This window comes from Paeniglutamicibacter sp. ORCA_105, from assembly GCF_045798545.1.
GTDB lineage: Bacteria > Actinomycetota > Actinomycetes > Actinomycetales > Micrococcaceae > Paeniglutamicibacter > Paeniglutamicibacter sulfureus.
Map to the genome: position 1 here is coordinate 112,748 of NZ_JBIXLM010000006.1, position 49,482 is coordinate 162,229.

Annotated in this window: 43 protein-coding genes and 1 riboswitch (1 of these 44 running past the window's edge); of the genes, 11 read left to right on the forward strand and 32 right to left on the reverse strand. The window is 63.7% G+C overall.

Annotated features, from left to right (window positions below; all coding sequences use genetic code 11):
* The 3 genes from ACIPUB_RS04760 to ACIPUB_RS04770 form a co-directional block, all read right to left on the reverse strand.
* On the reverse strand, positions 1 to 1,859 hold the 5' portion of the coding sequence (locus ACIPUB_RS04760) for a glycosyltransferase family 2 protein (RefSeq protein WP_407606323.1). Its footprint begins 76 nt before the window's first position; the window shows 1,859 of its 1,935 coding nt (coding positions 1–1,859); the start codon lies at positions 1,857 to 1,859; the stop codon falls past the left edge of the window.
* Between the two features lie 240 nt (positions 1,860 to 2,099).
* A complete protein-coding gene (locus tag ACIPUB_RS04765) occupies positions 2,100 to 4,634 on the reverse strand; it encodes an ABC transporter permease (protein ID WP_407606324.1) in 2,535 nt (844 codons plus the stop codon).
* A gap of 4 nt (positions 4,635 to 4,638) precedes the next feature.
* Positions 4,639 to 5,391, reverse strand: coding sequence for an ABC transporter ATP-binding protein (locus ACIPUB_RS04770; protein ID WP_302263423.1), 753 nt, complete (start codon positions 5,389 to 5,391; stop codon positions 4,639 to 4,641).
* A gap of 120 nt (positions 5,392 to 5,511) precedes the next feature.
* Between ACIPUB_RS04770 and ACIPUB_RS04775 the strand changes: the two genes are divergently transcribed.
* The 3 genes from ACIPUB_RS04775 (at position 5,512) to ACIPUB_RS04785 (ending at position 7,840) form a co-directional block, all read left to right on the forward strand.
* Positions 5,512 to 6,075, forward strand: a complete 564-nt coding sequence (locus ACIPUB_RS04775) for a VanZ family protein (RefSeq protein ID WP_407606325.1) — start codon at positions 5,512 to 5,514, stop codon at positions 6,073 to 6,075.
* Between the two features lie 251 nt (positions 6,076 to 6,326).
* Complete coding sequence (locus ACIPUB_RS04780; protein WP_310289354.1) at positions 6,327 to 7,139, forward strand: GntR family transcriptional regulator; 813 nt, start codon at positions 6,327 to 6,329, stop codon at positions 7,137 to 7,139.
* Complete coding sequence (locus ACIPUB_RS04785; RefSeq protein ID WP_407606326.1) at positions 7,136 to 7,840, forward strand: cache domain-containing protein; 705 nt, start codon at positions 7,136 to 7,138, stop codon at positions 7,838 to 7,840. The genes ACIPUB_RS04780 and ACIPUB_RS04785 overlap by 4 nt, the downstream gene beginning before the upstream one ends.
* A 40-nt stretch (positions 7,841 to 7,880) precedes the next feature.
* Here ACIPUB_RS04785 and ACIPUB_RS04790 read toward each other — a convergent pair whose 3' ends face one another.
* From ACIPUB_RS04790 to ACIPUB_RS04835, 10 genes are all read right to left on the reverse strand, one after another.
* Positions 7,881 to 8,714: a gamma-glutamyl-gamma-aminobutyrate hydrolase family protein gene (locus ACIPUB_RS04790; protein WP_407606327.1), complete on the reverse strand. Its 834-nt coding sequence runs from the start codon at positions 8,712 to 8,714 to the stop codon at positions 7,881 to 7,883.
* Entirely contained in the window at positions 8,711 to 9,481 is a 771-nt protein-coding gene (locus ACIPUB_RS04795) for a gamma-glutamyl-gamma-aminobutyrate hydrolase family protein (RefSeq protein ID WP_407606328.1), read from the reverse strand. The genes ACIPUB_RS04790 and ACIPUB_RS04795 overlap by 4 nt, the downstream gene beginning before the upstream one ends.
* Positions 9,478 to 10,200, reverse strand: a complete 723-nt coding sequence (locus tag ACIPUB_RS04800; protein ID WP_407606329.1) for an ABC transporter substrate-binding protein — start codon at positions 10,198 to 10,200, stop codon at positions 9,478 to 9,480. Before ACIPUB_RS04800 ends, ACIPUB_RS04795 begins: the two co-directional genes overlap by 4 nt.
* Positions 10,200 to 11,615, reverse strand: coding sequence for a glutamine synthetase family protein (locus ACIPUB_RS04805; protein ID WP_407606330.1), 1,416 nt, complete (start codon positions 11,613 to 11,615; stop codon positions 10,200 to 10,202). The genes ACIPUB_RS04800 and ACIPUB_RS04805 overlap by 1 nt, the downstream gene beginning before the upstream one ends.
* A 28-nt stretch (positions 11,616 to 11,643) precedes the next feature.
* Positions 11,644 to 12,873, reverse strand: coding sequence for an NAD(P)/FAD-dependent oxidoreductase (locus ACIPUB_RS04810; protein ID WP_407606331.1), 1,230 nt, complete (start codon positions 12,871 to 12,873; stop codon positions 11,644 to 11,646).
* Positions 12,874 to 12,875: 2 nt separating this feature from the next.
* Positions 12,876 to 13,067: a ferredoxin gene (locus ACIPUB_RS04815; RefSeq protein ID WP_407606332.1), complete on the reverse strand. Its 192-nt coding sequence runs from the start codon at positions 13,065 to 13,067 to the stop codon at positions 12,876 to 12,878.
* Positions 13,068 to 13,119: 52 nt separating this feature from the next.
* Positions 13,120 to 14,331, reverse strand: coding sequence for a cytochrome P450 (locus tag ACIPUB_RS04820; RefSeq protein ID WP_407606333.1), 1,212 nt, complete (start codon positions 14,329 to 14,331; stop codon positions 13,120 to 13,122).
* Between the two features lie 72 nt (positions 14,332 to 14,403).
* Positions 14,404 to 15,921, reverse strand: a complete 1,518-nt coding sequence (locus ACIPUB_RS04825) for an APC family permease (RefSeq protein WP_407606334.1) — start codon at positions 15,919 to 15,921, stop codon at positions 14,404 to 14,406.
* Positions 15,922 to 16,399: 478 nt separating this feature from the next.
* On the reverse strand, positions 16,400 to 17,314 hold the full coding sequence (locus ACIPUB_RS04830; RefSeq protein ID WP_407606335.1) for a cation diffusion facilitator family transporter: 915 nt from the start codon (positions 17,312 to 17,314) through the stop codon (positions 16,400 to 16,402).
* Positions 17,311 to 17,709, reverse strand: coding sequence for an ArsR/SmtB family transcription factor (locus ACIPUB_RS04835; protein WP_407606336.1), 399 nt, complete (start codon positions 17,707 to 17,709; stop codon positions 17,311 to 17,313). Before ACIPUB_RS04835 ends, ACIPUB_RS04830 begins: the two co-directional genes overlap by 4 nt.
* Positions 17,710 to 17,772: 63 nt before the next feature.
* On the opposite strand from ACIPUB_RS04835, the gene ACIPUB_RS04840 reads away from it, so the two are divergent.
* Positions 17,773 to 18,369 carry a DNA-3-methyladenine glycosylase I gene (locus ACIPUB_RS04840; RefSeq protein WP_407606337.1) on the forward strand — a complete coding sequence of 199 codons (597 nt, stop codon included), beginning with the start codon at positions 17,773 to 17,775 and terminating at the stop codon, positions 18,367 to 18,369.
* The gene (locus tag ACIPUB_RS04845) at positions 18,366 to 19,286 is read left to right on the forward strand and encodes a DNA-3-methyladenine glycosylase family protein (RefSeq protein WP_407606338.1); all 921 of its coding nucleotides are present in this window, start codon (positions 18,366 to 18,368) and stop codon (positions 19,284 to 19,286) included. Before ACIPUB_RS04840 ends, ACIPUB_RS04845 begins: the two co-directional genes overlap by 4 nt.
* On the opposite strand, the gene ACIPUB_RS04850 is transcribed toward ACIPUB_RS04845, so the two are convergent.
* Positions 19,283 to 20,131 carry a siderophore-interacting protein gene (locus ACIPUB_RS04850; RefSeq protein ID WP_302263413.1) on the reverse strand — a complete coding sequence of 283 codons (849 nt, stop codon included), beginning with the start codon at positions 20,129 to 20,131 and terminating at the stop codon, positions 19,283 to 19,285. The two genes, ACIPUB_RS04845 and ACIPUB_RS04850, sit on opposite strands and share 4 nt — an antisense overlap.
* A 75-nt stretch (positions 20,132 to 20,206) precedes the next feature.
* Positions 20,207 to 20,863, reverse strand: coding sequence for a TetR/AcrR family transcriptional regulator C-terminal domain-containing protein (locus tag ACIPUB_RS04855; protein ID WP_264268436.1), 657 nt, complete (start codon positions 20,861 to 20,863; stop codon positions 20,207 to 20,209).
* 87 nt (positions 20,864 to 20,950) lie between these two features.
* On the opposite strand from ACIPUB_RS04855, the gene ACIPUB_RS04860 reads away from it, so the two are divergent.
* Entirely contained in the window at positions 20,951 to 22,585 is a 1,635-nt protein-coding gene (locus ACIPUB_RS04860) for an amidohydrolase (RefSeq protein ID WP_407606339.1), read from the forward strand.
* On the forward strand, positions 22,582 to 23,952 hold the full coding sequence (locus tag ACIPUB_RS04865) for an APC family permease (RefSeq protein ID WP_407606340.1): 1,371 nt from the start codon (positions 22,582 to 22,584) through the stop codon (positions 23,950 to 23,952). The genes ACIPUB_RS04860 and ACIPUB_RS04865 overlap by 4 nt, the downstream gene beginning before the upstream one ends.
* Before the next feature lie 76 nt (positions 23,953 to 24,028).
* Here ACIPUB_RS04865 and ACIPUB_RS04870 read toward each other — a convergent pair whose 3' ends face one another.
* Entirely contained in the window at positions 24,029 to 24,634 is a 606-nt protein-coding gene (locus tag ACIPUB_RS04870; RefSeq protein ID WP_407606341.1) for a histidine phosphatase family protein, read from the reverse strand.
* A 46-nt stretch (positions 24,635 to 24,680) separates the two neighbouring features.
* Positions 24,681 to 24,804: riboswitch (SAM riboswitch) on the forward strand.
* A 15-nt stretch (positions 24,805 to 24,819) separates the two neighbouring features.
* Between ACIPUB_RS04870 and ACIPUB_RS04875 the strand changes: the two genes are divergently transcribed.
* The gene (locus ACIPUB_RS04875) at positions 24,820 to 25,254 is read left to right on the forward strand and encodes a hypothetical protein (RefSeq protein WP_407606342.1); all 435 of its coding nucleotides are present in this window, start codon (positions 24,820 to 24,822) and stop codon (positions 25,252 to 25,254) included.
* A 153-nt stretch (positions 25,255 to 25,407) separates the two neighbouring features.
* Here the strand turns inward: ACIPUB_RS04875 and ACIPUB_RS04880 are convergent, their stop codons facing one another.
* The 3 genes from ACIPUB_RS04880 to ACIPUB_RS04890 form a co-directional block, all read right to left on the reverse strand.
* On the reverse strand, positions 25,408 to 25,719 hold the full coding sequence (locus tag ACIPUB_RS04880; protein ID WP_407606343.1) for a hypothetical protein: 312 nt from the start codon (positions 25,717 to 25,719) through the stop codon (positions 25,408 to 25,410).
* 138 nt (positions 25,720 to 25,857) lie between these two features.
* Positions 25,858 to 26,322, reverse strand: a complete 465-nt coding sequence (locus tag ACIPUB_RS04885; protein ID WP_407606344.1) for an acyl-CoA thioesterase — start codon at positions 26,320 to 26,322, stop codon at positions 25,858 to 25,860.
* Positions 26,323 to 27,402 carry an App1 family protein gene (locus ACIPUB_RS04890; protein WP_264268443.1) on the reverse strand — a complete coding sequence of 360 codons (1,080 nt, stop codon included), beginning with the start codon at positions 27,400 to 27,402 and terminating at the stop codon, positions 26,323 to 26,325.
* Between the two features lie 128 nt (positions 27,403 to 27,530).
* Here ACIPUB_RS04890 and ACIPUB_RS04895 point away from each other — a divergent pair, with 128 nt between their 5' ends.
* Entirely contained in the window at positions 27,531 to 27,962 is a 432-nt protein-coding gene (locus ACIPUB_RS04895) for a pyridoxamine 5'-phosphate oxidase family protein (protein ID WP_407606345.1), read from the forward strand.
* A 98-nt stretch (positions 27,963 to 28,060) separates the two neighbouring features.
* Here the strand turns inward: ACIPUB_RS04895 and xdhC are convergent, their stop codons facing one another.
* The 7 genes from xdhC to ACIPUB_RS04930 form a co-directional block, all read right to left on the reverse strand.
* A complete protein-coding gene (xdhC, locus tag ACIPUB_RS04900) occupies positions 28,061 to 28,867 on the reverse strand; it encodes a xanthine dehydrogenase accessory protein XdhC (protein WP_407606346.1) in 807 nt (268 codons plus the stop codon).
* Positions 28,864 to 31,221, reverse strand: coding sequence for a xanthine dehydrogenase molybdopterin binding subunit (gene xdhB / locus ACIPUB_RS04905; RefSeq protein WP_407606347.1), 2,358 nt, complete (start codon positions 31,219 to 31,221; stop codon positions 28,864 to 28,866). The genes xdhC and xdhB overlap by 4 nt, the downstream gene beginning before the upstream one ends.
* Positions 31,218 to 32,726, reverse strand: coding sequence for a xanthine dehydrogenase small subunit (locus ACIPUB_RS04910; RefSeq protein ID WP_407606348.1), 1,509 nt, complete (start codon positions 32,724 to 32,726; stop codon positions 31,218 to 31,220). Before ACIPUB_RS04910 ends, xdhB begins: the two co-directional genes overlap by 4 nt.
* A gap of 888 nt (positions 32,727 to 33,614) precedes the next feature.
* Positions 33,615 to 34,496 (reverse strand): 3-hydroxyacyl-CoA dehydrogenase family protein, encoded by an 882-nt coding sequence (locus tag ACIPUB_RS04915; protein ID WP_407606349.1) that lies wholly within the window; start codon positions 34,494 to 34,496, stop codon positions 33,615 to 33,617.
* Between the two features lie 133 nt (positions 34,497 to 34,629).
* A complete protein-coding gene (locus ACIPUB_RS04920) occupies positions 34,630 to 36,090 on the reverse strand; it encodes an aldehyde dehydrogenase family protein (RefSeq protein WP_407606350.1) in 1,461 nt (486 codons plus the stop codon).
* Between the two features lie 37 nt (positions 36,091 to 36,127).
* Entirely contained in the window at positions 36,128 to 37,321 is a 1,194-nt protein-coding gene (locus tag ACIPUB_RS04925) for an acyl-CoA dehydrogenase family protein (protein WP_407606351.1), read from the reverse strand.
* 45 nt (positions 37,322 to 37,366) lie between these two features.
* A complete protein-coding gene (locus ACIPUB_RS04930) occupies positions 37,367 to 38,728 on the reverse strand; it encodes an aminotransferase class III-fold pyridoxal phosphate-dependent enzyme (protein WP_407606352.1) in 1,362 nt (453 codons plus the stop codon).
* Between the two features lie 82 nt (positions 38,729 to 38,810).
* Here ACIPUB_RS04930 and ACIPUB_RS04935 point away from each other — a divergent pair, with 82 nt between their 5' ends.
* A complete protein-coding gene (locus ACIPUB_RS04935; RefSeq protein WP_407606353.1) occupies positions 38,811 to 40,364 on the forward strand; it encodes a PucR family transcriptional regulator in 1,554 nt (517 codons plus the stop codon).
* Positions 40,365 to 40,486: 122 nt separating this feature from the next.
* Here the strand turns inward: ACIPUB_RS04935 and ACIPUB_RS04940 are convergent, their stop codons facing one another.
* The 6 genes from ACIPUB_RS04940 to ACIPUB_RS04965 all read right to left on the reverse strand — a co-directional run bounded on the left by ACIPUB_RS04940 (position 40,487) and on the right by ACIPUB_RS04965 (position 47,329).
* Positions 40,487 to 41,104, reverse strand: coding sequence for a cysteine hydrolase family protein (locus ACIPUB_RS04940; protein ID WP_407606354.1), 618 nt, complete (start codon positions 41,102 to 41,104; stop codon positions 40,487 to 40,489).
* 15 nt (positions 41,105 to 41,119) lie between these two features.
* Positions 41,120 to 42,247, reverse strand: a complete 1,128-nt coding sequence (locus tag ACIPUB_RS04945; protein ID WP_407606355.1) for an alcohol dehydrogenase catalytic domain-containing protein — start codon at positions 42,245 to 42,247, stop codon at positions 41,120 to 41,122.
* Between the two features lie 190 nt (positions 42,248 to 42,437).
* Positions 42,438 to 43,211, reverse strand: coding sequence for an IclR family transcriptional regulator (locus tag ACIPUB_RS04950; protein ID WP_407606356.1), 774 nt, complete (start codon positions 43,209 to 43,211; stop codon positions 42,438 to 42,440).
* A gap of 445 nt (positions 43,212 to 43,656) precedes the next feature.
* Complete coding sequence (locus ACIPUB_RS04955; protein ID WP_407606357.1) at positions 43,657 to 45,156, reverse strand: CoA transferase; 1,500 nt, start codon at positions 45,154 to 45,156, stop codon at positions 43,657 to 43,659.
* 150 nt (positions 45,157 to 45,306) lie between these two features.
* Entirely contained in the window at positions 45,307 to 46,587 is a 1,281-nt protein-coding gene (locus ACIPUB_RS04960) for an MFS transporter (protein ID WP_407606358.1), read from the reverse strand.
* A 226-nt stretch (positions 46,588 to 46,813) separates the two neighbouring features.
* Entirely contained in the window at positions 46,814 to 47,329 is a 516-nt protein-coding gene (locus tag ACIPUB_RS04965) for a MarR family winged helix-turn-helix transcriptional regulator (RefSeq protein WP_407606359.1), read from the reverse strand.
* Positions 47,330 to 47,477: 148 nt separating this feature from the next.
* On the opposite strand from ACIPUB_RS04965, the gene ACIPUB_RS04970 reads away from it, so the two are divergent.
* Positions 47,478 to 49,328 carry an FAD-dependent oxidoreductase gene (locus tag ACIPUB_RS04970; protein ID WP_407606360.1) on the forward strand — a complete coding sequence of 617 codons (1,851 nt, stop codon included), beginning with the start codon at positions 47,478 to 47,480 and terminating at the stop codon, positions 49,326 to 49,328.
* The last annotated feature ends 154 nt before the right edge of the window (positions 49,329 to 49,482 follow it).

Consider the following 49,482-nt stretch of genomic DNA (forward strand, 5'->3'; position numbering starts at 1 on the left):
ACCCAGGCCACGTTGACAAGCGTACCGAGCGGTTCGGCCAAACCCGCGGCAAGGCGCACAAGTCCGGCGACGGCGGCGATGCCAAGGAGAACGGCCACCGTGATCTGCGGCCGGATCAGGCTCCAGCGCGGCCCGCCCTCCTGGCGGTCCTTCGGGGTGACGGCGAAACCGAGGGGACGCCCAAACCAGACATTTCGTGCGGCAGAGGTGCAGGCCTTGATCCACGTGGGGAACAACGCCAAGCTGTACTGCTGGCCCCGCCACGTGGGGATGCCGCGGCCGGCGACGAGAAAGAGCAGTTGGTTCACGACCATGAACGGTATGAACCGGATGAAGAAATCGGTGCTCAGGCTGGTGACCGGCAGGACGCCGAACAACAGGTAAATGACGGGGGCGGCAAAATAGACAACGGCGGCGAAACCGCTCAGGTAGCTCCACATTGTGGAGAAGTACATCAGCCGTTGGCCCCACTTCAGGCCGCGCTGGGTCAGCGGGTTTTCCCTCAGCAGCACCTGGATGGTTCCTTGGGCCCAGCGCAGGCGCTGAGTCAACATGGTGCCGATGTCCTCGGGGGCTAGTCCATGGGCAAGGATCTCGTGGTGGTAGACGCTCTGCCAACCGCGGGCGTGCATCCGCATGGCAGTGGCCATATCCTCCGTCACGGAGATCGTGGCCAGCGGCATAAGGGGCTGGGCTTCCCCGGAACGCTCCACCGACAGGGCGTCCAGGACTGCCTGTACCGATTCCATGGCACCCAACGGGGACCATTCCCGCGCAGAGAGCCTTTGCACTGCATCGTCCGTGATCACCCGGACGCCGGCGTCCCCCACGGCCGTCAAATCCATGGCCGCGATCTCCTCAAGATCTGCCTGCAACGCGTGCACATCGGCCTGCACCAACGTGCGGACGGCCGTGTCCACTTTTTGTTGCACCTGGTAGGTGATTTCGCTCAGGGACCGGCCTGCGGCCAGTTGGTTGTTGGCATGTCGAATGGCGGCCTCAACCTCGTCCAGCATTCCCCCGACCACGGGCGAATCCGCATCCGCGGATTTCCGTGCCTGCCGGATTGCCTTCTTGGATGCGCCAAGCGCCCGGCGAATGCCCTTTTCGGTCTCCTGAACATAGCCGAGCAGGCCCAATTGCATCAGCGCCTCACGGCGTAGCACCGCGTTCGAACCGCAGAAGAATGCAGCGTTCCAACCGTCCTTGCCCTGTTGGATGGGTCCGTAGAAGAGCGGTGCCTGGCTGCCCAGTGGATCGTCGTTGGGGACATTGGTGAAATATTGCGGGGTCTGGACCAGCGCAACCCTTCGGTTGTTGAAGTACCCCAGGGTTCTCTCCAGAATTTCCTGCTCCGGGACTTGGTCAGCATCCAAGATCAGCAGGAACTCGCCCTCGGTGACCATCAAGGCGTTGTTCAGGTTCCCCGCCTTGGCATGCCTCGGCATGTTGTTCCAGTCCTCGCCGCGCGTGACGTACCCGAGCCCCTGCTCGGCCGCCAAGCGCCGTAGTTCCTGGCGGTCGCCGTCATCAAGGATCCAGGTGCTGTGCGGATGCCGGATGCGCTGGGCGGCCAGCGCTGTTTTCATGACCATTTCAAGCGGCTCGTTGTAGGTGGTGACAAAAACGTCCACAGTTGCACCGGCAGGCGGCGGCGGAGCTCCCGTCCGTTCCTTCAGGCGCCATACCGTCATGCCGAAGAGCAACACGTCGATCAGACTATAGGTCTCGGCGACAATCAGTGGGACGGCAATCCACCAGGCATCCCAATTCAGCGAGACGGCCCAGCGCCAGGCAACGTAGTTCACGCCGAGTATCAGCGTGAGAACCACCATCAGTCGCGTCCAGAACCGTGCCATGCCCAGCCTTCCAGCCACTCCGTTCCACGTTGAAAACCACGTGTCGCGCAGCCATGCGACGGCAAGGTCAGCCACTCGCCGAGCTCGCGGGACAAACCGAACATATCACGGTTGACAAGTTAGAACACGTCGAAGACGCCCACGTTGAACACCGTCCCACGGCCTCTGTGCGGACCGGCAATGCTGAAGGTCCTGCCCGCTATCGGGCAGGACCTTCAGTGCCGGAGCATGCCGGCAAGGCTATTCGCTGGCGAGCCCCTGCACCGGGGCCAGCTTCGCCGCCCGGCGGGCCGGGACGATCGAGGCGGCCAGCGCGGCAACGACGGACACGGCGATGACCCCTGCCAGCTGCAGCCACGGGATCGACACGCTCATGGCACCGAAGGCACCCATGACCGACTGGGCGCCGAGCAGCCCGTAGGCAGATCCGAGCAGCACGCCCAGCAGGGCGGCGACCCCGCCGATCAGCACCGCTTCGGTGGCCAGCATGGCCTTGAGCTGTCGGCGGGTCAGGCCTAGGGCACGGAGCAGCGAGTTCTCCCGGGTCCGTTCCAGCACCGAGAGGCTCAACGTGTTGGCCACGCCGATCAGCGCGATCAGCACCGCGACGGCCAGCAGGCCCGAGACGATCATCAGCAGCATGTCGATGACGGTGTTGAACATCTGCTTCTCCATGACCCCGCCGCCCACGGCGAATTCATCGACGTTCAGTTCATCGGCCATGTCGGTCTGCAGCGACCGCACCGCTGCTGCGTCGAGCTGGTCATCGACCTTCAGCCACAGCACCGTGCGGGCGTTTTGGTCCGTCGCCACGGATTCCTTGGTTACGCCCAGCATTGACGTGGCGGTGTCCCAGCCGATGACCGGCTGCAGCGCGTTGCTTTCGGTGACCAGCATGTCCAGCGTGCCGCTCTTGCCACCGGCACCTGTGGCCTCCATGGTCTTGCCCTCGTTGTTGGAGGAGACCAGGACCTGGCCGGCAGCCGGGACCTGCTTGCCGCTGTTGAGCACGGACTTGAGGTTTTCGGGATCGGTGGCGAAGATTTCCTGGCCGCTCTTGGAGTTGCCGACGAAGGTGAGTTCGGCCAGGCCCTCGACGCCGTCCATGGCCCCGACCTTGGACAGGGAGTCAGCGGAATAGGTGGTGCCGGAGTAGTCGTTGACCTCGACGTCCACCAGGTATTCACTGCCCAAGGCATCGCCCAGGGAGGTCTTGGCCGTCTGCGCGCCGACCATCATCATCGAGACCAAGGTGACGCCGATCAGCAGCGCTGTGGCGGTGGCGGTGGTGCGTCCGGGGTTGCGGACGGCGTTGAGGCTGGCGAGCTTGCCCGGAACGCTGGACCCGGAGGTCAGCTTGCCGATGGCCGAGACGGTCTTGGGCAGGAAGAGAGAGCCGAGCATCAGGACGCCGGGGAAGGAGAGCATCCCGCCGCCAAAGGCGATGAGGATGTTCCCTTGGATCGCGCCGAAGGCCAGGGCGGCGGCGCCGGCAAGGAGCAGCAGGAGCCCGAAGACGATGCGCACCTTGCCGGCCTTGTTGCCCACCGCCGCGTCGTCGGCCGGGCGCAGGGCAGCCAGCGGGGAGACTGACATGGCCTTGCCGGCCGGAACCCAGGCGGCAACCAGGGTGATCAGCGTTCCGGCCAGGATCGGCACAATGATGGCCTGTGCCGGTACCGCCAGGATGGCAAAGGACATCTCGGGAACGGTGGCACCCAGGATCGCGATCAGGCCCGCCATGATGCCGGTGGCCAGTAGCACGCCGGCGGCCGAGGCCAAGAGCCCGATCAGCAGCGCCTCGATGAGGACCGAGGAGCGGATCTGGGCGCGCAATGCACCCAAGGTGCGCATGAGGGCCAGTTCGCGGGTGCGCTGGGCAATGAGCACGGCGAAGGTGTTCATGACCACCAGCCCGGTGACCACCAGCGCGATCAGGGCGAAGACCAGCAGCACGATCGTGAGTTGGTCGCTGCCGCCGGAGAACGCGGCAACGTCCGCAACGATTTGCTCATCCGGGGTGTTGATGTGGAAGTATTTCAGGCCGGTTGCTTCCAGGGCGGTGGCCAGCGGGGCCTTGAGCCCCTGCAGGTCAACTCCGTCCTTGGCCGCGAGGGTGATGCTGCCGTAGCTGGCATCCCCGGGCCCCGAGAGGGCTTCAAACAGGGACTGGCCGACTGTCAGGTTCATGGCCGCGCCGGTGATCGGGTCGTTGGAGGCAGCGGTGATGCCCGAGACCTTGACCTGGCGGCTGACTTCCTTGCCCTCCGCGGTGGTCGAACCGACTTCCAGGACATCTCCGACGGAGATGTTGTATTCACCGGCGTACGTGGCATCGACGGCCACTTGGTCTCCGCCGGTGGGCAGGGACCCCGACGTGAGCGTCGTGGTGTTCAGCTTCGTGTTGGTGGCGGCGGTGTTTGCCGAGGCGTAGTAGTCCCTGCCCCCGGCGTTGACGCTCACCCCGGAGTTGGTGACGCCGTGGACGGCGGCCACGCCGTCAATGTCTTCGATGGCCTTCAGCGTCTTGGCGTCGAGGCTGTAGGTTTCGGGCCTTTCGCTGTCGTCCGCGTCCATGTCGGCCATGTAGTCGCCGGTGACAACGAGGTCTGCATTGGCGTAGGAGGAGCCGATGCTGTCTTTCAGGGATTCGGTGGCGGACGCGTTGACCATGAGCGTCGCTGCCAGGAAGGCGGTGCCGATCATGACCGCCAGGGTCACGGCGATGAAGCGCCGTGAATACGTCTTGAGGTTTGCCAGGGCTAGTTTCAGCACGGGGTCATGCACCCAACCCGGAAAGCGCCTGGGTGACCGTGTCGACGGTCGGATCCTCGAGTTGGCCGACCAATTCGCCGTCCTTCATCAAGAGCACGGTGTCCGCGTAGGAGGCCGCGACTGCGTCGTGGGTGACCATGATGATGGTCTGGCCCATCTCGCGGGTCGAGGAACGCAGCAGCGAGAGCACCTCGGCGCCGGTGCGCGAGTCCAGGTTGCCGGTCGGCTCGTCTCCGAAGACGACCTCGGGGCGGGTGAGCAGGGCCCGGGCCACGGCCACGCGTTGCTGCTGCCCGCCGGAGAGTTCGTGCGGCTTGTGGTTCAAGCGGTCGGTCAACCCCAGGGTGGTGACGATTGTCTGCAGCCACTCCTTGTCGTGCTTCTTGCCGGCCAGGGCCAGCGGCAGCAGGATGTTGGCTTCCGCGGTGAGCGTGGGGACAAGGTTGAAGGACTGGAAGACGAAGCCGACCTTTTCACGGCGCATCTTGGTCAACGCATCGTCATTCAGCTTCGAGATGTCTGTCCCACCAATGAAGATCTGTCCGCCGCTGGCATCATCCAGGCCGGCCAGGCAATGCATGAGTGTGGACTTGCCGGAACCCGAGGGGCCCATGATGGCGGTGAACTTGCCGCGGGCGAAGGAGACGTCGACGCCGCGCAGGGCCTCGACGCGCGTGGTTCCTTCGCCGTAGATCTTGGTCAGGCCCGTCGCGTGGACAGCGAAATCGGTGCTGGTATGAGGTGCAGTAATGGTCATGGTTCCACGTTATGTGTTCACTGTATGGTTTTGGATCATCCTGAGGGATCCTTTTATCCACCGCTTGGCTCATACCCGGGTATGAGACAGCATCCTCACAGGGTCCACCGATACGCTGTTATGCCTATGCTCTATTTCGCCGTCCCCACCGTTGCCCTGCTTGTAACGCTGGGCCTTGCTGCCAGCATTGCCTTGCTGGCCGCGCTACTTTGGTTCGCTTCCAGGGACAATGTCCGAGCGAAACGCAGCGTGCTGCTCGTGGCCATTCCCGCATGGGCCATTGGTCTGGCCGTGGCCGTGCTGCCCGCGGCTCCCCTGCCTGACCCTTCAATCCCGGCTGGTACCTTCAATTGGATTCCGTTCCTGGCGCACCGGGAACGCGACCTGGGCGTGGAGATGCTGGCGAACCTCGGGCTCTTTGCCCCGCTGGGATTGATGTTAAGCTTTTGTTGGCGTCGGTTCGCGGTGCTGAAAACCACCCTCTTGGTGCTGGGCATTTCAATCTGCGTTGAGGCCACCCAGTTGGCGCTGCGCAACAACCGCGCCTCGGACATCACCGACATCATCACCAACACCGCCGGCGGATTCATTGCGGCAATGATCGGGTGGGTGCTCGTTTCGCTCATCGGAAACAGGAAAGCCACGGCCGAGACCCCCGTCCCGGATTCACTGCTGGAGAGGTAGCACCGCGCAGTCCACGGCCCGATAATTATCGGATCAAAGGATTGAATTCTCCACTCTGGCTTTCAGCTCCACGTGCCATTGGGGTCGTGTTTAGCAATGTCGCGGAGCAGATGCTACGGATCTGATTCCAGTCAACGTGCCCTGGACGCGGATCATCGCAGCTCCCTGTCCCCGGGACAGTTCCCGCATGGACATAGAGATGTCCGAGCCGCTGTTCCAAACCACGTCGTGCTCCGACGTTTCGCCTGTTCGTGCCGATAGACTGGGCACACTTTCCGATTGTTTGGCTTGGAGTACCCGGTTTGGCTTTAAATATGTCTTTCCAGTCGCAGATCTATCGATCCTTGCCCGATCTGGAACGTTCCGATGCCATCGTCAACCGCATCTCCAAGGCGATCACTCTTGGCATGCTGCGCGTCGGCGAACGCCTACCCAACGAAATCGAGATGTCAGAGATGTTCGGCGTTGCCGCAGCCACCCTGCGCGACGCCTTGGCCGTCCTGCGCGACCAGGGGATCGTCGAGACCAGGCGCGGACGCAGCGGCGGGACCTTCATCCTGAAGCAACCGCAATTCCAGTTGGAGGCCATGCGAGAGTGGCTCATGACCACATCGATTGCCGAGATCCGGGATTTGGGCGACGAGCAGTCAGCCATTGCCGCGGCCACAGTCCGCCTGGCATGCGACCGGGCCGAGCCGCATGAACTGGAGAGGCTGCAGGATATGGCCCGCTCGTTGGTCATGGCCGACAGCGCCCAGGCCAAGGCAAGGGCCGATAGCCGCTTTCACATCGAATTGGCGGTGACTGCCCAATCCACCCGGCTGGCCAATGCCGAAATTCGGTTGCAAGCCGAAACGGTGGAGGTGTTGTGGTCACCGTTGGTCGATGAGTTTGATGCGGAACGGGCCACCGCGGAACACCTGGCACTGGTGCGGGCCGTGTCCGAAAACCGCAGCCAACAAGGGCAGCAATTGGTGATTGACCATATCCGACGCAGCACGCACCACCTCATTGATACGAAGCTGGCACTGAGCTACTCCACCGATTTGAAGGAAAACCAATGAGTCTCTCCCAACCGGCAGCCGCAGCGTTGGGGTCCATCTCCGGGTGGTTCAACGACGCATCGGCCGACACCTATGCGATGGCCGCCGCGGTCACCGACCTGCTCACTCGAGATGTCACCCCGGGCGCACTGGTCACGAAACACGATCTGACCGGGTTGAAGGCACTGGCATCGGATTTCCTGCAGCGGCATTCATTCGCTGTTGGGTCCGGGGCAACGTTCTCCTCGGCTCGGATCAGCGAGGGACAAGGGGTCCTCGAGTGGTGGACGCCAGGGCCGAGTGGGGCCGAAAAACTGGTATTTGACCTCGACCCGGATGGCGAGCGCTTTTACGACTACGAGCATCTTCCCTTCTTCAGCGCCGCTGAAAGGACCGGCGAGGCAACCATCTGGGGACCGTATGTCGATTACCTGGGATCCGACGAATACATTCTCACGCACACCGCCCCTTTCAAGATCCATGGCGAGTTTGCGGGGGTTGCCGGCTATGACGTGACAGTTCGGGCACTGGAAGAAATCTTCCTCCCCGCGTTGCGCTCGATCCCCGGCCATGCGGCCTTACTTAACTCCAGTGATCGGGTCATCATCGGCAACTCCGGTGCTTACCTCGTGGGAGAAAGGATCAAGGCCGCGCCCAGCGAAAGCCGGATCGTTCCCCTGGCGGTCCCGCACCTGGGCCTGTCCATGTTGGTTCCTGCGTAACCGCGTGGCGGGTCCAATACACTTCTGCCCGCCACTCGCATCAGGCAGTCTGCGCGTGCCGAGCCAGTTGCAGGCGCCGCAGAACGGCCTGTTCCACCAAGGCTCCGATGATCGCGCGGCGGTCTTCAGCGGATCCGTCCCGGTCCTCCGGATGCCATTGCACGGCCACGACCCAGGTTTTCCCGGGGTGCTCGGTACCCTCCACGATCCCGTCGTCGGCCACGGCGCTGACGATCAAGTCAGTTGCCACGCGGTCCACGGCCTGGTGGTGCCCGGAACGCACAGTGACTCGCTCACGGCCAAGGATCCCGTGGATCTTGCTACCTTCAGACAGAGTCACCCATTCGTCGAGGAACATCGGCTGGCCGGATTGCCCCTGGTGCAGGGTCGAGGGAACGATGTCCGGCACCAATGTCCCGCCGAGTGCCACGTTCAAAAGCTGGGATCCCCGGCAGATGGCAAGCAGTGGTTGGTCCTTCTCCAGGGTCCGATGGATCATGGCGACGCAGAATTCATCGGCGGTGCGGTCCACCCCGTAGGCCTTGGGGATCGGCCCTTGAAGTTCGTACAGCGACCCGTCCACGTCGCCGCCGCCGAGAAACAAAACGCCGTCGGCTTCCTCGGCGGCCAGCGCTGCCTGTGGGTCCGCCGCGGAGCTGTCGATCAGCACAGCGCGGGCACCGCTTTCGAGTAATTGGTCGAAGGCACTGCGAGTGAAGTCGCGCATGATCCTGTGGCTTTCCCCAACCATGCCGGGGAAAGTCAGTGAGACCACCACTGCCACCAGCGGAGCATCCGGGGGAAGCAAGTCAAACCCTTCCGGGATGACCTCGTCCAGGGTCAATACCCGGTCTTCTCGTGGATCGGTGCTCATAAACTCAAAACCTCCAAGGTTTTCGTCTGCTCGCGGTGGGACTCGGTGGCCCGGCGAGTCCGGGCTGCCTCGACGACCCAGCTGAAAAGTGCATGATCGGTGGCCGACGCCTCGGCCAGATCCTCGGGATGCCATTGGACCGCCAGCAGCGATGCGCCAGGAACCTCCAGCGCCTCAACGACTCCGTCCGGCCCCGTGGCGGCAACCCGCAACCCCGCGCCGATGCGCTCGACCGCCTGGTGGTGGTACGAGGATGTACGCACCGGGGCATGCCCCAAGACCGCGGCAAGGAGAGTGCCGGGCTCGCAGGTCACCGGGTGCTCGGCACCGCGGTGCTGGATCTCACCGGGTGCCAAATGGCCCACCAGCGTTCCGCCGTGGATGACGTTGAGCAATTGCATGCCCCGGCAGATGGCCAGGGTCGGGATCCCTGAATCGAGGCAGGCCCGTAGGAGGCCGGCCTCATAGCCGTCCTGTCCCGGGTGGTCGGCCGGCCAATAGTGCTCGTCCGGCTCGCTTCCATAGCGGCGCGGGTCGATGTCGGCACCGCCCGGAATGACCACCCCGTCCAGCCGGGCGAGCTGTTCGGCGGCCGACTCGCTGCTGCCCGGAAACAGGACCACAGGTTCCCCTCCGGCCCTGTCAATGCCGGCCAGCACCCCGACGGCCACTGCAGCCCCAGCGAAGCGCATGCCCTGCACCTTGGCCGACCACATGCCCGGGACGCCTATCAGCGGGCGGCGGGCGGCGCTTGGACCGCCCGTCATGCCCGGCTGCCCGCGATTGCCTCGAGGCTGTGCCCCAACGGAAAATCGAGCGTTGGCATCCAGGTGTCCCACACCTCGCGCAGGCTGCCGTCGGCAATCACGGCGGCCAGTGCAATGTTGAGTTCCTCGCGCAGGAAGAGGTTGTCCTTGGCGACCCCGATCCCCCACGGGTTGCGGGTTGCCACGGTAAAGGCCACGTCGTAGCGCGGGTCATCGCCCAGCGGCACCAGCACCACGTCATCGTCGACCATGGCATCGACGCTGGAGTCGGCGACCGCCGCCAGCATGTCTTCATAGACGGTGTCCCCGCTGAAGGGAACGATGATCGCCCCCTCGAAGGTTCGAGCCAATGCCATATTGGCGCTGCCGTCGATGGCGGCCACCCGGTACCCGACTATGTCGGCCGGGGTGCGTGCAGGGTCTCCCTTGCGCACCAGCACCGTTTCATCGAAGACCGCATACGGGCGGGTGAAATCCACGACAGCCTGGCGTTCGGGAATGATGCCCTGTCCGCACCACACCGCATCCACCTGGTGGTCGCGTACCGAGGGCAGCATCTCGTCCCATCCCATAACGACCCATTCGATGGTCCTGCCCATGCGCGAGGCCACAAGTTTCGCGGCGTCCGGTTCGTATCCGGTGCGTTGTCCGTTGGAATCGAGGAGCGAAAAGAGCGGCGGCGCGTCAGCGTCGATGCAGGCCAGTTTGAGCGTTGTCATTACGGCATCGTCTCCCAGTACATTTCGCGGTCCCATTCCGTGATCGAGCCGCAGTAGCGGGCCCATTCCTCTTCCTTGAGCTTGGTGTAGATGGACACCAGGTCCGCCGGCAGCTGCGAGGTCAGGTAGGTGTCCGAAACGAACGCGCCGATGGCGTCGCCGAGGGTCAGCGGCAACTGGGCACCGAGCGCCGGCGCGTTGTCGCAGGCCTCGTCGGGAGCGCCCGGTTCGAGCTTGCGGTTGATCCCGTCCTCCATCGAGGCGATCAGCAAAGTGTGGGACAAGTAGGGGTTCACCGCCGCGTCCGGCACTCGGTACTCCATCCGGCCGTTGGCAGAGATCCGGATCAGGCAGCCGCGCGAGTCAAGGCCCCAGTTGGCGGTGGAGGGAGCAAATTGCCCGGCGTCCCAGAACCGCTTGTAGGAGTTCACGGTGGAGGCCATCACGGCCATGGATCCCTGGGCGTGGGCCAGCATGCCGCCAATGGCGTGCCGCGCGGTTTCCGAGACGTGCAGTTCCAAACGTCCGGCGTCCTCGATGACGTTGGTGTCCCCGTCCCAGAGGCTGAGGTTGTGGTGGCAGCCATTGCCCATCTGGCCGTTGTAGGGCTTGGGCATGAAGGAAGCGGTGACCCCGAACTCGCGGGCTACCTGCTTGCAGATCTGCCGGTAGGTGACCAGCCGGTCGGCGGTGTTTTCCACGCGGTCGTACATCCAGTTCAGTTCGAGCTGTCCGTCGTCCTCGTAGTCGCCCTCGATCATGTCCAGGCCCATGGCCTTGGAGTAAGTGACGAGCTTCTTGTAGATCGGGCGCATGCGCTCGAGGTTTTCCACTTGGTAGGCGGGGCTGGAACCGGGCCGCTTGACGACCTCGAGTCCGGGGCCTTCCCAGGTCATTTCGGGCTCGGTGCCGGAGCGCACTTCGAAACCGGTGCGCTCGGTGAACGCCGCGTGGGTGCGTGCCAGGAGGGAACGCGTGTCGATGGCAAGCGGTCGACCGCCGACCTCCGGCAGGTGCGGGGGCTCGTAGGCGGTGCAGAAGATTCGGGCGACCGAGGTGTCCCAGGGCAGCACCACGAAGGATTCGGGCTCCGGCAGGGCCCAGAACTCGCGGGCCTCGATGCCGCCGCCGATCAGGTTTCCATGGCGGTCGTTTTGGAGGTCGGATAGCGCCGTGCGGTGGAAGCAGATTCCCTTTTCCAGGTTGCGGCGGAAGTGGTTGGCCGGGACCATCTTGGCGACCACGCGCGAGCCAATGGTGGGCAGCGCGTAGTAGATGTACTCGACCCCGGCGGCCTCGATTTTCGCCGCGAGATCCTTGACGATCTGGGGTTCGAGGTTGCGTGCCTGGTGCCGGGAAAAGGATTCACGGTCCAGGATGGCGTCGGATTCGGTTCTCAGTGCTTGCAAGGTCATGGGACTCAACTCGTTTCTTCTGGAAGTCTTAGTTGGTGACAAGTGCGCCGGCGTCGAGCACCAGCTGGCGGTAATGCAAGTGCCGCGATGCCGGCAAGCCGGCGTTGACGACGCCTATGAGCGTGTTCCCGCGGTAGTAGCCCACCGCGACTCCCTCCTGGGGCTGGCCGGGGTCGCCCTCCAGGATTCGGGTTTCCTCGGCGAGGGCAGGGGAACCGACGCCGTTGATCCGGGTTCCGAAGATCTCGGTCCAGAAAGACGGAAGCGGGGCGGGGGCCTCTGCCGGCGCCCGGCCTGCGATCCCGGCGACCAGTGCCGAGGCCGCAATCTTGGCAGTGTCGGTGGGCGTCGCCCAGTGCTCCACGCGCCGGGCGGGAAGCCCGCTGCGGACATCGGGGTACCGCGCGATGTCACCGACGGCGACGACGTCTGGCATCGGCTGCCCGTCGGCGGCCAGGACCCGCAGGTGCCTGTCGCATTCCACGCCGTCGCCTAGGTCCAGTCCGTTTCCCTGCAGCCATTCGACATTGGCATGGGATCCCACGGCCTCGATGATCACGTCCGCAGACACCGTGCTGCCGTCGGAAAGCTCGATGCCGGTGCAGGATCCATCTCCCCGATAGGCGACCACGGAGACCGCCTCCCGGCAGTCCACACCGCGACGCGAGAGCATTTCCCGCACCCCGGCGGAAAGTGCCGATCCCAGAGGTCGCTCCATGGGGCCAGTGCGTCCCTCCACGAGGGTCACTGCGCAGCCCAGCGAGGCCGCGGTGGCCGCGCTTTCGCATCCGATGAACCCCGAGCCGATGACCCCGACCCGGGTTCCCGGCAGCAGCACCGCGTGCAGGGCCAGGGCGTCTTCAATGCTGCGCAAGACGTGGCGTCCGGCCAGGGGTCCGGGAACCGCAACCCGGGCCGGACGCAGCCCCGTGGCTATCACCAGCCCATCGAAACCAAGTTCTTCCCCGTCGTCTAAGGTGACGGTTCGGTCGGCGAGGTTGGAGGCGGTGATGCGGGTTCCCAACCGCCACTGGATTCCGGTGGCACTGCGTCGGGGCCTGAAGGCCAGCCTTGCAAGTGCCTCCTGGGGGGTTCCTGGTTCGGCCAGGACCTCCTTGGAGAGCGGGGGCCGATTGTAGGGCGGATGATTTTCCTCCCCGATGACCAGGATTTCGCCCTCCCATCCGGTTGCCCGCAGCTGTTCGGCGGCGCGTAGTCCCCCGAGCGAAGCGCCGACGACGATGATCCGCTCGCGCATGGCTAGTCCTTCACGAAGATGGCTTGGACCGGACACACATCGATGGCTTCCTCGACTTCGTCCAGCAATGCATCGTCGAAAGTTTCCTCGAATTCAAGGACCCCTTCGTCGCTCATCGAGAAGACTTTCGGGGCGGCGATGGCGCACTGGCCATGGTTGTCGCATAGTTTACGGTCGACGGTGATCTGTGCCATGGTGGAGCTCGTTTCCTTAGTGCTGGTGGTGATGTGAAGCGGTGGACGGGGCCTAGCGACGCTTGGTGAATCCGATGGGAAGCCGGATCGGGCCGGTGTTGCCCGAGTCGGGCAGCCATTCGTCCCCACCGGTCAGGTGCGGGTTGGCAAGCCGGCTGGCCAGCAGCGGAAGCGCTTCACTCATGTCGGCGCGTGCCACGAAGTGACCAAGACAGTGGTGCACTCCCCCGCCAAATCCGTAGTGGGCGGGGTGCTCGCCAAGCAGGTCCAGTTCGGGGTTGGGGAAAGCGAGCGGGTCGGTGCCGGAGGCCTGGGTAAACAGGTGCACGGTGGTGCCGGCGGCGATCTCAAGCCCCTGGTAGGTGAAGTCTTCGACAGCCTCGCGGGTCACCCATGTGACTGTCGGGTTGATGCGCATGACCTCCTCCACGGCTTTGGCCCCGAGCTCCGGTCGTTCGGCCAGCAGTTCCCACTGGTCCGGGTTGCGCATGAAGGACTGCATGGCCAGGCCCAACTGGTTGCGGGTGGTGTCCATGCCCCCGAAGATCAGCAGCACCAGGGCGTTGCGGAGTTCCTCGTCGTTGAGCTTGTCGCCATCCCGGCTGGCCAGGACCAGCCGGGAGACGAAGTCTTCACCCGGGTTCGCTTGGCGATCCTTGATGAGGTCCTCGGCGTAGGCGTAGAGCTCGGCCACTGCCGCGTCGACCTTGTCCAGGTCCTGCTTGAAGGTGACGCCCAATGCAAGTCCGATCGTGGAGGCAAGCCGGGCGATGGTTGGCCATTCGCTTTCCGGGATGCCCAACAGGATTGTCAGCACGCGGGTGGCGTACGGTTCGGCGAAGTCTCCGATGAACTCGCAGGAACCGCTGTCGATGAAATCGTCGATGAGTTCGTTGGCCAGCGACTGAAAGCGTGGAACCAGGTCCTTGATCAGCCGCGGGGAAAATGCCGGGTTGAGCAGGCGACGAATCCGGTGGTGGTCCTCTCCCTCCAACACGAGCAGATTCTTGGTCCACCAGTCAAAGAACAAGCCGCCATGCACGCCGTTGTGCGCGGGCCACTTGGCACTGCCCTGGATGAGCTTGGGGCTCTTGAGCAGCTTGCTGACTTCGTCATAGCGCAACACGGCGATGCCGTAGTTGGTTTTCGCAAACCAGCTGGCCTCGCGGGCGTTCCGGAGCTCTTCGGACTGCATGGCGAAGCTCGGATCAGAGATGTCGAGATAGGGGACGTTGAGTTGGTTCGGGGCGGTTTCGACACTCATGGTGTGATCCTCTCGTGGTGGTATTGGTCTACTTTGGGCGCTTGGCCGACGGCTGACGGTGCTTGCGTGGTTTTAGCTGCCGGCGGCGGATACCTGGGTATTGATGGCATCGGCGGCGGGGGCGTTTCCCTTGAGGTGGGGTTTGCGAAGCGCCAGATACAGGCCCCCGATTCCCAGGACGAAGATCGAGGAAATCAAGACGATGTAGTTGGCGAACCATCCCGCTTCCGGTGTCCGCGGCCAGGCCATGTTGATCATGCCCAGGACGCCCCACAGCAGGGCCATCACGTTGACCGGAACGCCCCAGCGACCAAGCTGGTACTTGCCTGCCGGCTTCCAGCCCTTGAGCCTCGCCCTCAGTGAGGCAAGCACGACCATTTGGAAACCCAGGTACATGCCCATGGCTGCGAAGGAGATAATGGCGACCAGCGCATCTTCGGAAATCTTGGAACCGATCACGACCAGCGCGGGGAACACGCCGGCGATCAGCAGTGCATTCGGCGGAACGTGGCGGCGATCGCTGAATCGGCTGAGCAGGGAACTGAATGGCAGAATCCCGTCGCGGGCCATCGAGTAGGTCAGGCGGCTCGCGGCGGCCTGCAGGCTCAACACGCAAGAGACAAACGAAATCAGGACAACAGCGAGCACGATCTTGTATCCAACCGGACCAAAGGCCGCCAGCAGCACACCGACAAGTGGGTCGGAGTCGGCACCCGAAATCACTGCACCGAAGTCGGGGACTGCGAGAATGAGCGAGAGGCAGACGAACATCGCCGCCGCTCCACCGATGTAAATGGTCATGCGCATGGCCTTGGGGATGGTGCGGCCCGGGTTCGGGACTTCTTCCGCCACGTCACCGCAGGCTTCAAAGCCGTAGTACTGGAAAATGCCTATCAGTCCGGCGGCCGCGAAGGCCACGAAGTAGTCGGAACCTTCACCGGCACCGAAGGTGTCAAAGAGGACCCCCAGGTCATGGTTGCGGTGGCCGATAATCAGCCAGAGGCCGACGACGACGGCACCGCCGAGTTCTGCGATCAGGCCGAGCATGGCGACCTTGTTCAGGACTCCGGTGCCGAGGAGGTTGAGGCAGGTTGCCAGCGCGATAATGACCAGCGCCGCCAGGATGGTTGCGTTGACGCTGCTTTCCAGTCCGAGGAATGCAGCAAGGTACGGGCCAGCGCCGTATGCAACAGAGGCAATCGTTGTCAGAAGCGCGACGAGGTAAACCCAGCCATTCATCCAGCCCCATTTGCGGCCCCACAGGCGTCGCGACCACGGGTATACCCCGCCGGCCACCGGGTAGTTCGACACGATTTCACCAAAGACCATGGCGACGAACATCTGCCCGACTCCCACGATGAGCAATGACCAGAACATTGGGGGCCCGGCGGTGCCCAACGCGATTGCGAAGAGAGAATAGATTCCCACCACGGGCGATAGGTAGGTGAATCCCAGCGAGACGTTCCCCCAGAACGTCATTTCCCGCTTGAACTGGGTTTCATACTCGTAACCGAGAGCTGCCAGGTGTGCGGCGTCCTCGTCATGCGTGTGCGATGAGGCCTCAGGTACATTACGTGACTCTATGGACACGACGTCTCCTTGTTGGATTTCGATGAATGGATCGAGTGAACCGAGCCACGCACCCTTGTGACTTGCATCACGTGGCTTCCGGTAAAAAAAACTATAGCGTTGAATGATTTAGCGCACAAGCCCTCGAACTAGAATCCCCCAAGAGAGACAGCCGACCGACAATGCCCACAATTTGCGCAAAGACGCTTACAGATCACGGACTTCATCGTCGAAGGCCTGACGTTATGGATACGCGAAGACAATGGCACGAAGCGTTGCTCCTTGACTTATTACCTACATTTCTAAATGTAAAATTAGGACACCGAATGCTCTTGCCCGGCTGGCGCGGGACCCTGTTGAGCCGAGGAAGCTCGGTCATGGGCACTTGGGTGAAGAGTCGACAAAACGAAAGCGCTCGTGGTCCAGTTTCAAAAAACTAGACCACGAGCGCTTCATTCGATGTCCGATGTCCCGCCGCACGGGTTGGTCCGCGAATCGGCTACTCGTGCCGCTCGTGCTCCGGGGCCTGGTGGCTGTGGGACTCGATCTGGAAGGTCGAGTGCTCGATGCTCACCTCGAAGTGCTCAGCCACGCACGACTGCAATTCACCCAGCAGGGTTGCCGCGGCGCCGGTGTGGAACGCTTCGTCCTCCACCACCACGTGCGCCGAAAGGATGGGCAGGTTCGAGGCGATCTGGCTGGCGTGCAGGTCATGGACGGCCAGCACCAGCGGGTGCGAAACCAGGTGGGCGCGGACGTCTTCGAGGTCAAGGCCCTTGGGGGTGGATTCCAACAGGATGTGCGTGGTCTCCCCCAGCAGCTTCAACGCACGCGGGATGATCAGCGCAGCTATCAACATGGCGGCGATCGAGTCCGCCTGCATCCAGCCGGTCGTGGAGATGACGATCGCGGAGATGATCACGGCAACGGATCCCAGGGCGTCGTTGACGACTTCCAGGAAGGCGGCCCTCATGTTCAGGTTGTCCTCCTTGCCGGAAGCCAGGATCAGCATCGAGGCGACATTGCCAAGCAGGCCGATGATGCCAAAAACCAGCAGACCGCCGCCGGAGATTTCCGTCGGCTCGAAGAGGCGGCGAACGCCGTCGATCAGTGCATAGACACCCACACCGAGCAGCAGGGCCGACTGGAGGGTCGCGGAGAGCACCTCCGCCCGGCGGAAGCCCCAGGTGCGCTTGGCCGTGGGCTTTCGCATGACCAGCGTGGCCGCGGTCAGTGCCAGCAGCAGGCCGGTGGAATCGGTGAGCATATGTGCGGCATCAACGAGCAGCGCCAACGAGTTGGTGAGAAATGCACCGATCAACTCGGCGATGAGGATCGTCGCGGTGATGCCAAAGGCCCAGGCCAGCTTCTTGCGGTTGGTGGTGGCCGAACCGTGGTCGTGGTCGTGGCTCATTGGCGCACGCCTTCCTGCGCCCGGGAAGAATCATGGACCGCGGTGAAGTCGTGCGTGTCCAGTTCGTGGTCTTCACTGATGCCGATGTAGTGGTTCGCATCCCCCAGCAGCTCCAGCAACAGCTGCGGGTTTGCCAGCGAGAACATGCTGGCCCGACCCTGTGCCCGCGAGGTCACCAGGCCGCAGTCGCGGAGGCAAGAAAGGTGGGCGCTCACGGTGCTCTGGGCCAGACCCAGGTGCTCGGTGAGTTCCTTGACCTTGTGCTCCCCGGTGCGCAGGTGCGCCAGGATCATCAGCCGAGTGGGGTCGGCCAGTCCATGGAAAAGGGCCGCCGCTGCTGCATGGCTTTCAAGGGCGTCCTGGCGTTCGTGGTCCGCTCGATCTGGCATCGTCATATTACGATGATAGCGATTTGTGGCGATAAAGCCAACGAGGAAAAGCCGTGGCAGGATTGGAACATGAGCACCGGAATAATCATTGGCGAAGACAGCCTCGCTCGACCGTCCTGGGCGGCGACTGACCCGATGATGCGCACCTATTACGACACCGAGTGGGGAATGCCGGTGCGTGATGAGCACGGCGTCTTTGAGCGGCTGAGCCTCGAGGCGTTCCAAGCCGGGCTGTCCTGGTCCACCATCCTGCGCAAGCGCGAGAATTTCCGCGAGGCCTTCGCCGGGTTCGACCCCGAGGTCATTGAAGGCTTCGGCGAGGCGAAGGTCGAAGAGCTGCTGGGCAACGCCGGGATCATCCGCAACCGCGCCAAGATCCTTGCAACCATCAAGAACGCGAAGGCCACCATCGCACTGCGCGAGGACGGCGGCCTGGCCGACTTCATCTGGTCGTTCCAGCCCGATTCCACCCCGGCACCGAACGCGCTCGAAGACATCCCCACCACCAGCCCCGAATCCGTGGCGATGTCCAAGGCGCTGAAGAAGCGCGGCTTCGCCTTCGTGGGACCTACGACCATGTTTGCGCTCATGGAGGCATTGGGCATCGTGGACACCCACTTGTTGGGATCCCATCGCCGCGGCACCTCGGGCATCTGGACGGCATGAGCTCGCGCTTCCTGAAATCCAACGGATTACTGGACCCCGGGCACATGATGCGTACGCTCGGCATCCATTCGATCCCCACGCTCGACATCCACGAGCCCGACGCGTTGCGGCACACCCGGGCGGTTTCGACGGCTTCGGGGCCGAAGTCTGTCCGGCTGGAGTTTGTCGAGGACGGGGTCGGACTTTACTGCGCCGAGGCCGACACCCGGGGCCTTGACGAGCTGGAGGTCGTGGTTCGAGCGTGGCTTGACCTGGATTCGGACCTCACGCCCATGCAAGGGCATTTCGCCCGCGACCCGTTGCTCGGCCCCCTGGTCCGCTCCCGGCCATGGCTGCGCCTGGTGGGATACCTCAACGGCTTCGAGGCCGCAGCCACCACCATTCTTGGCCAGCAGGTGTCCCTGGCGGCCGGCCGGACCTTTGGCGGACGGTTCGTAGGCGCCTACGGCAACGACGGGCCAGACGGCCTTCGCCTTTTCCCCACGCCGGAGGCGGTGGTCGAGCACGGTGTTGACGTGCTGCGTGAAACCATTGGCCTCACCAAGTCCCGCGCGGCCACCTTGTTCGCCATGGCGGAAAGCTTCGACGCCAGGAATTTTTCCGGTGCCGCGGGTATCCCATTGGACCGCACCGAACTTCTGGCACTGCGCGGCGTCGGCCCCTGGACGGCCGACTACCTGCAGATGCGCGGCCGCAGCGATCCGGATGCATTCGTGCCCGGCGACCTGGTTGCGAGGCGAGCCCTCAACAGGATCACTGAACGCGAGGCATCCAGGTTGGCGGAATCCTGGGCGCCATACCGGTCCTACGCCATGGTCCACCTGTGGGCCTCGGACCCATTGGCACCGGTGTCGACCGATTCACCCAAGCCCGGAGCCTCGGACAACAGGGGTCGCCCCGGCCTGCAACCTGGCTAGGCGTTCATCGCCTCGGGGTAGATCTGCCCGATGGGCGTCTTCTTTTCGGCCTGGAATTCGTCCTCAGCACGCCCGTAGGCCCAGTAGGCGGAGAGCGACATGGCCTTGCGGTCCACCCCTCGCTCCCCGTTGAGGTAGGCACGCAGCGACTTCATGGTCTCACGCTCGCCGTGGGCGAAGACCTGCACGGTCCCCTCGTGCCAGTCGGAGTTGCGCACGGTTTCCTCGAGCTTGGTGTTCTCCGGGGTGAAGTAGCCGCCGCGGTGCAACCAGTGGAGGTTGACCCCGGCGGGCACATCCAGCTGAACCTCGTCCTCGGGACCGGACACCTCAAGGTAGATGTCGCCCACCATGTCCGGCGTCATATCCTCGACGGCTGCGGAAATCGCCGGAAGCGCTGTCTCGTCGCCGATCAGCAGGTGGCGGTCGAATGCCGGGTCGGGAGTGTAGAGCCCGCCCGGGCTGGCGAAGCAGATCTGATCACCGATCTTGGCGTTTTGCGCCCAGGGCCCGGCCAGGCCTTGGTCGCCGTGGATGACGAAGTCGATCTGCACGGTCTGGGCCTCGAGATCCACGTGGCGCAGGGTGTAAGTGCGTCGAACCGGGAAGTCTTCCGGAGCCAGCTGCTCGCGCAGGGCATCGAGGTCATACGGCGGAACCAGCCCGAGTTCGGGCTTGGCAAAGAGGATCTTGACGTAGCGGTCGGAGACGGCCTTGTCCTGGAAGTTCACGAACCCCGGCCCGCCGAAGGTCAGTCGCATCATGTGGGGACTCAGTCGCTCGCTCGCCAAAACCTCGAGGACTACCTGGGGCCGAACCGGACGTGCTGAACGCTGCGTACTCACTAATTACCACTTTCTTGGATTAGGGAAGGTAAACCTATCCTATTCGATGGGGCATCGACCAAGCCAATGCCAACTTCACATGCCTACTCCATTGCGCCGGGCCAGACCGTCGATCATGATCGCCAGCCCGACCTCAAAGGAATGGTTCGCGCGCGAGCCCTCAAGCGCAGACTGCGCAGCGAGGACTCCGGCCAGCCCCGGGGTTTGCGCAGCGGCGTCGCCGGGATCGAACATGTCATCCGGGGCAACCACATCAAGCGCGGATCCCAGGATGAACGACTCCAACGCCACCATGTCGCCCATGACTGCGGAGGCCTCCCAGCCGGCGGCAAGGAATCCCTGCACTACGCATTCATACATGGCCAAGGTTCGAGTCGCCCCTGTGATGGGCTCGGTGGCCAACAGGGCAATGGCATTTGGGTGTGCGGAAAATGCGGCCCGGTAGGACCGAGCCCAGCGCTCCACGGCTTCCCGCCAGGACAAACTTCCGAAACCACTGACATCAATGCTCTCATTGACTACCTCGCGCATCCCCACCAACAGCGCCTGCTTGTTCTTGACGTGGTGGTAGAGCGCGGGCGGCTTGACCCCAAGCTCGCCGGCGAGCGCTGCCATGGAGAACTTCTCCGGCCCCACTGAATTGAGCAGCCTAAGGGCCGCGACGAGGATCCTTTCGCGGTCAAGCACCGACGTGCGCGGCCGACCGGCGCGACGAACTTCTGACGAATCCACCAAAACCCCTTGCGTGTGACTCCGCCCACAGATAAGGTAGGCGACAGTTTATTTAATCTTATTAAATTTAGTTGGGAGCTGCACCCCTTGACCTTGACAGTCTTTCATTCGGGCTCGGTTGCCGGTGCCCCTGCGGGGCAAACGACCGCCGTGGCGGTCACCGACGGAATCATCACCGCCATAGGTCCGGCCGCCGGGGACCTGGCATCGATCGCCGATGTCCTCCATGACCTGCGCGGCGGCTACCTCGGGCCCGCCTTCGGCGACGGCCACGCCCACCCCCTCTTTGCCGGGCTCGAGGACGTCGGTCCCCAGATCCGCCACTGCACGGACCTCGACGAAATCCTGGCCGCAGTCGCACGCTGGGCGGACGAGCACCCCGGGGACGAATGGATCGTCGGTGCCAGCTACGACGCAACACTGTCCGAAGATGGATGCTTCGATGCCCGATGGCTCGACAGCGTCGTTTCCGACCGCCCCGTACTCTTGCGCGCCTGGGACTACCACACGGTATGGGTAAATTCCCGGGCACTGGAAATTTCCGGGATCACCTCGGACACGCCAGAGCCCGAGCTCGGCCGTATCATCCGTCGCCCGGACGGCTCTCCCCTGGGGACGTTGTGCGAACCCGGCGCCATCGACCTGGTTGCCGCCCATGTTCCCGCACACGGCCAGGACACCTTGGTCTCCGCCCTCAGCCGGGCCACCTCGGCATTTGCCCGGGCCGGTGTCAGTTGGGTGCAAGACGCATGGGTGGAAACGGAATCCCTCGACGCCTACCTCGCCGCCGCACGACAGGGGGCGTTGCACACCCGGGTGAACCTTGCCTTCCGCGCTGACCCGTTGCGCTGGGCAGGGCAACTGCCCGAATTTGCCGCAGCCAGGGACCGCGTGATCGCCGCCGGCGGGGAACTGCTCAGCGCAAACACCATCAAGTTCTTCCTGGACGGGATCGTTGAATCGCACACGGCCCACATGATCGATGCCTATGCGGACTGCCCCGGCAGCCGCGGCCTGCCCAATTGGGAAGACCACTCACTCATCGATGCGGCGATCGCCGTGGATTCCATGGGTTTCCAATTGCACCTACACGCCATCGGAGACGCCGCCGTTCGTCAGGGACTGGACACCATTGCGGCGGTCGTTGCCGCCAACGGCCCACGCGACCGCCGACCGGTCATGGCCCACCTGCAGTCCATCTCCCCCACCGACCTGCCACGGTTCAGGGAATTGGGCGTCATCGCGAACTTCGAGCCGCTGTGGGCCCAGCGGGACACCGTCATGACCGAACTGACCTTCCCACGGCTTGGAGCCGAACGGGCGTCACGGCAGTTCCAGATCAGCGAGGTCGCCGCCTCGGGCGTCAGGGTGTCCTTTGGCAGCGACTGGCCTGTCACACACCACCACCCGATGCCGGGCATCGGCACGGCAGTGACCCGCACAGGGCTGTCCGACCCCGACATTCCTCCGCTGGCCGGGGCCCCCTACGGCGTTGTCGATGCCCTGGACTCCTACAGCGCCCAGGTCGCCTACCAGGCCTTTGCCGACCACGAACGCGGAACCCTGGCAGCGGGGCAGATCGCGGACCTGGTCTGGCTGGAGAGCGATCCACGCTCCATCGCGGAACACGACGTGGCCGGCGTGAAGGTCCTTGGCACCTGGCTTGCCGGCAAACCCACCCACCTGACGACACCCGAACCGGCATTGGACGGAATACGATGAATACCAAGATCTCGGCTCATGTTCCGGCATCCGGCAGCATACACGGCGCCCGTCCCACCGAGCTCAAGCGGGTCCTGGGCATACCTTTCCTGGTGCTCTTCGGACTGACGTACATGGCGCCGGTCACGGTGTTCACCACCTACGGCGTGGTGACCGGGGTGACCAACGGACATCTGCCGGCCGCTTATATCGTGGGGCTGGTGACCATGCTGTTCACGTCCTTCAGCTACGCCCAGATGTCCCGGGCGGTGCCGCAGGCCGGATCCGCCTACGCCTACACCCAGCAGGCCTTCGGCGGAACTGTCGGTTTTGCCACGGGCTGGACGCTGATGCTCGACTACTTGTTCATCCCGATGATCAATTTTCTGCTCATCGGCATCTATCTCAACACGCAGTTCCCTGCGGTCCCCGCCTGGGCGTTCTCGCTGGTGTCCCTCGTGCTGGTGCTGGGCCTGAACATCATCGGCATCAAGTTCATCGGCCGGCTCAGCGCCACGGTGGTCGCCTCCTCGGTGCTCATGATCGGCATCTTCGTGGCGCTGGTGCTCAACCAGGTCCTCAACGCCGATGCCCCAAGCCTGTTGGCACCGTTCTCCTTTGGCGCCGACGGCCTGGGCCCGATCTTCTCCGGCGCTGCCATCCTCTCGCTCTCGTTCCTGGGATTCGATGCTATTTCGACCTTGTCGGAGGATGCGAGGAATCCCGGCAAGACGATTCCCGCCGCGATCGTGCTCACCACCTTGGCCGGCGGCCTGATCTTCATCGTCGTTGGCTGGGCCGGGGCATTGATCCACCCGGACCACACCACCTTCACCGATCCGGATGCCGCGGGCGTCGAGCTCATGGCAGGGGTCGGCGGTTCGGTGCTCACCGCGATCTTTGTGGCGGTCTACGTTGTGGGGTCATTTGGTTCGGCCATGGCCTCGCAGGCCAGCGTGACCCGAATCCTGTACTCCATGGGCCGTGACGGATTGCTGCCGCGCCGCATGGGCATGCTCAATCGCCGTTTTTCCACCCCCGTCTATGCCACCCTCGTGGTCTCCGCGGTGTCGCTGACCTACCTCTTCGTCAGCTTGGAGACTGCGGCCTCGGTGGTCAGCTTCGGGGCCCTGGTTGCGTTCTCCATGGTGAACCTTTCGGTCATCAAGACCTTCTTCATGGATGCTAAGGCGCGCGGTGCCCGTTCGGTGTTGCTCTACCTGCTCATGCCCCTGGTGGGATTCGCGCTGACCATTTGGTTGTGGACCTCACTCTCCGGCGTCAGTCTTGTGGTGGGACTGATGTGGTTCGCCGCGGGAATCGGCTTTTTGGCCATCCGCACCAAGGGCTTTCGCACGTCCCCGCCGAAGCTTTCCTTCGAGGACTGACGCCGATCCTGAATTGCCGCCCCCACGACGTTTCGGCGCCGTGCGGGCGGCATCGCCGTTTGCCGAACGGGACCCTCTAGTCCAGACGCCGGTCCTGCCAACTGCGCATGGTCCACCGCGATTTGGCGGCAGCATCCAGCGTCACCACCCCGGTGTTGGCCAGGGGCGTAGGGCTCAGCAGGCCGGGGTCGAAGTTGGTGCTTCGGGAGGCAAGCCATGTCACCAGCATTGCGGCATGGCTGACCACCACCAGCTTTCCGGTCCCAGCGGCGCGCGCCTGTTCGATGACTGAGTTGAATCGATCCAGTGCCGTGTGCGCATCCTCGCCGCCTGCAACCTTGGCGGCAAGGTCGCCTGAAAGCCACCGGAAAAACACGTCACGGTAGGCAAGCTGGGCCTCGGGATCGTTGCGCATCTCCAGGTCACCGGCGGAGATTTCGCTCAGCCCCACGTGCTCGGCAAGGATAAGTCCGCGGGAATCGGCCAAGGGCGTTGCGGTCATCTTGGCGCGCAGCAACGGCGAGGAGAAGACCGCGTCCACATCTTCGGCACCGAGCCTCCGAACTAGTTCCCGTGCCTGGGCCAGGCCGGTCTCATCCAGCGGCGCGCCGGGGGCCGCGGTGTCCAGGGCCTGGGCCACGTTGGAGGCTGTCTGCCCGTGGCGGATCAAGATGAGTCTCATTCACTCACTCTAAAACGTCGCCGGTGGTTTGGTACGATGAAACCAGCTTCACGAGACACGCGCCAGCTTTGGGCTCCGACCCGGCGCGACACCAACCCCATGCTTCAAGGGTGGTTCGGATGACGAAGCGGTCCTGGCAGCAGCCGCTGCCTTGGGGACAAGAGCACACGAAAGGCGCCGCCACCTTGCGCAATGAGTCACGTTCCATCGACACCTGTACCTCGTTCCACTCCGGACACCGCACCAATCCCCGGGCCATCAGGAGCCTCATGGCCCGCCCCACGCTTTGGGCGCCCGCTGACATCGAGGTCGCGATGTCCCTGACCCAGGGCCTGACACTGCATGTCTTTGCCGGAGGCACCCACCACCAGGTGTTCGCCCACGACCTACCGGTCATTGTGCAACTGCTGCGCATTGCGCCGCAGCCGGCTCCGGGGATTTCACTCGGGCGGGTGAATTTCCACAACAACGCGATTGCCCTTCCCGCCGATCCGCGCCACAGTGCCGGGCTGCGCTACTTTTCCTTCAGCACCGAACCGCTCTCTGCATGTACCTTCGACCGCGATGAGGAATTGGCCCGCGACTTCGAGTCCCTGACGGGTGACCTGCAACTTTCCTAGGATTCCGGGCGGCGAAAACCGCCTTGGACACAAGGTTGGCGGTCGCAGTCCACCGGTGTTTGGCGGGCCACGCATTTGTCGGTGGTTTAGAACGAGCTATTGCTTCAGCTCTTCGACAATGCTGTTTCCTGTTTCCGGTCGGGATTCCCATGCCTACGATTCATGGAAACGTACCCGACCGTCCTCAAGGACCTCGATGACCGATTCGCAAACTCCGGTTGAGGTTTCCTTGTTAGCGCCAAGGTGTACGTAGCGAAAGTTTAATTTATCCGCATTGCGAGTGCCGACGAGATAGCCTCGGACGACCGCCCCACCGGAGTACTCTGCCCAAACCACTTCGTGATCTTGGTGGTAGGTAAATGTGGTGGATTGCCCTACTTCTCCTGTTGCAGAATTCTCAACGCCGCAGAATACTCGGCCGTCCAAGGACACGGTGTCGGCCTGAGGTGCAGTTTCAGTGCTCATGCTCCGAACAATAGCAACGCATTGCACGGGAGAGTCCAAGGCTTGTCTCAATGTGACGGTTCGACGTGTCCCTAGGTGGGGCTGGGCATTAGGCCTTGCACGGCAACGATTGTCCATTGCGTCCGGAAAGAGAAAGCATTAGCGGAAAATCGGGTCGGCCGCGTAGTGCGCCAGCGCTTCCTTGTTCCCCGGGCTAAGTCGAAGCAATCGCTGCTCGTCAACGGCGAAGAATGCCAGGGTGGTTGCAGCACGAACGCACACCCCGCCGTCCACCGGATCGTGGAACTCGTAGCTGATGTCGAAACTCGCGGCCTTGATGGTGCTGATCCACAGGTCCACGTGCGCCGGGACGTTGCGGTAGTCCAACGGTTTGAGGTAGCGCACGCGGTGCTCGACGACCAGGATCTGCGTGTTTTCCGGGACCGTGGAGAACAGGTCGACCTGCGGCATGATGCCGGGCTTTCCGGTGCCGCCGGGCACCCCGAAACCGGCGATGCGCGCCTCTTCCATCATGCGGACCAGGTTCACGTTGTTGATGTGTCCGTAGGCATCCATGTCTCCCCAACGCATGGGGACCTCGACGCGGATCTTGTGTCCGGACATTCAGTCGATCCTTGCGGGGTCATCGGGGCTGATGATGCCCAGGCCCTCCAGCTTCTCGGCGATGCGCGACCCGTCGGGCTCGTAGACCCAGGGCACTCCGGGGGTGGAATTCAGGATCCCCTGGCTGCGCCCACCGGCCAGCACCGCCTCGGAGGGGGTCAGCTGGCGAATGACGATGGCCTCGACATGGCGGGGATAGCGGCGGGCGAATTCGGCGTAGAGATAAGGGTCGTGTTGGCCGTCATCGCCGATCAGCAGCCATTTCATGTTCGGGAATTCGGCGGCGAGACGGCGCAACTGGTCGGCCTTGTGCTGCATGCCCGAACGGAACCAGCCGCGCTCGGTGGCGCCCCAGTCGGTCAGCAGCAGCGGGCCCTGCGGGTAGAGGTTGCGCGAGAGGAATCGGGTCAGGGTCTGGGCGACGTTCCAGGCACCGGTGGAGAGATAGAAGGTGGGGGCGCCGGGCTTGTCTCGCATCAGCCGCTCCATCATCACCGGCATCCCCGGTGTGGCCAGTCGCGCATGCTCGGAGAGCACGAACGAGTTCCATGCCGCCAGCAGCGGGCGCGGCAGAGCGGTGACCACCACGGTGTCGTCCACGTCCGAGAGCACCCCGAACTCCTGCTTCCCGTCAACGACCACAATCGGCGCAGTGACGGTGGGCCCGCCCTCGACGTGCAGGCTGATCTCGTTCCAGCCGGGTTCCAGCGAGGCGGCCACGCGGACATCGACCACTCCCCCGCGGTCCGCCTGCACCTTGAAGCGTTCGCCGTTGATGTGGGCCTCGATCTCGCCGTGGGGCAGGATCGGTGACATGAAGTTCCGCCACCCCCGCACGCCGTCGGTGATGACCTTCGCGAGGTGGCGCCCGTCTTCGAAGGCGCCGGGCTTGGCCAGCAGCACCCGGGCGAAGATGCGCACCCAGCCGTTCTCCGGATCCGACAAGCCGTATCCGGTGTAGGGCAGCACCGTGGGGATCAGCCCACGTTCTCGGGCGCTCTCCGCGCGAAGCTCGTAAAGGCGATCCTCGAAGCGTGCTGCAATATGCCGGGCACGCTCTGATCCTGTTTCCTTGACCATGATCCCCAGTCTTTCATGAGCTGGTGGCATGAGGTGGATCGAAAGGATGACGCGCCGCCACGGCGTGAAATAAGGCGGCAAACTTCGACACACTGGTATTTATGCACATTTCATAGAAGTGTGGGGGCATGATGTTCAACCATGATGCAGACGAGCCCGTGCTAACGCTGACAGACGACGAGTCCTGGGGCCTTCTCGGAAGGACCAGCCACGGCCGTCTGGCAACCGCCGTGGGCAACACCATCGATATCTTCCCGGTGAACTTCGGTCTGTTGGACAAGACCATCTATCTCCGCACCGGGCCGGGCGAAAAACTTGCTGCCCTCACGGTGCACGATGCGGTCGCTTTCGAAGCCGACGGCATCCTCTCCGACGAGGCGTGGTCGGTGGTCGTGCACGGCCAGGCGCATCAATTGCAGACCAGCAAGGACATCGAAGTGGCCCGCAGCTCCGGGGTATCCCCTTGGATCCCCACCCAAAAGGAATCCTGGGTGAAGATTGAGGTCACCGGCATCTCGGGGCGCCACTTCGTCCTCGGGGCACAGCCCGAGGCAGACTAGGTACTGCGCGTTATTTTCGGCGTTGTCGGCGGTTCAACTGGAATTAATTGGATATCGCCGTTTGCAGCCCCACATCCACTGGGCCGGACGGCTGATGATCAGACCTTGACGGGGTTGACCTTGATCATGCGTTTGAGAAGGTCGGCTGCTACGCTCACCGCAATGGTGGCCGGATCCTTACCCACCACCTCAGGATCTCCGATGGGGCAGTCGATCCTCCCAATCACAGCTTCCTCATGTCCGCTTTGCGCAAGATTCTTGCGGAATCGCTGCCATTTGGCGTTGGACCCGATCAGGCCGATCGAGCCAAGATTCGGATGCCGCAACGCAGCATCGCATAGGTGGAAATCCTCGGCGTGGTCATGGGTCATGATCAGCACGTGTGTTCCACTAGGCAACCGACTGAGCACTTCTTCGCCAATGACGGCCGGTTTCGGATGAATCCGCGCCACCGCCGGTTCAAGTGCGTCCAGCCCCTGCAGGTTTTCCTCGCGGGAATCGCTCAAATACAGTTCAATGTCCTGCCGAGAAAGAATGCGGGCAAGTTCAAGACCCACATTGCCAACGCCAAAGATCGCCACAGTCGGGGGTACGGCCATCGGTTCAAGCAAGATCGTCACTTCTCCTCCACAGCATTGTCGACCATAGGTCGCCGGAGCCTTGTCATTCAGCCGCAAGGTCATTGTTTCGGGCACGTGCAGCGACTCGGTGAGCATTTGCCGGGCCCGTGTCACCGCGGTCATCTCCAGGTTGCCGCCACCTATGGTTTCAAAAAGCTCGTCAATGGTGGCAACCATCTTGGTCCCGGCCTCGCGCGGTGCATGCCCGCGCACTTGGACCACGGTGATCAACACCGCCGGGGCACGCTGGGCCCGCAGCCATATCACCGCATCAATCCAGGTCATGATGATCGCCCGCTGATCAATGCACTGTGCTCGCGAGCCGCCTGGACCGCCCAGAACACCGCTTCGGGCGTGGCCGGCGAAGCCAGGCACACACTGGTTCCGGGCTCGGCAAAACCGGCAATGGCTTGGCGCAATGCCTCGCGCACCGAAAGTGACAACATCAGTGGCGGCTCACCCACGGCCTTGGAACCATAGACCGCGCCCTCTTCATGGGCTTTGTCCAGGAGCGAGACATTGAAGACCTCGGGCATTTCCGACAGGCTCGGGATCTTGTAGGTGCTGGCGCTCTGGGTCGCCAGCCGTCCCCTGGTGGGCCGGTCGCTGGCGTCCCAACGCAGGTCCTCCAGGGTCAGCCACCCCGTCCCCTGTACGAATCCGCCTTCGATCTGTCCCAGGTCAATCAGCGGGGAAAGCGAATCCCCCACGTCGTGCACCACATCCACCCGGCGCAAGGTGTACGAACCGTCGAAACGGCTGACCTCCACTTCACTGGCCGCCGCCCCATAGGCGAAGTACTTGAACGGTTCCCCCTTCATGATGTCCAAGTCCCAGTGCAGCCCTTCGGTCCGGTAAAAACCTGCTGCCGAAAGCTGGACCCGCTGGAAGTAAGCGGCATGAACCAGTTCATTCCAGCCGATGGATTCACGTCCACTGAGGCTGGAGACCGTACCGCGACTAAACCTGATCTCGTGGGCGGGAACACCCAGCTTTACGGCCGCTACCTCGGCGAGCCGTTCACGGATCTGCTCGCACGCATCCTTCACGGCCCCGCCGTTCAGGTCGCTGCCCGAGCTGGCCGCCGTGGCCGAGGTGTTCGGAACCTTGTCGGTACGAGTCGGTGCGATCCGCACGCTATCGAGGGGGACTCCGAGGGTGGTGGCTGCCACCTGCAGGATCTTGGTGTGCAGCCCCTGCCCCATTTCAGTGCCACCGTGGTTCACCAGCACCGAACCGTCCTTGTAAACCAGCACCAGGGCGCCGGCCTGGTTGAACGCGGTGAGGTTAAAGGAGATCCCGAATTTCACCGGTGTCAGGGCCAAGGCCCGCTTTGCATGCTCATGACTTCCGTTGAATCGGGCAATCTCGGCTTCGCGACGTTCAATCTCCGCACCGTCCAGCAGCTGCTGCCAGGCGGCCTCCATCCGTTCGGGGTGTCGCACCGGTTGGTAGTACGGGGTGTCCTGCCCCTGTACGTAGAAGTTTCGGCGGCGCAGTTCACTGGCACCCATCCCCAGTTGCGGGGCCACCCGTCCCAAGATGTCCTCCATGACCAGCATGCCCTGTGGTCCCCCGAAGCCGCGGAACGCCGTTTGCGAGGTCTTATGGCATTTGGCGACCCGGCCGTGAACCCGGATATTTGGTATCCAGTAGGCATTGTCAATATGGCACAGCGCCCGGGTCAGCACCGGCTCGGACAGGTCCAGGCTCCACCCTCCATCAGCGGTCAGCGTCGCATCCAGGCCCACGATCTTTCCTTCGTCGTCAAAACCGATTTTCCAGCTGGCATGAAAACCGTGGCGCTTGCCGGTCATGGTGATATCCACCGTGCGGTCCAGCCGCACCCGCACCGGCCGCCCGGTGAGCAAGGCCCCAAGGGCTGCCACCGCGGCATAGCCATGCGACTGCATTTCCTTGCCGCCGAAGGCGCCACCCATGCGCAGCACCTGGACGGTGACCCGGTGCGCGGGGATCCCCAGTATGTGGGAGACGATGTCCTGGGTTTCGGTGGGGTGCTGGGTGGATGAATGGATCATCACCTGGCCGATTTCGTCCACCATGGCCAGCGAGTTCTGGGTCTCCAGGTAGAAGTGTTCCTGGCCGGAGAACTCGAACTCCCCCTCAAACACCTGCGCGGCGTCCCTGATGGCGGCTTGGCTGTCGCCCTTGTCGATCACCGGCTGGATTCCGTGGAAGCTTTGCGCGGCGATCGCATCCTGCAGGGTGATCAACGAGTCGAGCGGTTCGTAGTCCACTTCAACGGCGGCTGCCCCGGCCTTGGCAGCTTCCAGGTCCTCGCCGAGCACCCACACCACAGGCTGGCCGTAGAACATGATCTTGTCCACCGGCAGCATCGGTTCGTCGTGTTTGGCACCTTGGTCGTTGACCCCGGGGATGTCCGATGCCGTGATCACCCGGACCACGCCGGGAACCCGGTAGGCCCCGTCGATACCCACTTTCAGGATTTTTGCGTGCGCCTGCGTTGACTGCACCGGGTAGGCATGCAGCACTCCGACCAACCGCCGGTCCAGGTCATCGGTGTACAACGCACTTCCGGTGACGTGCTCCACCGCGGATTCATGCGGATGCCTCTCCCCGACAACGGGTTGCCCAGGACGTTGGGACAGCTGGCTCATTTGCCTTCTCCCTTCAACCGGCTGGCCTCTTGCAGTTGTGCGGCGAAGAACCGCTCCAGCGAGGAGGCAAGCATTGCCCTCCGGTATTCGGCGCTGGCACGGTGGTCATCCATCGGGGTTCCTTCCTCGCCCATCACCCGGGCCGCGGCGCGGATGGTTTCCAGGTCCCATGCCCGGCCTTCGAGCATCGTTTCTGTGGCGGTCGCGCGCAACGGGGTGGCCGCCACCCCGCCCAGGCCGATCCGCGCCTTGGTGATGATGCCGTCCTGGACAGCCAGGGCATAGCCGATGGCCACGCTGGAGATGTCGTCAAAGCGGCGCTTGGAGATTTTTTGGAATGAGGTCAATCCGGAAAGGGGCAGCGGGACGCGGATGACGGTGATCAGCTCGCCAGGCTGACGGACCGTTTGTCGGTACCCGGTGAAGTAGTGGGCCAATGGCACCACCCGTTGGCCCGTCACCGAGCCAAGCACCAGCTCGGCTTCCAGGGCCAACAAGGCCGGAGGTGTGTCGCCGATGGGTGAGCCGGTGCCCAGGTTCCCGCCGATGGTCGCGCTGTTGCGGATGAGCCGGGAAGCGAATTGGCCAAAGAGCTTGGCCAGCAAGGGGATCCGTCCGTGCAGTCCACGTTCCAGTTCACTGAGAGTGCAGGCCGCCCCGATCTCAATATGCGTGTCAGTGACATCCAGTTGCCTCATTTCGCTCAGCCGGTCGATGGCCAGCAGTGAACGGGCCCGTGCCCCCTTGATGTTGACCTCCACACCCCAGTCGGTTCCACCGGCGAGGGGCAGCACCTCGGGTTCCTCGGCGAGAATCCGCAGTGCCGCCGTCAGGGTTCCGGGCCTCCGGTAGCGGCCGAGCTGGGCTGTGGGGGTATCGGCGCGAGACAGGTCTGTGTGCACGACGGCCGGAGCCTGCTGGTCGCGGCGGGCGGCCAGCGCGTCGTCCCCTGCCGGGGTGCCGAGCGCAAAAGCGGCATCACGGATGGGCCGGTACCCGGTGCACCGGCACAGGTTGCCTGAAAGCGCATGCAGGTCAAACCCATTTGGCCCGCAGTGTTGGTCCCCTGCGTCCTCTTCATTCGGCGGGGCGCCTGCGGCGGTTGCCCGCTCCGGTCGATAGTATTCGGCGGCCATGCTGCAGACGAATCCCGGGGTGCAGTAGCCGCATTGGGATCCACCGTGCTCGACCATCTGTTGCTGGACCGGATGCAGGTCGGTGCGGTCCCCCAGCCCTTCGGCGGTAATCACCTCCTGCCCGTCAAGGGCAGCGGCCGGCAGGAGGCAGGCGTTTAGTGCGGTCCAGCGTGTGGCTTCGCCGTCTGCTCTGGCCACCAGAATGGAACAGGCCCCGCATTCACCTTCGGCGCACCCTTCCTTGCATGAGGTAAGTCCTTCACCGCGCAGGAAGTCCAGGGCGTTGGTATGCGTTGGTCCGGTAAATTCCCGCACCGCTCCGTTAACGGTAATCAAGCACTGGGAGTCTGTGGTTGGTTTGGCGGTCATGCCGCTTCCTCCTACTTCCCGCCGAGCGGAAAGCGCTGTGTACGAACGATCGATGATGGGCACGCAACAAAGCGGCCTGCGTATCAGCGTCAGGAGCCGAAGTCCGGGTCAGCTGGCTCGCTGTGTGCAGGCCAGCTTAGCTTCCGTGGGCAATCTGCCCTTTCGGCCACGCGATCGTTCCACCCATGAGAGGTCCTCCGACATTTTCAGATCATCAATGTGGTTGGTTCACAAAACAGTCAAAAGTTCACGGGAGTTTGCTGTGCTCGACTGCGGCCTCTGTACTCAAAGCCGGCCGTCCTGTTGTTCACAGCTGTGACTCCTACGTGGTTTCCAATGAACAGACCGGAAAACCCGCTCCGTCCAGATCCGCCAGCCACCTATTCAGGGACACTCCCGGTAGATAACGACCACCTGTAGGTGTCTGCCATAGACATGCTCCGACCATAGCAGTGACTGTGACCAGTGTCATGCTTCATATTGGTAGTTGGTTCCCACCATGCGGATGCAGTGGTTCCGCACCTGCCCAACGGCCTGGTTGCACCTCCTGTTTGCGTAGTTCACCGCCGGCTCGCACGAGACACCCACGGTCACGTGCGCCAGCGCCAACGCCATGCCATGCCATGCCATCGATCAGGTCGGCTGCAGGGTTTTCGGCGCCAACGATTTCATCTTGCCGGCGTGTGGGAGAGTGGGCCAATCCGGCAATACTGTCGCCGAACCTCGTGGATTGGTTCCAGATGACCATTCGGGCAAGCCGTCGTGCTTCGGGCGCGAAACAGTGGCGTACCGACCGTTTCCGGCGGCCGGGAAGCTGGTGAGCCACCGTCCGGGCCCCCGAATGCCCCTACCGCGACAGTGCCCGAGGCGGGATAAAGCGGTTCCTTGCTACCCGTTGTAGTCGTAGAAGCCCGCCCCGGATTTGCGGCCCAGCCTGCCCTCGGCGACCAGGGCCGCGATGCGCTCGTTGGGGGCGTCCTCGGCCGCGCCGGTCTCCGCGTGGGTGGCCTGGGCGATGAAGTCAATGACGTCCAGTCCGACCATGTCCATCAGCGCAAACGGGCCCATGGGGTGGCCGAGCGCGGTGCGGGCGGTGGTGTCGATGTCGCCGATGCTGGCGATGCCTTCATCAGCCAGGAACAGCGCCTCGCGCTGGATCGCGCCCATCAGGCGGTTGGCGATGAAGCCGGGGATCTCGCGGTTGATCAGCACCGGTTCCTTGCCCAGCCGCCGCGCCAGCTCCATGGTGGTTGCCACGGTCGCATCGCTGGTGGTCTCGTGGCGCACGACCTCCACGCACTTCATGATCAGGGCCGGGTTGAAGAAGTGCATGTTGCAGACTTGTGCCGGCCTGCCGGTTGCCTCCGCGACCTTGGAGGAGCCGAGCGTCGAGGAATTCGTGGCAAGGATGGCATGCGCAGGTGCAAGTACCCCAAGCTTTTCAAAAATCGCAGTCTTGATGTCCAGGCGCTCGGTGGCGGCCTCGATGATGAAGTCGGCTTTTGTCGCGACGGAGTCCAGGTCGGTACTGTAGCCCAGCACCTCCAGCGCCGCGGTGGCCGCCGATTGTTCCAGCTTGCCCTTGGCCACCCGCGAGGCCGCCCATCCCTCGAGTTCGGTGCGCGCAGCGGCAAGGCCGTCGGCGGAAATGTCCTGGATGGTGGTCGCGAACCCGGCCAGGGCGGCGGTCATCGCGATCTGCCGTCCCATGGTCCCCGCTCCAATGACCAGGATGGTGGAAATGTTCTCGATGCCGGTCTCTGCGCTCATTTTGGCTCCGCACTTTCGTCAATTGTTCGCTGGATCACGTTTCTGCCATGCCCGTTGCCAATCCTAGACATGACCCGGGGCACCCGCCGCATCCGGTCAGGCTGGATGACGGCCGGTGCCCCGAACCTCGTTCCTACGCTCCGCGCAGGTACACGGTGGTGGTGTGCGTGAAGAATTCCTTCGACGCACCGCCCTGCTCCTTGGGCCCGTACCCGCTCTTCTTGGCACCGCCGAAGGGCACATGCGGATCGGCTCCGGCTGATTCCGAATTCACGTGCAGGATGCCCACGTCGATGGCCTGCATGGCGGCCAGGGTCTTGGACAGATCCTGGGTGAACAGTGCGCAGCTCAGGCCGTATTCGGAGTCATTGGCCAGCTCGAAGGCCTCCTCGGTGGTCCCCACGCGCCGAACCGCCAATACGGGACCGAAGAACTCGTCCCGCCAGGCGTTGTTCTCGCCATTGGGCACCTCAAGGACCGTTGGGGCCACGAAGGCATCCCCCAGGCCCGCGACATCGCCCTCGAAGGTGACGGCCGCTCCCTGGGCGATCGAGGCGGCGATGCCGGCACGGATCTGCTCCGCGGCCGGGCCCGAGACCACCGGCCCCATGTGAACGGAGGGATCCGTCGGGTCCCCGGTTTTCCACTCGCTGAGGCGTTCGCGCAAGCGGGCAAGGAACGCATCGGCGATGCCGTCTTGGAGGACCAGCCGCGATGTTGCAGTGCATTTCTGCCCGGTGGAGCGGAAGGCCCCGAAGAGCACCTGTTCCACCGCGAGGTCCAGGTCGGCATCCTCCAGCACGACCGAGGCGTTCTTGCCGCCCATTTCCGCCTGGATCGGGACCCCGGCACTGGCGGCCGCGGCCGCGAGCTTGCGGCCCACTCCCGTGGACCCGGTGAAGGTGAGCCCGTCAAGCTCCGGGTGGTTCACGATCTCGTTGCCCAGCGTTCCGGAGCCGATGACCAGGTTCAGCACGCCGGCCGGCAGGCCCGCCTCCACGAGGGCCTGGGCCAGGCGCATGGCCAGCAGCGGCACCGCGGAGGCGGGCTTCCACACCACGGTGTTGCCGAAGACCAGTGCCGGGGCGATCTTCCAGGCGGGGATCGCGATCGGGAAGTTGAACGGGGTGATGACACCCACGACGCCCAGCGGCTTGCGGGTGACCAGGATCTGCTCGCCACGGCGCGGGGAGGAGAAGACCTCCCCGGCCAGGCGGTCGGACTCGGCGGAGTAATACGTCAGGATCTGCGCGGCGCGCAGCACCTCTCCCTTGCCCTCCGCGGCGGTCTTTCCTTCCTCGCGGGCCAGCTCAGCGCCCCATACATCGGCGTTGGCGGTGACGATTCCCGCGGCCCGGGCCAGGTAGCCCCCGCGTTCGGCCATCGGGGTTGCGGCCCACTCGGCCGCCGCGGCGCGCGCGGCCGCCATGGCGGTGCGCACGTTGTCCACCGTTGCGGTTCCGCCGGCGGCGACCACGTGCCCGGGGTTCGCGGGCGAGGTGGATTCCAGTTCGCGCCCGGTGCCCTCGATCCATTCGCCGTCAAGGAGCAGGCGCAGCGGCACGGTCTCGGTGTGCGTCATGGTTTCTGTCATGTCGTCGCTCTCGATTCAGGGGTCAGGGGTGCAGGGGCTAGCGGAAGGCGGGGACGCCGGTGAGCTTATTGCCCAGGATCAGGGTGTGGACTTCGTCGGTGCCCTCGTAGGTGCGCACCGATTCCAGGTTGTTGGCGTGGCGCAGCGGCGAGTATTCCAGCGTGATGCCGTTGCCGCCCAGGATGGTGCGGGCCTCGCGGGCGATCTTGATGGCCTCGCGGCAGTTGTTCAGCTTCCCCACCGAGATCTGGTGCAGATCCAGGGTCCCGGCATCCTTCATCCGGCCGATGTGCAGCGCCAGCAGGTAGCCCTTGTTGATTTCCAGGGCCATGTCCACCAGCTTCTGCTGGGTCATCTGGTAGCCGGCCAGCGGCTTGTCGAACTGCATGCGCTGCTGCGAGTAGGCCAGGGCGTCCTCGAAGGAGTCACGGGCCGCTCCCATGGCACCCCAGATGATCCCGTAGCGGGCCTCGTTCAGGCAGGAGAATGGTCCCTTGAGCCCCGTGACGTTCGGCAGCACCGCGGTTGCGGGCAGGCGCACATCGGTCAGCTCGATCTCGCACTGGATGGAGGCCCGCATCGAGAGCTTCGGCTCGATCGGGGTCGCCTTGAACCCGGCGGTTTGCGTGGGAACCACGAAGCCGCGGATGCCCTCATCGGTCTGCGCCCATATGACCGCGACCTGGGCGACGTTGGCCAGTCCGATCCAGCGCTTGGTGCCGTTGATGACCCAGTCGTTCCCGTCCTTGCGGGCGAAGGTCTTCATCGCCGAGGGGTCCGAGCCGGCAGTGGGCTCGGTCAGCCCGAAGCAGCCGATGGCCTGCCCCGCGGCCATCTTCGGCAGCCACTCCTGCTTCTGTTCCTCGGAACCGTGCTTGTAGATCGCACTCATCGCCAGCGAACCCTGCACCGAGACGAAGGTGCGCAGCCCAGAGTCCCCGGCCTCCAGCTCGGAGCCGGCCAGGCCGTACTCCACCGCGGTCCCCCCGGCGCAGCCGTAACCCTTCAGATGCATGCCCAGCAGGCCGAGCTTCGCCATTTCCGGGACGATCTCCAGCGGGAACACCGCATCGGCGTACCAGGAAGCGATGTTCGGCTTGATGGCCTCGTCGACGAAGGTCCGCACCTTGGAGCGCAGGGCAAGCTCCTCGGCCGTGAGCAGGGCATCGAAGTTGATCAGGTCCGCCGGGTCCAGCACGTGGGTTTCGTGGTCATGGATGGTGAGGGTCATGGTGTTCTCCAAAAAGTTCGAGGTTATGGGGCTGAAGAAGGGGTGCTAGTTGGCGGCGTCGGTGATGGCCTGGGCCAGGACGGCCAGTCCGTCGCGCAGCAGGTCCTCGCCGATGACCAGCGGGGGCAGCAGGCGCACGACGTTGCCGTGGGTGCCGCAGGTCAGGGTCAGCACGCCTGCGGCGTGGCAGGCGGCGGAGATCTCCTTGGCCGAATCCGCGCGCGGGGCCAGGGTACCGACGTCGGCGAGTTCGATGGCGAGCATGGCGCCGCGGCCGCGGACCTCGGCGACGATGCCGGTGGAGGAAAGCAACGGTTCAAGGATTTCGCGGGCGACGGCCTCGATGCGGCGGGCGTTGGCCAGCAGCGTGCCGTCCTCGAACTGTTCGAAGACCGCCAGTGCCGCCTCGCAGGCGAGCGGGTTCCCGGCGTAGGTGCCACCCAGTCCCCCGGCATGAGGCGCATTCATCAGCTCGGTGCGTCCGGTGACGGCGGAGAGCGGGACTCCGTTGGCCAGTGCCTTGGCGGTGAGGATCATGTCCCCCGCAACGCCCTCGTGCTCGGAGGCGAAGAGCGTTCCGGTGCGGCCCATGCCGGCCTGGATTTCGTCGATGACCAGCACGATGCCGTACTTGTCGGCGAGTTTGCGCAGGCCCGGGATGAAGCCTGCGGCCGGGACGATGAAGCCGCCCTCGCCCTGGATCGGTTCGATGACCATGGCGGCGAAGGTGTCCGCGCCGTGTTCCAGGATGGTGGCCTCCACGGATTCCAGTGCCGCTTCGGCGCCGGACTCGAGGCCCTCGGCGGGACGCAGCGGGTTGGCCGAGGCGGCTCGGATGATCTCCGCGGGAAGCGGACCGAAGTTCAGCTTGTAGGGGTTGACCTTGGCGGTCATGGCCATGGTGAGCAGCGAGCGGCCGTGGTATGCCTCGTCGAACACCAGCACGTTGGGCCGTCCGGTTGCAGCGCGGGCGATCTTGATGGCGTTTTCCACGGCCTCGGCGCCGGTGGAGAACAGGCCGGTGCGCTTGTCGAAGTCGCCGGGGGTGTTGGCGTTGAGCCACTTGCAGACCTGGGCGAAGGATTCGTATTCGGTGACCATGAAGCAGGTGTGGGTAAAGGCGCTCAGTTGCGCCGCAACGCGTTCTGCCACGCGCTTGTTGCTGGCGCCCAGCGACGTCACGGCAATGCCGGAGGCGAAGTCGATGAGCCGGTTGCCGTCGACATCCTCGACGATGCCGCCGTCCGCGCGGGAAACGAACACCGGCAGGGTGATGCCGAAGCCGTTGGTCACCTGTGCTGTGCGTTCGGCGTGCAGGGCGGTGGAGCGCGGGCCGGGGATGGAGGTGGCGAGGTGGCGGGTCTGCGGGAGCGTCTCGGCGTCGACGGCCAGAAGTGTTTCGGTCATGGACTCCACGTTATGCGAGGACGTGACACGCGTCATTGGATGATTTGCCCAACACGCCCCTCCGTGTTGGATAATTCAACCCATGATTTCCTTGTTGCAGTTGGGTGCCGAACTCGGACCCGAACTTGTGCCGTGCCCCGGTGCCGAATTCAGTGCCAAGCCGGTGACGGGAGTCCATGTCTCCGAGCTGGAGGATCCCACCCCGTATCTGGAGGGCGGTGAGCTGTTGCTGACCACCGGCATGCCCTTCGCAAAGTCGGCGGCTCTCTCGCTGGCGTACATGAAACGGCTCGGGGCAAAAGAGGTTCGTGCCGTGGGGCTTGGCCTGGGCCCGTGGCTGAAGCAGGTGCCCGGACATGTGTTGGCCGCCAGCCGCGCGGTCGGCATCGAGCTTGCCCTTGTCCCGGACGGTGTGCCGTTCCAGCATGTCTCGCGCGCCTACTGGCGCCTGTCCACCCGGGACGACACCGCCAACCTCATGGATTCGCTCGGCACGCAAACGGCGCTGGCCAGGGCAGCCATGCGCCCCGACGCCACCAGCGCGGTGGTGCGCGGGCTCGCCCAGGCGCTCGGCGGTTGGGCCGCCTACCTTCCCGCGGATGCCGGAACCGAGACCGTGTGGCCTGCCTCCGCCGGATCCCTGGTCGAAGACCTGAGGGCCGAGTCGATTCGCTTCAGCAAGGCCGGTGTCCCCTCGGCCGCCACGTTCGAGCTCCACGGCCAACCCGTGGTGCTGTACCCGATCCTGCTCGGCGCGCGGATCCACGGGTTCCTGTGCATCGGCTCGGGGCGGACGCTGACCCGCGCCGACCGGCAGATCATCATGACGGTCTCCACGTTGCTGGCCCTGCGGGCCAGGGAACGCGAGGTGGTCGTCGGCACCGCCCATGCGCTGGGCGCCGCGACGACCAAGCTGTTGCTGCACGGGCAGACCGAGGCGGCACACATGGTGGCCGAGGACTTGGGACTGGCCGAGCTTCCCAACCGCGTCCGCCTGTTGGGCATCAGGCTTTCGCCCGGGGACGACCCGGGGCTGGCGGCACGGGCGGTGGCGCGGCTTGTCGCGGATCCGGGATTGCCCGAGTTGTCCGCCGCGGTGGATGCCTGCACGCTGCGCCACGTCCAGGACGAGATCCTGTACCTGGTCCTGCCCGCCTCAGGGATCGGCAGCAGGCCCGCGGACGGACCCGGCGAGTCCCTGGAGCAAAATGCCCTGCTGGGGCTGCTTCCCCTTCCCGACCCCGAGGCTTCCGGATCGCTGGCCGCCGCGCTGGGCGACCCCGTGAGCCTGGGCGAGATTCCCGGCAACCTTGCAGTGTTGCGCAGGACCACGCTGCAGGCCCCGGCTGGCCGGCTGGTTGCGGTCAATGCCAGCGAGGACGCGAAGGCAGCGGGCTGGGTGCGGCTGCTGGCCGATTATCCCCGCGCCGACCTGTTGGGCACGGTGCGCGCCTACCTCGCGGCGCGCGGCACCTGGGAGGATGCGGCACGGGCCTTGGGCATCCACCGCAATTCCCTGCGCCACCGGATCTCGGTGGCCACCACGCTCATTGGCGTGGACCTGGACGACCCGGATGTCGCGGCGCACCTGTGGCTGGCGCTGCGCCGCCAAGGAACAGGAACAGGGTCGCACTAAAATCCTGGATTGTCCGACACCAGTCTGCCTTCGGCGCCAGCCGCTCCGGGTAGGCTGGCCGACCTCAGCATTTCAGTTGGCCCTGAGCGCTTATAGGAACCGCTCCCGGGCCCTTTCTACCGTTACGTTGGGTTGGCCACGCCGGCAATCGCGGCAGAGATTTCCGAAACGGTCGTGACGCGTGCGAACAGCCCCATGGATGCGAGGGAGGCCTCGTGGGACGGTCCATCCGCCGCAGAGGAGGCGTCCGAAAGCACAAATGTCTTGTAGCCCAGGTCCGAGGCTTGGCGGACGGCGCTTTCGACGGATGCATTGGTTGCCACGCCGCACACGACCACGTTCTCCACGCCACGGGACGACAGGATCTGGTGCAATGCCGATCCGCTGAACGGGCCAGGCATTTGGTGGGTGAGCACAATGTCGTTTTCCAAGACGCTCACGTCCGGAACGATCGCGGCTCCCTTGCTTCCGTCTTTTAGGCAGCCTGCCTGCGCCACCATCTGCAACAGCGGCACGGTGGGGTTCAAGTCCGAGTAGTCGTCCGCGAAGGCGATCCGGAGCGGCACGACCAGTCCGCCGCCGGCGCGCAGCGTCTTCATGGCCTTCTCGCACTGGGCGAGCACATTGCGGGCCTTAACTTCGGAGCTGAACAGATTGCCGAAGGCTGTTTCGGGAGAAACGATATCGTGCTGCAGGTGGACCACCAAAAGGGCGGTCGATGCAGGGTTCAAGGTATTCATGGGCTGGCTCCTTGGTTAGTCGTTGGGCTTGAGGATGATGGAGGTGAAACCGCCGGCACGATCGGTGGCGGCGTCAATGGCCTGGTTGGCCTCTTCAAGGCCGTAGTGCCAGGATTCGAAGTGGGTGAGGTCCAGGGTGCCGGCAGCGGCCATCCGCGCCATTTCCTCCCCTTCGGCCACGCTGAACCACAGCGAGGTCAGCAGGCTGATCTGCATGGTCATGAGCCTGTACATCGGGACGGGGAGATCCTCGGGCATTGCTCCGATGCTGACCATCTTGCCGCCACGGCGCAGTGCCCAGATGCCTGCCATGCTCACATCTGCCGTCGCCTTATCTCCCAGTGCGTCGAGGTAGACGTCAGCGCCCAGTCCGTCGGTATTTTCCCGGACCCAGTCGCCCACATCGCCGTCGCCGTAGGCCATCGTGTGGATGCGGTCAGGGGCGATCTGACGGATTCGCTCGAGCAATTCCCTGTTGCGGGCGACCCCAAAAATCTTCGTTGCCCCCATGGCAAGCGCCAACAACACGGCGCTCAGACCGAGGGTGCCCGTCACGCCGTGGATGAGCAGATGTGTGCCGGCTCGGACGTCGCCCTTGCGCAGGCCCGAATAGGCAGTGCCCAGATATCCGAAGCGCGACGCATGGTCCAATGGCACATTCTCCGGGATGCGGATGATTCCGGATGCGGGGGCCTTGACGTACTGGCACATGCCGCCGTGGGGGTATTCCTTGTGGATTTCATTGGAACCGGGGCCGAAGCCGAAATAGCCCTGGAACGTGTACGACTCGTCGCTTAGGGGGTCACCGGTGCGTGATGCCCAGGAATCCCCGGAGTGGCGCCCGGGGTTCAAATAGACGCGGTCTCCCGCCTTGAGGTTGCGCACCCGGGCTCCGACCTGGCTAATGGTGCCGGCTGTATCCATGCCAAAGATCGCCGGCAGTTCCGGCAAGGGAAGGAATGGCTTCAACGACGGGTAGGTGGTAATGACGTTGCGCAAATTCTGAACCAGGTTGGCAGACTCAACCCTGATAATGACGTCATGGTCACCGGGAACCGGTATTGGCACTTCGTCTACTTGAAATTTTCCGCCGACATCGTGGAGACGTGCTGCGCGCATGGTGGTCATAGTGCTTCTCTTCATTCTTAGAGTGTCTTGCATCACGGCTGTGTGATGCGCCTCCCATCATTTGATGGAAGGCCAAAAAAGACAAGTAAGAGTTCCAATCAGCGGTACGATGCATGGTAGATCTATAACGTGGCAGGTTCAGAAAACGGACCGAATAGTCGAGCGGTCTCTGGTAATGCCCAGGGAAAACCCTGCCCTGCGCCGATCAGCCGTCGATGAGGGCGCTGTTACGCGGCATTTGGCGCCCCAGTACCAGCGCCGCCGTGCGCACTGCGGGCGCGACGAGATCAGTTTCGAGGAGCCCGGCCGCGCCGGTGACGGAGAGCGCTGCCACCACCGCTCCGCTCGAATCCATGACCGGGCTGGCCACGCATGAACTGCCAGCCGCCGATTCATTCTCCTCCCGGGCGAGGCCGCTGGCGGCGATCTCGATGAGCTCGGCACGCAATGTCGCCTCATCGGTGAGGGTTCTCCGGGTGACCTGCTCCAGACCCTTCGAGAGAGCTTCGTCAAGCACGGACGGCGGGGAAAATGCAAGCATGGCCTTGCCCAAAGCCGTGGCATGAGCTGGCATCCGCCCCCCTACGCGTGAGGGTAGGGGGGGAGTTCCTCTTCCGCGCAGGATTTCCACGTAGACAACCTCGGACCCGTCCAAGACGGCGCAATGGACGGTCTGGCCAGTGGCATTGCGGAGATCCACCATGATGCCCATGGCCCGCCGACGCAACTCCTTGGGCGTCACCACCATCTGCCCCAACTCGAACAGGGTAAGCCCCAGACGGAACGCGGAACCTTGGCGCTCAAGATACTGCAGGCGCAACAGTTCGGCGGTCAGTCGGGACACGGTGGACTTCGGCAATTCCGTCCTGCGGGCCAGTTCGGAAATCCCGAGGGAACGGTCCTCCAGCCGGAAGGCTTCGAGGATGAGGGTTGCACGGTCCAAGACCGACGTTGATTTGTTCCATTCAGCGGTACGCATGAAGGTAATTATGCAGGAAGGCCACAGTCTGTTCAATCCGGGTTACGAGAAGTGCATGGCGTCCTGCCTGGCTAGAACATTTTGCATTCCACCGATGCCACGGCTCGCATCCGTTTCATGCTGACGTTGTAGAAGCCGCGGCGAACATCCCCGCCATCACTAGTCAGCAATCCCGATCGGTCCAGGAACGACGCCACAAAACGCCAAAATCCACATACGAAACGTCAATGTCTAAATCCCGGTAACGCATAAGCCGATTGCTTCAACGCCATCCCATCCCAGAATGACCCTTAAGTTGTTTCTGGGGCACGTTCAATGAACTTCTTCGTCCTGGAAAGTGGATGCGGAGGGAGATTGCCACGCCGGGCAATTGAGCCGCAATATGGCGGGAATTTGTCGTACCTTGGACCCAATGCAGCGCGGGCGGTTAATCACGGGCGGGGGTTTACTGTCTGGGTAGCCAGAGTGCTTGGCTGGATCCACGAGGGACGAGCGGGAAGGCATAGCGGCCCGGGGTGCCTGACATCTCTACTTGGTCGGTGACACCTTGGTAGCGGCCATTGGGAGTTTCAGCCTGGAACACCTCGGGATCCAGATATGCGTGGTCACCGGTGGTGGCGCCCAGAGACATGGCGTAATCCTTGTCGAAGATGCCAAGTTGTATCAGCCAAAGCGAGAGACGCGCCAGGGAAAGATGGATCCGATAGCTGCCGCCTTCTGTCGCTCTCCGTTTGAGCGCGGCCATGACCGCCATCGCGGCGAGCCAGGACATGGCGTAGTCGTTGATGACAAAGATCTCCGTCAGCTGTGGGTCTTCCAGGGTCCCTTCGCGGGCCAGGATTCCGGTTACAGCACCGGCGTTTTGGTCGAACCCCGTGCGGTCGGCCCATGGACCCGTGGGCCCGTACAGCGACATATCCACGTGGATGATGCCGGGTCGGACTTCGGCGAGTTCCTCGGCACCAAGGTTGAAGTGGTTGAGGTACCCGGGCCTGCGGTTCGCAAAGAAGACGTCGCAATCCCGCACCAGGTCGAGCATGCGTGTCATCCCGTCCTGTTCCGCGAACTCCAGGGTCGCCGACCGCATGCCTACGCTCGAGGTGCTGTAGATGGCGTCCATTTCGAAGTCATAGGGCCTCCAGATATTCAGGACGTCTGCACCGTGGTAGGCCAAGGTCCGGCCGAGGCCGGCACCGGCAATGACATGCCCCAGGCCTAGGGCACGGACCCCGTCAAGTGGCGATGTGGGGTCCGTCGAAAAGGGTTCGGGGTCGGATTCCCCAATTTTTTCGATGTGCACCAACGGAAGTTCCCCGAGGTGGCGGAATTGCTCGTGTTCAAGGAATTCCTCGGTGCTGCGTACGACGGTGGCCTGCAGGCCCCGTCGGTTGGCTTCCCTTTCGAGGTCGAAAGAATCCCAGCCGCGCGTGACCGCGGCGATGGCTTCGTAGTTGTCGGCGCAGTCCAGGAATTCCAGGGCTTGGGTCTTAGCCTTCGGATAGATGTTGAGCAGCTGGATCATGCGGCCGTCGCGGGTGGGATACATGAACGAGGGGAAAAACGGGTTTGTTGGGTCGTGCCCGTTGACAGGGGGGTAGCCGTTGAGCAGTTCCCACTTCTGGTCATAGAAGGGACACAACCGGTGTGGCACTCTTCGGAGATCCAGGGACAGGTCTTGCCCGATACCCGTGCGGTGGCGCCAGAGGTCGGCAGCGGCGACGGACTTGGCCATCAGGGCCACTCCGCCCATGGTGGCTAGGGGCCACGGGCTCTTCAAGATGGGGTCTTTGCCGGTGAACGTCACGGTCCCGCCACCGCCGCGGGGGTCCAGGCCCACTAGGGACAGGACTTCGGCCAGTTCCCGCTCGGGGTTCAGCACGGTATCGGAGGTGATCGGTGAGGCTATCGATGCACGGATCTTCTGTTCGAGGGTTGGTTCTGGCAACGCAACTTTTCCTTCGTTAGTGATTGAAGGCCTCCCGCTCCTCCATAGTCAGCAGGAGCTCAACGGGGCCGTCCAACATTGTTGGCCGGCAGCCTGTGTTGGGGCGTGTGGGAGCGTCGCATCGGGGAAACCTGGCGACGCTCCCCTTGCCTATTTCGCTACGGCTTCGTCCTGGGCCTCGGCGTTGTAGAGCGCTTCCTTGCGTCCCCAGCCACCGGGGAGGAGGGATACCGAAACCACGGAGATCACGGAGACAACGATCATGTACACCGCCACGGCGTCGGAGGTGCCGTATGCTGCGAACAGCGCGGTGGCGATGGTCGGTGCGAAGGCGGGACCGGCCAGGGTGCCGAGAGTGTATCCCACCGATGCTCCCGTGTAGCGGACCTCGCGGGAGAACACCATGGACATCAGGGAACCGGTGACACCTGCGGCGGGGGGCATGGCAATGCCGAACAGGAGGATGACAGCCGTGGTAAAGCCCCACGCTGTCCCGGTGTTGATCAGCATGAACGCCGGCCAGGTCACCACGCCCATGGCGAGGGCACCGATCAGGTACATCGTCTTGCGGCCGTAGGTGTCGGACAATGCTCCGAACACCGGATAGAGCACCGTGGCAATGACGGCGGCGATGAATACGCCCATCAAGGCCGTGCTTTTGTCCAGGTCAACGACCTTGGACGCGTAGTTCACCAGGTAGCTCATGGTGATATATGCGTAGACCCCTTGGGACATGTAGGTGCCGGCGATCAGGAAGATCTCCTTGGGGTGGCGCTTGAACGCTTCCTTGAGTGGAAGCTTGACGATCCCGTCCTGGGAACGGGCGGCGGCAAATGCCGGGGACTCGGACACCGTCAGGCGGATGATGAGTCCGACGACCACCAAAACCGCGCTGACCAGGAACGGGAGTCGCCAGCCCCAGGAGAAGAAGGCTTCGTCCGACAGTTGCGATACCGAGAGGAAGGCCACCGTTGCCAGCGCCGTTCCTGCCGGGGCGCCGGTCTGCGGGAAGGCCCCGTAGAATCCCCGCTTTCCCTTGGGTGCGTGTTCAACGGCCATCAGCGTTGCGCCGCCCCATTCGCCGCCAACCATGAAGCCTTGGAACAACCTCAGGATGGTCAGCAAGATCGGGGCGGCCATTCCGATCTGCGCATACCCGGGGAGCAGGCCCATGAGCATCGTGGCCAGGCCCATCCCCACCAGGGAGATGATGAGCATTTTCTTGCGTCCTATGCGGTCGCCGAAGTGCCCAAAGACGATACCGCCCAGGGGGCGGGCCAGGAAGCCGACACCGAACGTGGCGAAGGACAGCAGGGTTCCCATCAAAGGTGTGGCTTCAGGGAAGAACAGCCGAGGAAAGACCAGCGCGGCGGCGGTGCCGTAGATGAAAAAGTCGTAGTATTCGATGGTCGTGCCGATGAAGCTGGCCATGGCGACCTTAAAGGGGCCGGCAGTCTTCGTAGGAAGAGTTTTTGTGGACACGGGCTTACTCCAGTGTGAGTGTGGACAATAAGCGCAAGAGGCACTTAGCGGTCTGGGGTGCATGGCCTTATAACGGAGCAGGCCGCGCTTCATGTGACTACACTCACACAGAATTGATTAACTAGCAAATTAACTAGTGAACATATTTTCTCGAAGCCGCCGATGGTAGCGACCCTCATGATCCCGTGGGGCGGGGCCCGGCCGCCTGGACGACCGAGGTGAATTCGCGCAGGCTTTCCGTCAATTGGATGATGTGGCGCGGCCCCAGTTGCGCCAAGAGATCCCGTTCGTAGCGGGAGAGGGATTCCAGAATCGGCTCGAACACGGCAAGGGCCTTCTGCGTTGGCTTGATCAGCGATCCCCTGCGGTCCAGGGGATTCTCCGTCCGCTCAATCAGGCCTTCCAGCGTCATTTTTTTCAACCTTTTCGTCGTCCCCGGAGCGGATACCAGGGATTGCGAAGTGATTTCAGTGGGCGACAGCGGCCTGCCACTGCGGACCAGAACCGAGAGGATGTCGAAGTCCGCCCGGGTAAGTCCGTGACGTGCCAGGACCTCATCGCTTCCGGCCTGGATGGCGTGCGAGAGTACGCGGATGCGACCGGTGATCGACATTGGAGAGGTGTCGAGTTCGGGAACGATGGACCGCCATTGGTCGCGGACCGAGTCAATTGAGTCGTCAATCGAAGACAATTTACTTCACCGGCTAACTAGTTTATGCTGATTTGTGTCGAGCCTCACGTTACCGTGCGCACTCGCTTTCATATCAAGCTATCTGTTCCAAAGCCGACAGTGAGAATCGCCGCGTGGGTGGAACGACTTCTCCAGAGAAGGAAAATCAATGACTCAGAACTTCACGGATATCAACGGTGCGGCCGACCGATTGGACGACGCGACAGGCGACGGCGCCTACGACACCGATGTCCTGGTCGTCGGTACCGGCCCGATGGGAGCGACGACGGCGCTGGCCTTGGCGACTTACGGCGTGCGCACGACGATGATCTCGCAATGGTCATGGTTGGCGAACACTCCCCGCGCACACATCACCAACCAGCGTGCCGTTGAGGTGCTGCGCGACCTCGGCATTGAGGACGAAGCCAAGAAGTATGCAGTCCCCTGGGATCAAATGGGAGACACCCTGTTCACCACCTCCCTCGCCGGACCGGAGATTGCCCGGATGCGCGCCTGGGGAACGGGCGATGACCGTCAGGGCGACTATGTCACAGCCAGCCCCTGCACCATGCTCGACATCCCTCAAACCCAAATGGAACCACTGTTGGTTAAGAATGCCGCCGAGCGCGGCGCAAAGGTTGCATTTTCCACCAAGTACCTCGGTCACACACAAGACGACCACGGGGTCACCGTCCGTCTGCTCAACCGCGCTTCCAACCAGGAATACACGGTGCGTGCCCGCTATCTCGTGGGAGCCGACGGCGCTAAGAGCCAGATCGCAGAAGAGATCGGTCTGGAGATCGTTGGGCACACAGCCCGCGCCGGCACCGCCTATGTCCGATTCCGGGCGGATCTCTCCAGCTATGTCGCCCACCGGCCCAGCATCCTGCACTGGATCATGAACCCGGCAGCGAACTTCGGCGAAATCGGCATGGGCCTGCTGCGCGCCGTCAATCCGTGGGACGAATGGATTGCCGGTTGGGGCTTCGACATCGAAGCAGGCGAACCCGACCTCACTCACGAACGCGTCATCGAACAAATTCGCACCCTCGTCGGCGACCCGGATCTCGAGCCGGAGATCGAGGGAACCTCCATCTGGTACGTCAACCAACAGCACGCCCTCACCATGGCCAAGGGCAGGGTCTTCTGCGGCGGCGACGCCACCCACCGCCACCCACCGAGCAGCGGACTGGGCTCAAACACCTGCATCCAGGACGCCTTCAACCTAGCGTGGAAACTCGCCTACGTCGTCAAAGGCCACGCCGGGCACGGACTCCTGGAAACCTACTCCCCCGAGCGCGCGCCAGTCGGCGCGCAGATAGTTGCCCGCGCCAATCAGTCCCGGCTGGACTATGCGCCACTGCGCGAATGCTTCGACACTTCGGACCCTAACGGAAGTGAGCCGTCCATCGAGCACGGGTTGGCCCGTCTTAAGGCAGCTACGCCCGAGGGGGTGGAACTGCGTGCCCGCGTCGCCAAGGCACTGGAATTGAAGAACCACGAGTTCAACGCCCAGGGAGTAGAGCTGAATCAGCGCTACACTAGCTCCGCCGTCGTGCCGGATGCCGATGCCACAGTCGAAACCTTCCAACGCGACGCCGAGCTTCACGTCCAGCCCACCACCCGGCCCGGCGCCAAGATCCCCCACGCCTGGCTCGTCGGCGCCGACGGCCACCGCATTTCCACCCTCGATGTCACCGGAAGAGGCCGCTTCACGCTGGTCACCGGGTTGGCGGGTCAGGCTTGGAAGGAAGCCGCCAAACAGCTCAAACTCGATTTCCTCGACACCGTCGTGACCGGTGAGACCGGATACGAGGACCCCTACGCCGCTTGGGCCAAAGTCAGGGAAGTCCACGAGGCCGGCGCACTGTTGATACGCCCCGATGGCTACGTTGCCTGGCGACACAGCACCCCCGTGTGGCAGACAGCCCAGGCGGAAGAACTGTTGCGCTCGGCGCTGCAGACCGTGCTGTCCACGGAACTTCCGTCGGACCACAACCTGCAGGTCACATTCGCTTAGCACCCCCTACCCCAAGGAGAACCATGAAAACCGTCCAGATTCCCGATTACACGACCGACGCCTTCTTCGGCCTCGAAGACAAGTGGCTGCAAACCGCCGAAGGCGAAATCACCCACTACCACGAGCTCGGCGAAGGCACCCCGATCCTCTTCCT

What these genes read in the sequence shown, in the direction of transcription:
- ACIPUB_RS04770 (WP_302263423.1), bottom strand. Translation starts at nt 5,391, where the DNA reads ATGACCATTACTGCACCTCATACCAGCACCGATTTCGCTGTCCACGCG.
- ACIPUB_RS04775 (WP_407606325.1), top strand. Translation starts at nt 5,512, where the DNA reads ATGCCTATGCTCTATTTCGCCGTCCCCACCGTTGCCCTGCTTGTAACG.
- ACIPUB_RS04785 (WP_407606326.1), top strand. Translation starts at nt 7,136, where the DNA reads ATGAGTCTCTCCCAACCGGCAGCCGCAGCGTTGGGGTCCATCTCCGGG.
- ACIPUB_RS04790 (WP_407606327.1), bottom strand. Translation starts at nt 8,714, where the DNA reads ATGAGCACCGATCCACGAGAAGACCGGGTATTGACCCTGGACGAGGTC.
- ACIPUB_RS04795 (WP_407606328.1), bottom strand. Translation starts at nt 9,481, where the DNA reads ATGACGGGCGGTCCAAGCGCCGCCCGCCGCCCGCTGATAGGCGTCCCG.
- ACIPUB_RS04800 (WP_407606329.1), bottom strand. Translation starts at nt 10,200, where the DNA reads ATGACAACGCTCAAACTGGCCTGCATCGACGCTGACGCGCCGCCGCTC.
- ACIPUB_RS04805 (WP_407606330.1), bottom strand. Translation starts at nt 11,615, where the DNA reads ATGACCTTGCAAGCACTGAGAACCGAATCCGACGCCATCCTGGACCGT.
- ACIPUB_RS04810 (WP_407606331.1), bottom strand. Translation starts at nt 12,873, where the DNA reads ATGCGCGAGCGGATCATCGTCGTCGGCGCTTCGCTCGGGGGACTACGC.
- ACIPUB_RS04815 (WP_407606332.1), bottom strand. Translation starts at nt 13,067, where the DNA reads ATGGCACAGATCACCGTCGACCGTAAACTATGCGACAACCATGGCCAG.
- ACIPUB_RS04820 (WP_407606333.1), bottom strand. Translation starts at nt 14,331, where the DNA reads ATGAGTGTCGAAACCGCCCCGAACCAACTCAACGTCCCCTATCTCGAC.
- ACIPUB_RS04830 (WP_407606335.1), bottom strand. Translation starts at nt 17,314, where the DNA reads ATGAGCCACGACCACGACCACGGTTCGGCCACCACCAACCGCAAGAAG.
- ACIPUB_RS04835 (WP_407606336.1), bottom strand. Translation starts at nt 17,709, where the DNA reads ATGACGATGCCAGATCGAGCGGACCACGAACGCCAGGACGCCCTTGAA.
- ACIPUB_RS04840 (WP_407606337.1), top strand. Translation starts at nt 17,773, where the DNA reads ATGAGCACCGGAATAATCATTGGCGAAGACAGCCTCGCTCGACCGTCC.
- ACIPUB_RS04845 (WP_407606338.1), top strand. Translation starts at nt 18,366, where the DNA reads ATGAGCTCGCGCTTCCTGAAATCCAACGGATTACTGGACCCCGGGCAC.
- ACIPUB_RS04865 (WP_407606340.1), top strand. Translation starts at nt 22,582, where the DNA reads ATGAATACCAAGATCTCGGCTCATGTTCCGGCATCCGGCAGCATACAC.
- ACIPUB_RS04870 (WP_407606341.1), bottom strand. Translation starts at nt 24,634, where the DNA reads ATGAGACTCATCTTGATCCGCCACGGGCAGACAGCCTCCAACGTGGCC.
- ACIPUB_RS04880 (WP_407606343.1), bottom strand. Translation starts at nt 25,719, where the DNA reads ATGAGCACTGAAACTGCACCTCAGGCCGACACCGTGTCCTTGGACGGC.
- ACIPUB_RS04885 (WP_407606344.1), bottom strand. Translation starts at nt 26,322, where the DNA reads ATGTCCGGACACAAGATCCGCGTCGAGGTCCCCATGCGTTGGGGAGAC.
- ACIPUB_RS04890 (WP_264268443.1), bottom strand. Translation starts at nt 27,402, where the DNA reads ATGGTCAAGGAAACAGGATCAGAGCGTGCCCGGCATATTGCAGCACGC.
- ACIPUB_RS04895 (WP_407606345.1), top strand. Translation starts at nt 27,531, where the DNA reads ATGATGTTCAACCATGATGCAGACGAGCCCGTGCTAACGCTGACAGAC.
- xdhC (WP_407606346.1), bottom strand. Translation starts at nt 28,867, where the DNA reads ATGACCTGGATTGATGCGGTGATATGGCTGCGGGCCCAGCGTGCCCCG.
- xdhB (WP_407606347.1), bottom strand. Translation starts at nt 31,221, where the DNA reads ATGAGCCAGCTGTCCCAACGTCCTGGGCAACCCGTTGTCGGGGAGAGG.
- ACIPUB_RS04910 (WP_407606348.1), bottom strand. Translation starts at nt 32,726, where the DNA reads ATGACCGCCAAACCAACCACAGACTCCCAGTGCTTGATTACCGTTAAC.
- ACIPUB_RS04915 (WP_407606349.1), bottom strand. Translation starts at nt 34,496, where the DNA reads ATGAGCGCAGAGACCGGCATCGAGAACATTTCCACCATCCTGGTCATT.
- ACIPUB_RS04920 (WP_407606350.1), bottom strand. Translation starts at nt 36,090, where the DNA reads ATGACAGAAACCATGACGCACACCGAGACCGTGCCGCTGCGCCTGCTC.
- ACIPUB_RS04925 (WP_407606351.1), bottom strand. Translation starts at nt 37,321, where the DNA reads ATGACCCTCACCATCCATGACCACGAAACCCACGTGCTGGACCCGGCG.
- ACIPUB_RS04930 (WP_407606352.1), bottom strand. Translation starts at nt 38,728, where the DNA reads ATGACCGAAACACTTCTGGCCGTCGACGCCGAGACGCTCCCGCAGACC.
- ACIPUB_RS04935 (WP_407606353.1), top strand. Translation starts at nt 38,811, where the DNA reads ATGATTTCCTTGTTGCAGTTGGGTGCCGAACTCGGACCCGAACTTGTG.
- ACIPUB_RS04940 (WP_407606354.1), bottom strand. Translation starts at nt 41,104, where the DNA reads ATGAATACCTTGAACCCTGCATCGACCGCCCTTTTGGTGGTCCACCTG.
- ACIPUB_RS04945 (WP_407606355.1), bottom strand. Translation starts at nt 42,247, where the DNA reads ATGAAGAGAAGCACTATGACCACCATGCGCGCAGCACGTCTCCACGAT.
- ACIPUB_RS04950 (WP_407606356.1), bottom strand. Translation starts at nt 43,211, where the DNA reads ATGCGTACCGCTGAATGGAACAAATCAACGTCGGTCTTGGACCGTGCA.
- ACIPUB_RS04960 (WP_407606358.1), bottom strand. Translation starts at nt 46,587, where the DNA reads ATGGCCAGCTTCATCGGCACGACCATCGAATACTACGACTTTTTCATC.
- ACIPUB_RS04970 (WP_407606360.1), top strand. Translation starts at nt 47,478, where the DNA reads ATGACTCAGAACTTCACGGATATCAACGGTGCGGCCGACCGATTGGAC.